Source organism: Pseudoalteromonas sp. P1-8 (assembly GCF_001399985.1).
Classification (GTDB): domain Bacteria; phylum Pseudomonadota; class Gammaproteobacteria; order Enterobacterales; family Alteromonadaceae; genus Pseudoalteromonas.
The window spans coordinates 49,611-107,281 of record NZ_LJSO01000008.1 but is presented as its reverse complement, the minus strand read 5'-3'; the positions used below and the strand labels follow the sequence as shown (position 1 = coordinate 107,281).

Sequence of the window (57,671 nt, the reverse complement as noted above, 5' to 3'; positions counted from 1 at the left end):
CCTGGGATCAGAAGTGCTCTAAAGCTTGCCTGACAACAAACCCGAGTTGAACTACCCGTAGACACTTTTTTGCCAATGTCATTGATCATTTGCACGCCATGGCTTACACCAATCGCAAACACTAAAAACGGCACTAAAATTGACATAGGGTCTAAACCAAAGCCTAAGCTTGAAAGCAAGCCTAACTGCCAAACAACAGCAATGATTGAACAGGCAATTGGTAAAATAGTCAGTTTTAAAGAATGGCAGAACAGCCAAACCATTACGAATGTGAAAGCAATGGCAATAGCAAAAAATAACAGTACCCCTTTAGCACCCTCTGCTACATCCCCTGCCATTTTCGCAAAACCGATAATATGAATACTGACCTTGTCAGTACTTAGCGGTTCACGAACTTGTGTTTCTAGCTTTTCTGCAAACGCTAAAGTATCTAGTTTTTCTTGTGTTTGTGGATCAGTTTCAAGTAGCTGGGCGGTTACCATCGCACACGAGTAGTCACTGGCAATCATACGGCCAACGACTTTTGCTTTTTCGATGTTTTCTTTTACAACCGCAAGACCACGTTTATCAGCGGTAAAGTTTGCCGGAATAATTGGACCGCCAGCAAAACCATCTTCAACCACTTCAACAAAGCGCGCACTCGGTGCGAAGATTGAATTAACTAACGGGCGATTTACACCAGGAATAAAGTAAAGCTGATCATGAACTGCTTTAAGTTGGGTGAAAAATTCCTCATTAAAAATATCACCATCTGCATCACAGACAGAAATCAAAATGCTGTTTGCTCCACCAAACTGTTTTTCATGTTTGGTGTAAACTTTCATGTAGTCATGATTAAGCGGAATATTTTTATTAAAAGAAGCGTCTAATTGTATTTGTGTTGCTTTGAATAATAAGAAACAGGTGATCAAAGCAAAGGAAATAATTGCGAATAAGCGATGACGAAACACCGCTCTTTCTAAAATATCTAAAAAACCACGCATTACGGATTCAACTCCTTCACTTTAATGCCATTTTCTGAAGCCATAACTAGTTTGTCTTGAAACACAACACCATCAAGTAACGATTTACCATCGGCCATTTGTTGTTCTGTTAATTGGCCATTCTCAATTTGGAAAATCACTCCGCTGTTGGCAAATAATAACCACTGGTTGTTGTATTTAATCGCGCTATTCACGGTTGCATAATTGTCGTGTGGTATTTGTTGCCATTGATCACTGCCGGCTTGTCGAGTGAAAATGTTGCCTCGAAGGCCTGCAACTAGATCTTCACCACCTTGATCTGCAGTTGACGCAAACGTAAAGAAAGAGCCCATATAGATCTCTTCAAGACGCTGCCAGGTTTGACCATTGTCGAAACTTTGTGCCATTAAACCCATCTCACCGGCTAGAAATAGACTCTCCTCAGTTTTAACGATGCGATTAAAATGTGGCAGTATTGAAGCTGTTTCAATTTCATAGCCTTCTGGGTCACTGTCTTTTAAATCATTGAGGTATTCACGGTCTTCTTCAAATAACAGGCTATCTAAAAAACGCTTCTGCCAAGTTTGGCCACCATCGTTAGTTTCAAAAAACATTCCATATGCACCGACTGCATAGCCATGTTGTTCAGTAGTAAATAAAATATCTAAACATGGCTTATCCATGTTTGGTAAAGATTGCTGTAACTGCCAGGTTTTTCCTGCATCTACAGTATTAATGATGGTTGCATCATGACCACATGCCCAGCCTAAATCGTTATTATAAAAATCAACCGCTGTTAGCAGCACTTGAGTAGGCACACTGGCTTGTTGCCAAGTTTGAGCGTCTGTACTTGTGATAACCACACCGTGTTTACCAACTGCAATGAGATTTGGGCCAGCTAGTTCAATGTCGGTGAGAAGAGTTTTGTTTGCGTTAACAGCGCTAATCGCTTGTTGCGGCATAGGCATGTCTTGAGCAAAACATGAAGCACTATAAGCAAGACAGGCATAAAGCAAATACTTCATAAAGATAAATCGCCTTCGAAAAAATAAAAAGAGAAGTCAAAAAAGCCACTGAGAAATCTATTGCGTTACTGATGACTTACGCGAATTGCAAAAGGCACCTGGGGTCAGGTGCCTTAATTTGATTAACGACCTTCGCGGCGTAATGCGCTTGAAGTAAACTCGTTATCGTTGAATGATTGTGAGAAATCATACATTTTTTCTTGGTTGTCTAAACCAATTGCTAAATAACGACGAGAGTTAAGGTCATGGTAAACTTCTAACGTACTCCAATGAGTTGGTACTTCATAGTAGTTAAGACCATGCGCCATCGCTACACGATACATTTGATCACGGTTATCATAGATATCCGTTACATGAACTTGCCAGCTATCTTCATCAATATAGAAAACACGTTTTTTATAGATATGACGCGTGCCCTCTTTCAGGTTCGCTTCAACAACCCAAACACGGTGTTTTTCATAACGAACATGTTCAGGATTGATATGACCTGCTTGCAGAATATCATCGTAGCTTAGTTTGTCACTGTGAAGCTTATAGCTGTTATAAGGAATATAAAGCTCTTGCTTACCTTTTAATGTCCAGTTGTAACGATTTGGAGAACCGTTGAACATATCAAAGTCATCAGTTGTACGTAAGCTATCTGCAGCTGTACCCGGTGCATCATAGGCAACATTAGGTGCACGACGAACACGACGCTGACCTGAGTTGTATGTCCATGCTTGGCGTGGCGTTAAGATTTGGTCCATTGTTTCATGAACTAGTAACGCAGTACCAGCAAGACGCGCTGGCTCAGTTACTTTTTGCTTAAACTTAAACAAGATATTAGATTCTTGTAGCTTTTCAGGCGTTGCTTCAGGTGATGAATACTCAACTAACAGTTGCTCATCAAAACCTACATAGTTATATGAACCAGATGCTGTCGGTGCAGCTTGACCACCAGAACGCTCAATTGATAAACCACGGAAACGTAATAAGTGGTTCCAAATCGCTTCTAAGCCATCTTTAGGGATTGGGAACGGAACACCCACAGCGGTATTTTTAATACCGTTACCGCCCTCTACTAACTCAGCTGTCGTTGCATATTTTTTAGTTGCATCATATACAAACTGAGGATACGACGCGCTACGACGCGTTGGATAGATGTTCATTTTGAACGTATCAGGATAGGTATTGAATAATTCAATTTGACCTGGGCTCAAGTAATCTTTGTACTCAGCTACATTCGATTTATCAATCGTGAATAAGATTTTATCATCAGCAAACGGATCAGGATGATGCATTCCCGGTTTATAACCAGCAGGTGGTGTTGTGATACCACCATCCCAAGCTGGAATTGAACCATCTTTATTCGCAGCTTTTTCTGCGCCAATAGGAGTTAAATCTTTACCTAAACGTGCCGCTTCATCAGCGGTAATTTTTGCAAGTACACTTGAGCTTGCGAAAACGCCACAAAATGCTGCAGCAATGAGGGTAGGTTTTCTAATAATCATAATTTACCCTTAGATTGAATATTTAATATTGAAAGATACATAATCGCGGTCAGAGAAAGTATTCGTTGCACCACCACCCCAGAATGAGTTGTAGCTAAAGTCGAACGACCACGCATTTTGATAGTTGAAGTTCATAGTAACACCGAGCGATTTACGGTCTTCAACAAATAAGAACATTGGATCAGGTGTAATACCATTCACATCGTGCGAGAACACAAAACGTGGTGAGAAGTTAACACCACTGAAAAAGTTATAATAATCACCTTTCGCAATTAAACGATAACCCCATGCAGAAGCCGTTGGGAACGGGTTCGTTTCAGGACCATTAGAAAGACCTAAGTGCAGTGTTGAATAATCATCACTTAATGGGCCTTGCATAATACCGCTTCGACCAGTACCAGCAACATTTAAACGAAGCTCATCGTAATCTGGCATATCGTTAATGCGTACACCACCAATTTCACCAACTACCGCCCAGCTATCAGCTCCAAGTGAAGGACCAAATAGGTGTGTTGCTGTAAATTGTAATTGTGCAGTGTTACGTAGGATAAATCCTTGTGCTACTTCACCAGGGCCTACAACGCTTGTAGCATCGCCTGGGCTCATTTGTGAAATACCAGCAAAGTCAGGACGAATACCTGCAACTGCTAATTGCTCTGGCATACCCGCATATAACAGCTCTACGTCATCAATTTGCAGAGGCTCATCTTGGCGGAATGCAAATTCACCAGCAAGTGCCGTTTCGCCCACAGATGTGTTGAAGCTAAGACCGTACAGTTTAATATCTTCAGGATATTCTAACTGACCTTTAGTGAATGCTTGAAGGCTAGTTACATTATCTTCTGTGATATCTGTAGTTAATAACATACCGATATCAGCAGCGATTGCCGCATCAGTGAAGTTTGATACCTGACCAGAAATTACCGGACGACGGCTATGATAGTTAATGTGGTATAACGCCACTTCAGTGTCGTTTAATTCAGGTAAGTACATACCTAAACGTAAACCATACTGGCCACCATCGTCTGGCTCGTTTTTACCTGCACCACCTTTGCCTTTTAACGCCACTTTGGTTGGGTAAGCTAGGTACATTTGCGCCATCATTGCTTGGCCTTGTGCAGATGTAGGATCAACACCTTGCGAGCGAACAATGTCATCTAAATTATTTAAGCTTTCAGTTAAGAATGCTAAATCAATATCCGGGTTAGACGTGAAGCCCAATTGGATATTTTGCTGATAACCATTTTCTGACGCAAAATCGTTCGTCGAGAAGTATGTACCAGCCGCTGGAAGACGTGTTTCATGCCATTCATATTGGTAGAAACCTTCTAGCGTTAAGTTATCTGTGATGCCTAGTGATGCCCAAAGCATACCAACAGGTATGAAAGCTTCTTTTAACTCTGCACCTGGCGCTTTTAAACGATCGATATCAACAGGGTTAACGTTAATACCATGAGAAATCAAGGTACTCTCACCCCAGTTCACAACTTGTTGGCCTAAACGAATAGACAGCGGGTTACGGCCTTCATTTAAATCAAAGTTTGCCCATACATAAGCGTCTAGTAAACGTAAATCAGCACACACTTGTTCTTTTGTGTCGTCATCGTCACATGGGTCTACTTTGTTACCTGATGTTGGGTTGCTATAAGCGTAATCACCATCCATCAAGGCAAAGTCGTAAAAGTACATAAAGCGAGTGAAGAAACCAAAATTATCTTTGCTGATTGATAACTCATGGTTACCTTTTAATAATTTTGAGAATGAATCACCACTATCAAAATTGAGGTTACCTGCATCACCATTATTTGAGTATGCACCTGGTTGGTTCCATACATCAGCAGAAGAATAAATTGGATTTAAAGCAGAATGATAACCCGTCCAGTCAAATGAAGGATTATTACTCTTACCTATATGTTGAAAATCTCGGTCTTCAACACGAATGCTTTGGCCATAAGAGAAGTTAGAGTCAAAACGTATATCGAAGTCACCTAACTCAAAGTTTGCCGCATGCAAAGATGTGCTTGAGAGTCCGAGTGTAGCCGCCGCGAGTCCCAAAGCTATTTTGTTTTTAACAAAAAGCGATCGTTTTATCATTGTGTTCATCCCCCTGTAACGGGTTGTTTTGTGATCAAATTGTTGTTTTTAGTATCTTTCTAACGATAGAAGCGAAACAGTAAAATTACAATATAGAACGCGTTCAATCGGTTAATATTTATTTAAAAATGTGACGTTTACGTATTGGTAAGACGTCATACCAGATATTTTATACACGTAAATTAACAATAGAACAAATCGAATTAACAAAAATATAATAAATTTAGCGAATTGGGGACAGTGAAATTTAGCATTTTGGGCGACAAATATTACAAAAAAAGCAGCTAATGCTGCTTTTTTAACTAATTTTCTCGAGTTTTAAAAACTGATTATCAGCCGTTAATGTCAACCTAAAGCGCCCTCTTATTCCTAGTGAAGAAATAAAAGGACGCAAATGGTGAGCGTCAAAGCGAACTGTCTTGCCACCATCCTCTGTAACTTGCACAGATTTATATTTACCATGATAGTAATCAAGACACTCTGAGTAACTCAGATACAAGGCAAAATAGTACTCTGTCATTAACTTTCGAGTGCTTTCTCTACTTTTTCAAACAGATCATCACTGAGGCCGTCTAAATCAGCTAAACGTTGAAGTTGTGCTTTCATTGCCGCAGAACGATTTTCATCATAGCGTTTCCATGACATAAATGGCGTTAGCATGCGTGATGCATTTTGCGGATTAATATCGTTAAGCTTCACTAATAAGTCACCTAATAGCTGATACCCTTCACCATCGGCTCGATGGAATTGAGTGATATTAAAGTGGCTAAAGCTACCAACCAAAGCACGAACACGGTTAGGATTACCGAAGTCAAAACTTGGGTGATCATAGAGCGCTTTAATATCGCTGATACTCGTTGCTGAATCTTTCATCGCTTGCAGTGCAAACCATTTATCCATAACGAGCACATCATGACGCCATTTAGCATCAAACTCTGTTAAAAGCGTATCACATAGTGAGTGATTTGCTTTTACAACAGCACTTAATGCAGCAAGTGCATTGGTCATATTATTACTGTGGGCAGACTCTTCGATAAGGCCATTAACGTCGCTGTGATTTGTTTTCGCTAAATAGTGTAAACAAAGTTGCTTAAGAGCACGCACTGCAACGGCTGTAGCAGATGTTGAACCATCATCTTCAAGCGCGTTATAACAATTAACCAATGATTCTGTTAGGAAGTTGGCAATTTGAGATTCAAATGCATTTTGAACAGCAATAATGTCATCAACAGGGATGACAGCATATTCAGCTGCAAGAGTATCGTAGCTAGGCAGTTTTAACAGCTCCGCAATCAGCGCAAGGTCACCTTCACGATTATCAACTAGTAGCTTTAATGCCGACAAGATATCATCCGATAAGCAAGCTTCACCACTGGCAATCGCCGCTTTCATTTCATTAGTAAATAAGCGCTGCTGAGCATCCCAACGTGAAAAGTCACTGCGAGCAAAACGCATAATATGTAACAGATCCGCTGCAGATGTATTTTGATTAACGATGCATGGCGCAGAGAAATCTTCTAGTAGCACTGCGACTGGGCGCTGTTTAATGCCCTCAAAAACAAACTGCTGTGTTTTTTCTGTGACATTCAATACCGAATCTTGTGGCTGATTATCAATCACAAGTGGTAGAGACTGCCCTTCACTATCTAAAAGTTCAATAGCAAAAGGAATATGCAGTAAGGCATTGTTAGGCTGATTATCAGGTGCAAACTGTTCAATGCTTAATGTGAAAGTTTGGTTTTGTTCATCATACGCTTGCTCTACATTGAGCTTAGGTGTACCCGCTTGACTATACCAGCGCTTAAATTGCGTTAAATCAATGCCAGACGCATCACTCATGGCAGCGACAAAATCATCACAAGTAACTGCTTGTCCGTCATGGCGCTCGAAATACAATGCCATACCTTGTTGGAACTTTTCTTCTCCAAGTAAGGTGTGCATCATGCGAATAACTTCAGCCCCTTTGTCATACACAGTCACTGTATAAAAATTATTCATTTCAATGACTTTTTCAGGGCGAATTGGGTGAGCCATAGGGCCTGCATCTTCACTAAACTGGTGAGTACGCATTACTTTAACCGCATCAATACGATTAAGCGCACGTGAGCCTAAGTCGCTACTAAACTCTTGGTCACGGAAAACCGTTAAGCCTTCTTTTAAAGACAACTGGAACCAGTCACGGCAAGTCACACGGTTGCCGGTCCAGTTATGGAAGTACTCGTGACCTACAATTGATTCAATCGTATGGTAATCTTTGTCTGTAGCTGTTTCTTGATTAGCAAGAACACATTTAGAGTTAAAGATATTCAGGCCTTTATTTTCCATTGCGCCCATGTTGAAGAAATCAACGGCAACAATCATGTAAATATCTAAATCGTATTCAAGGTTAAAGCGCTCTTCATCCCATTGCATTGATTTCTTTAAAGAAGTCATGGCATGAGGCGTTTTTGATAAATTACCTTTATCAACAAACAAGGCTAATTCAACTTTTCGTCCAGACTGCGTCGTGTAATGGTCACGTAATACGTCAAAATCACCGGCGACTAATGCAAATAAGTAGCTAGGCTTTTTAAATGGGTCTTGCCATTTTACAAAATGACGACCGTCATCTAAGTTACCTGATTCAATTTGGTTACCATTAGACAGCAAGTGAGTGTACTTTTTGTCGGCAATAATGGTTACATCAAAGCTAGCAAGCACGTCTGGGCGGTCAAGGTAATAAGTAATCTTTCTAAAACCTTCTGCCTCACATTGCGTACAGTAAGCACCACCCGACAAGTACAAACCTTCTAACGAGGTATTCGTTTGCGGGTCAATATGGTTTTCAATTTTCAGAATAAAGCTTTCAGGTAAGTTATGAATGATCAGCTTTTCATCTTCAAGCGTGTAATCATCATACGCTTTGTCATCAACCATCAATGAAATTAGCGTTAAATCAACACCATCTAGCGCAAGATCTGCATTGCTTTCATCGGTACGATTGATTGTCATTGTTGACTGCACTGATGTTTTCAAAGGGGCTAATTCGAAGCGTAAATCGATGTGTTGGATTGAGAATTGTGGGGCTTGGTAATCTTTTAAATATTGAGCTTGAGGTTTACTCGTAGCAGACATTACTGACTCCAAATGGCCCTGCTTAGCAGGGCCTAAATAGTTTATTCGGCGTTAGCTTCTTGTTTAAGATGTTTTGGGGTAATACGTAAAATTTTAATACCAAAATAGGCATAAACAACCGCTAAGAATGGATTAATTAAATTAAAGAACGCGTACATTGCATAGTCAAATGGATTGATTAGTAAAACACTTTGCATATAGGCACCACAGGTATTCCAAGGAATAAGTGGGCTAGTAATTGTGCCGCCATCTTCTAACGTGCGAGATAAGTTAACAGGCTTTAAACCGCGTTTTTCATATTCATCTTTAAACATACGACCAGGAACAACAATCGCGATATATTGGTCTGCTGCAACCGCATTGGTACCAATACACGTTGCAATCGTTGCAGTGATAAGAGAACCGGTGCTTTTAGCAATTTTTAAGATGCTCTTAACGAACATATCAAGTAAGCCGGTTTTTTCCATGATAGCGCCAAACATCAAGGCCGTCATAATCAGCCAAGTGGTTGTTAGCATGCCAGCCATACCACCACCGCTTAATAGTGAATCCATTTTTTCATCGCCAGTGTCAATGCTGAAACCATCAAAGAACGTTGTCCAAACTAATTTGAAGTAACCAATTGCTTGTCCTTGTGATGCATCAATTTGGCTATTAATTAAATCTGATTGAAACAACATAGCCCAAATAGCACCAAGCACGGCACCAATCGAAATAGCTGGGAAAGCTGGCATCTTACGAATTGCTAAAAACAGCAACACCACCAGTGGTACTAGCATTTCAAAACCAATATTAAAGTTTTGTTCTAGCAAATTAACGATTTCATCAATACGTCCAGCTTCAGCTGAACCACCGGCATTAAAGCCCATAAAAATAAAAATGATTAACGCAATAATGAAGCTTGGCACTGTAGTCCAAAGCATGTGATGGATATGCTCAAATAAATCTGCCCCTGCCACTGCTGGTGCTAAGTTTGTTGTTTCAGAAAGCGGGCTTAATTTATCACCAAAGTAGGCACCAGAAATCACCGCACCTGCTGTGACAACTTGTTCTAAACCAAGACCGGTTGCAACACCTAATAGCGCCACACCAATAGTCGCTGCTGTGGTCCAAGAGCTACCAATACTCATAGCGACAATGCCACAAATTAAACAACTAGCGGCATAGAACCAACTTGGGTTGATAATTTGTAAGCCATAGTAAATTAGAGTGGGTACTGTGCCTGATAACAGCCAAGTACCAATTAAGGCACCCACCATTAATAATATAATGATTGCTCCAAGGGATAAGGTGATCCCCTCAATCATAGCTTGTTCTAGTTTCTTCCAGGTGTAACCATTTTTTAAGCCTATTAATGCCGCGGTAAATGTAGCGAATAATAAAGCAATTTGGTTAGGACCTGATGATGAATTATCACCGAATAAATAAACAGCAGCGCCTAATAGGCACACGAGCACAGTAATTGGGATTAAGGCATCTAAAAAACTGGCCTGTTTAATTGGCTTCTCTTCAATTGAATTCAAAAGATAGTCTCCTACACGTCTTATGTGGCGTGTTTAATTATTATTGTAAGCTTTGACGCAAAACTTCAGTGGCCTTATGCAGCCAGATTTTGTGATTATACCAATCTAACCTGTTTTAGGTAGCAAAAAAGGCGCTTAAGCGCCTTTTTATTAATCGATATTGCTAATTTATTGCTAATTATTTCTTAGCGATACGACCATATTTTATATAATCTTGGGTGATTAATGCGGCTTCTTCTAAGAAAGGGTCTAGCTCGTCAAGGCTATCAGGTAAATCGTCAAGCTTCTCTACTGGCTTTTCTCCAAGGCGAACAAGTCGTTCATTAGCACGTTCTAACGCGCGTTCTTCACCTTCGTCTTTCTCTTTTAGACGCGTCGCTTCAACCAATGAGATAGTCTTACGGTCTTTCTCTTCTTGATAGCGTTTAATATCAGCAAACACATAACCAAATTCAGGCTCATCTGCAATACGCGCATCATGAAGCTTATTAACGTAAGCAATCGCTGGTTTTAGGTTATCAACCGAGTTGTACTTAGCACGTATGATGCTATCCCAAGGTAGCGCGTTGTCTTGTTGACTCTCGCCCCACTCTGATGGCTCAATTGCCGATGGGAATGACACATCTGGAATAACGCCTTTGTGCTGTGTGCTTCCGCCATTAATTCGGTAGAATTTTGCAATGGTATACTGCACGCTACCTAATGGATGATCATATAAGTCATAAGCACGGCCAAGTGGTTTGTGCTGCTGTACAGTACCCTTACCAAAGGTTTGCTCACCAATCACAATAGCACGGCCGTAATCTTGCATCGCTGCTGCAAAAATCTCTGAGGCAGATGCGCTGTAGCGATCAACCAACACAGTAAGTGGGCCATCATAAAAAGTGACGCCGTCACGGTCTTTTTGCTCTTCAATACGATTATTTAGCGTATGAATTTGTACTACAGGACCTTGATCGATAAATAAGCCAGAAAGCTGAGTCGCTTCGTAAAGTGAACCGCCGCCGTTTTGACGTAAATCGATGATGATACCGTCTACTTTGGCTTCTTTTAATTTTGCAATTTCAACTTTAACGTCTTGTGATAGGTTGTTATAGAAACCTGGGATTTCAATCACACCAATTTTGCTGGTTAAGTCTGAATATTTTGCTTCAAATACTTCAGATTTTGCAGCGCGGTCTTCTAAGCGAATTTTATCACGCGTGATTTCAACCACTTTTGGTGTTCCGTGGGCATCCGCCCCTTTTAAATATTGCAGGCGAACTTTTGTCCCTTTAGGGCCTTTGATTAAATCAACTACGTCATCTAAACGCCAGCCAATCACATCAACAAATTCTTCACCTTCTTGAGCAACACCAATAATACGGTCATCTGCTTTAATTTGTTCAGACTTATCAGCCGGACCGCCAGGTACTAAGCTACGGATAACTGTGTAGTCTTCATCATAACTAAGTACCGCACCAATACCTTCTAATTCAAGATCCATGTCCATCTTGAATTGCTCAGCGCGACGAGGTGATAAATAAGAGGTATGCGCTTCAATGCTTCGTGCGAATGAATTCATCACGATTTGAAAAGCATCTTCACTGTTAGTTTGTACTAAACGCTTTTGCGCGTTGTGGTAGCGTTTGGTCAAGACTTCTTTAATGCCTTGCCAATCTTTACCGGTCATTTTTAATCGTAAAGCATCGTATTTAACGCGCTGACGCCAAAGTTCATCAAGCTCAGCTTGGCTTGTTGCCCAGTTTGCGTCTTCGCGGTCAAATAGATACTCATCTTCTTTATCGAACTTCATTTCGTTTTCAAGTAACGATAAAGAATAGTCATAGCGTTCAAAACGACGTTTTAAACTTAAGTTAAAAATATCAAAGGCAAATCCCAATTTACCTGTCGACAATGCATTATCAAATTGGTCTTTATATTGCTCAAACGAGGCAATGTCAGACGCTAAAAACACATTTTTATTGTAGTCGAGAGATTCAATATAACGATCAAAAACCTTCTCAGATAATTCATCGTTAAATTTAATTGGCTTGTAGTGTGCACGAGTAAATAAGTTTGTCACCCGTTTGCTTGCCGTACTATGTTGGCTTTCTTGCTTGAGTACTGGCAGGTCTTTTTCAGTCAGATTGTCTGATGATGCCAGTAATGAACCTGAAAACAGGGCAGCGACTAACGGAATGAGCGTAAACTTTTTACTCATACACAACTCCTTTATTTTTTACAGCTATTAAATGATATACAGGCTGTCTGCTTTGGTCTTAACTTGCATCCCTGTTACTAACTCAACGTGAACTTCATCTTTATTCACTTCAGTAATAACCGCGTTTACAAGTGCTTGGCCAAGTTTAACTTTAACTTTGCTATTAACCTTGACCTCTGAGGCAGGTAAAGGTTCAACTTTTCCTGAACGTTTTGCAGGAGCAGCTTTAGCAGGCTTATTATTTACTTTAGCGCCTTTTTCGCCAGATTTAGCGTGGTGACCACTATTCTTTTTGTAAGATTTTGTGTCACCGTCTTTACGTGGACGTTGTGGCTTCTTACGCTTTGCCATTTTAGCGCGGCTTTCTTCTAACGCTTTTTGTGCGTGCTCAATGTGCTCTTGTTCTACTTTTTCGTCTTGATTACCATCAAGATCGATACGGAACTCAGACTTAGTTACAGCTTCTAAATAGCGCCAGTTTGAGGTGTACTTTCTTAGTGCTTGACGAACCTGAGTTTTACTTACTTTCTCAGAACCTTCAATACGCTCAGCGATATCTTTAAAAATACCTACTTTAAGCGGCTGAATACCGTCTTTTTGTTTAAAACATTTTGGAAATTCTTGGTATAAGAAATCCAGTACTTCATTAATATCTTTTAGCTTGTTTGTGGTTTCCATGTTAGAACCTTTTATTACATCTTTTCATCAAGTGATGAATCGACATAGTGTGTTACCCAGTCGGTCAACTCTTCGAAGTCCGCTTCAATAAGCGCTAAATCACCTCGAAGGTGTTCCCAAATACCATTTATAATTTCATCAATTGATTCACAGTCAAGGTCATCTGGTAGACGCTCCCATGCCATGTGAATCAAGTCGTTGAGCCTTTCGGCAACAACTTCTTCTTCCCCTTCCCAATCACCAACATCTTGGATTGCAAAGAGGTAATCTTGCACATTTAGCAGATCTTTCATTTTAGATTTGCCTCAAAGCACTTTACCAATGCTTCTAAACCAGCTTGATCATCAGCATCGAATCGCGCAATGCTTGGGCTGTCGATATCAAGTACAGCAAATACTTTACCGTCTTTGAAAATCGGCACAACTACTTCAGAGTTAGATGCAGCATCACAGGCAATGTGACCGGCAAATGCATGCACGTCTTCAATGAGTTGTGTTTGTTGTGTTTGCGCGGCAGTTCCACATACCCCTTTACCTACTGGAATACGGATACATGCAGGATTACCTTGAAACGGCCCTAGCACTAATTCTTCAGGTGAATCCATTAAATAAAAGCCCGCCCAATTGATATCCTCTAGAGAGGTAAATAACAGCGCACTAATATTTGCCATGTTGGCAATAACATTTGATTCACCAGTGATTAGCGACTCAGTTTGTTTAACTAATGACTGGTAAAAATCTTGCTTTTGCATACCAAACTACTTCTTATTAAACATACAGTAGCTAAAGGTACTCTTTGTAGACGACAAATGAAACCTTTTAAGGGCAAAAAAAAACATTTTGCCCTCAATTTCAGTCAGCTTGATTAAATATTCTGCTATTGATGAGAAGATTGTGATGTAAGGCCCTGTCTTAAACCAAATAAAAACAGTCCAGCTGCCAGAGCAGACATCACAGCATTGACTATAAAAGCCATACCTGTTGTAGCGCTAAGTAAGTAGCTGAAAATAGCGCCACCTAGTAAGCCAAGTGTCAGAACACCTGAATAATTAACCTTTGCATACTTATACATAAGTAAATAACCAGGTACCACAAACGCTGCCATAGTAAGACCTACAATGTGGGCATTGGCGATTGCGCTAACGAATAAGTTAAAGAAAATGTTTAAACCATTTCCTTCAAGTGTAAACGCATAATAAAGACCCAAGATACAACCGATGATCACAGGCGATAATAAAGAAAGTCCTACACTCTTTGCTAAACGATGTTTCATAAATTCCCTAATGTCACAAAGATAATACGAGAAGTGTTAAGCATGGACTAACTAGTTAAAATGCGAAATATCGACAATAGTCGTAATTTGCAGAACAAATGAAAAGCACAAGAAACAAAAAAGCCGCTGAATAAATTCAGCGGCTTCAATGATGGTGGAGAGATAGGGATTTGAACCCTAGAGGGGCTACAAACCCCTGCCGGTTTTCAACACCGGTGCATTNCCCTGCCGGTTTTCAAGACCGGTGCATTCGACCACTCTGCCATCTCTCCGACGGCGTGCATAATAGATAAAGCGGCCGTGCTTGTGAAGCTTTTTTTTCAAAAAACTGTTTAAGTGATTAAAAAACAATTAATTTGCTCAGCATTAGTACAGCAGCGTTTAGATTATGCGCAACATTGAACTTTTCAATTATTTATCTTGTCTATTGATCCACAATAGTTTGCCCAAATATATAACTCTTGATAGGCTTAGTTCAGTTTAATAATTGGAACTAACGAACGTATAAGTTCATTTAAAGGAGCTCTAACAATGGCGTTTAATCAATCGTACAATACTGCAAGACCAGTAATGTCGACTATTGAAACCAATAAAGTTTTAAAGAATACCTATTTCTTACTGGCGATGACACTGGCATTTAGCGCAGTGACAGCAGGTATATCAATGGCAATGAATCTACCTTATTTTATGGGGTTAGTATTTAGTTTGATTGCATTCGGTGTACTTTTTGTTGTTCACAAAAAAGCAGACAGTGCATCAGGTGTTGCTTGGGTATTTGTTTTCACAGGTTTAATGGGCGCAGGACTTGGTCCAATGCTTAACTACTACGCTGCAATGCCAAATGGCCCTATGCTTATTATGCAAGCGTTAGGCTCTACTGCGTTAATCTTCTTTGGTTTGTCGGCTTATGCGCTTACCACTAAAAAAGACTTCTCATTTATGGGTGGCTTTTTAACTGTGGGTTTAATCGTGGTTATTATTGCAAGCCTAGTTAACTTATTTATTGGCAGCTCAATTACCTTTATGGTTATTAATGCTGCAGTTGTGCTAATCATGTCTGGTTTAATCTTATTTGATACTAGCCGCATTATTAATGGCGGCGAGACTAATTACATTCGCGCAACAGTTGCTTTATACCTGAACGTGTATAATTTATTTACGTCTCTTCTTCACCTACTTGGTGCAAGTGATGACTAATTAAATAGTTCTGCTAAAATAGCCCCTTTCTAGGGGCTTTTTTATTGGATGCGTTTTGGCACAATTTGTACTTTCTCTTCATACCGCGCCGACCGATCACGACACAACTCAACGGCTAATTAAATTTGCACAGGCCTGTCTTGACTCTGGTCACTCAATTGCAGCTATCTTTCTTTATCAAGCTGGTGTTTACCACGCAAGTAACCATTTAGAACTTGCCAGCGACGAGCTTCCAATTAATCGTTTGTGGCAGTCGTTAAGTGAGCAAGAGATCCCTCTACTGCTATGTGTCACTGCTGCTGAAAAGCGTGGTTTAGATATCGATAACACAGGCGTGTTTACCGTCGCTGGGCTTGCAGAATTTGCGATGCTTGTCAGTGAAGCGGATAAATGGGTGCAATTTAAATGAAAAACATTTTAGTAATAAGCCAACATAGTCCATTTGATGATCAACATATTCGTGACTCACTCGACACGACACTGATTTTTGCTGCTATTGAACAGAACATTAGTTGGCTTCTAAGTGGTGAGGCTGTTTTAGCTTTGAAAAAAAATCAACAGCCAGAGCAACTTGGCATAAAAAACTATTTTAAAACCATTAAAACCCTTGAGTTATACGATGTTGAAAACATATATGTATGTGAAAAGTCGTTAATGGATTTTAACCTTTCAGAAGATAGTCTGATTATCGATGTTAAAGTAGCTAACTTTGAGCAACAGCGTGAATTAATTACAGAGCAGCATCAAGTGGTGACCTTATGAGTACCTTGCATATTTTTTCAAAACCCTTAGCTCACTATTGCAATAATATGTTGGCAAATTTGATTTCTTCGCAAGATACAGTGCTACTTGTTAGTGACGCTTGTTATAACAACATGCAGTTTAAGCAATTCTCTTCAGCAATTCATTTACTTGAAGAAGACGCTGTAGCCCGTGATATTTCATTTAATCAAGGCGATATCGCAATAAACTATGCACAATTTGTAGAAATGACTTTAAACGCAAAAAACACGATTACTTGGTAAACCATGCTTGAATTTAATAACAAACAGATAGAAACAGACAAACAAGGGTATTTACTTGATTCAAATGATTGGTGTGAAGAGCTTGCACCTATTATTGCTGAACAAGAGAACATAACCTTAAGTGAGCAGCACTGGGAAGTTGTGCATTTTGTGCGTGATTTTTACGTAGAGTACAACACTAGCCCTGCAATACGCATGCTGGTCAAAGCAATGGCCCAAAAGCTAGGTGAGGAAAAAGGTAATAGCATGTATTTGTATAAGCTATTCCCTAAAGGCCCAGCAAAGCAAGCGACTAAAATTGCAGGTTTACCTAAACCCGCTAGGTGTATTTAATGGTTAATAAAGCCAATAGCAAACCACGCCGCAGCAGCGGACGAACTTATTCAAGGCCGACTCAAAAACGCCAAGTTAAAAAAGCAATTAGGCCTGAGCAGCGCAAAGTGGTGCTATTTAACAAACCATTTGATGTGCTTTGCCAATTTACCGATGACCAAAACCGCAAAACGCTTGCCGACTTTATTACTATTAAAGACGTGTATGCAGCAGGACGCTTAGATAGAGATAGCGAAGGACTGTTGCTACTTACCAACTGCGGTAAATTACAACACACACTCACTGAACCCAATAAAAAAACAGCTAAAACTTATTGGGTGCAAGTAGAAGGTGATGTTACTGATGAGGCTATCTTTGCACTTAACAAAGGTGTAGAGCTTAAAGATGGCATGACCAAGCCTGCCAAAGTTAGACGTATTGACGAGCCGTCAATTTGGCCTCGTACTCCGCCCGTTCGCGAGCGTAAAAACATTCCAACCAGCTGGTTAGAAATCTCTATCACTGAGGGGCGTAATCGCCAAGTTCGCCGTATGACAGCGCATGTTGGCTTCCCTACTTTGCGATTAATTCGTTACAGCATTGGTAACTATACCCTTGATGGATTAGAGAATGGCCAGTTTAAAGTAGTGAACAACCCTGATGCATAAACCCAATGTCACAGTGGCCGCCATCGTCACATGCCAAGACAATTTTTTACTTGTTAAAGAGCGCGATAAACACACAGGTGATATTTGCTATAACCAGCCTGCGGGTCATTTAGAAACCAATGAAACCTTAGCAGAAGCAGCTCATCGCGAACTTATTGAAGAAACAGGCATTAGCCTTAATGCCAATCACCTTGTTGGCATTTATAATTTGCATGCCGCAAATGGCGTTCACTATATGCGTTTTAGCTTTGCTTTTAATAGCCCAGAGCTATTTGAACCATCTCCCCAAGATGATGACATTCTTAGCGCAGATTGGTTTAGCCTTGAGCAAATTAAAAACCTGCCTCTTAGAAGCCCTCTGGTTTTAAAATGCATTGAAGATCATTTAGCTGGTAAAGCCTACCCACTTAGTTTGATTTACCAATAACCACTGTGATTTTAGCTGGTTTGGGTGTCTAAAAGTTTGCTATGCCCAAACCACTATTACTTGCAATCAATACCTTGCCTAAATCGCTTTTAATTCCAACTGAAACTCGCATCTTGAGGTTATCGGCCTTTCCATAGCAGTTAAAAAATGACAGCGAATATTATGAGCGAAAATAGTCACATTAAAGTCATCGTGGGTATGTCCGGCGGTGTTGATTCTTCTGTATCAGCGTATTTATTAAAGCAACAAGGCTATCAAGTTGAAGGCCTGTTCATGAAAAACTGGGAAGAAGACGATAATGATGAATATTGCGCTGCAGCTGAAGACCTACAAGACGCACAAGCTGTGTGCGATAAGCTAGGTATTGAGCTTCACACTGTAAATTTTGCAGCCGAATACTGGGACAACGTGTTTGAATACTTTCTAGCAGAGTACAAAGCAGGTCGTACACCAAACCCAGACATCATGTGTAATAAAGAAATCAAATTCAAAGCATTTTTAGAATTTGCAGCACAAGCACTTGGTGCTGATTACATCGCTACTGGCCACTATGTTCGCCGTGAAAAGCGCGGTGATAAATTTGTAATGTGTCGTGGCCTTGATGACAACAAAGATCAAAGCTATTTCTTATACACTCTAAGCCATGAGCATATCGCGCAAACACTTTTCCCTGTTGGCGATATTGCTAAGCCTGAAGTCCGCCGCATCGCTGAAGAGCAAGACTTAATCACTCACGATAAAAAAGACAGTACCGGTATTTGTTTTATTGGTGAGCGTAAATTTAAAGACTTCTTACAGAAGTTCTTACCAGCACAGCCAGGTAAAATTGAAGATACCGATGGCAATGAAGTGGGTGATCACGAAGGTTTAATGTACCACACACTTGGTCAACGTAAAGGTCTATTAATTGGTGGCATGAAAGAAGGTTCGGGTGAACCTTGGTATGTAGTTGATAAAGACGTTGATCGTAACGTATTAGTTGTTGGTCAAGGTAAAGACCACCCTCGCCTTTACAGCAATGGTTTAAATGCAAACCAGCTTCACTGGGTTGACCGCGAAGGTCCTAAAGGGACCACACGCTGTACTGTTAAAACTCGTTATCGCCAAGAAGATATCAGCTGTACTTTACTTGTTGGTGAAGATGGTATGGCACGCGTACTATTTGATGAGCCACAAAAAGCAGTGACACCGGGCCAATCAGCCGTATTCTACGCTGACGAAGTATGTTTAGGTGGTGGTATTATTGATTCGGTGATCAAATAATGACAGAGCACCAAGTCATGGCTTTAGCTGCCATGTGTCAAGTTGCTAAACAAGTACAAAAAGTTGCGCAATATGGCCAAGGCAGTGATCACGAATTAGAAAAATTACTAAACTGTATTGTCGAAACATCACCAAATAGCCCTGAAGACGTGTATCAGGGTAAACATAATTTACGTGAAGGCTATCGCATTTTGATTGCACAGCTTTCTGCCGGCGCAGACAAAGACGTCGAAATCGTAAAATATGTGGGTGGTTTAATGCAATTAGAACGTGCATTAAGTTCAAAACAAAACAGCTTAAATGAATTAGGTCGTCGCATTGATGATGTTAAACGCCGCCTCGACCACTTTGCTATCACAGATGATACTGTAGTAGCAGCGCTTGCTGATATTTACTCATCGGTGCTAAGCCCCCTTGGGCATCGTATTCAAGTGTATGGCAAGCCAGAGTTATTAAAACAGCAGCTCACGCAAAACAAAATTCGTGCCCTATTATTGGCCGGAATTCGTAGTGCCGTGTTATGGCGACAAATGGGCGGAAAACGCCGTCACTTTTTCTTTGCAAAAAGAAAAATCCTCGCCATTGCTAAACAATCAATTTAATTATCGTTCAAACTAGACAATTTAGGAGTCATTATGGAGCTTTCAGCGTTAACCGCTATCTCTCCGGTAGATGGTCGCTATGGCAGCAAGACCACGGAACTACGCAGCATTTTCAGCGAATTTGGTTTAATCAAATACCGTGTAACTGTTGAAGTTCGTTGGTTACAAGCTTTATCTGCAGCTAGCGCAATCAAAGAAGTACCGGCATTTAGCGACGAGGCTAATGCTTTACTTAATGCCATTGTTGATAACTTTAGCGAAGCTGATGCAGCACGCGTTAAAGAGATCGAGCGCACAACTAACCATGACGTAAAAGCAGTTGAATACCTACTTAAAGAAAAAGTAGCTGATAACGCAGAGCTTAACGCAGTTAACGAATTCATTCACTTTGCCTGTACTTCAGAAGACATCAATAACCTGTCTCACGGTTTAATGCTGACAGAAGCCCGTGACAAAGTATTACTTCCATACTGTGACCAACTTCTAAATGCATTAAAAGAAAAAGCAGTTGAGTACAAGTCAGTTGCGATGATGACACGTACCCACGGTCAACCAGCTACCCCTTCTACAATGGGTAAAGAATTTGCAAACGTCTACATGCGCTTAAAGCGTCAACGTGACCAAATTGCTAACGTAGAAATGTTAGGTAAAATCAACGGTGCTGTAGGTAACTACAACGCTCACCTAAGTGCATACCCAGATTACGATTGGCACAGCCACGCTGAGCAGTTCGTAACGAGCCTAGGTTTAACATTCAACCCGTTCACAACACAAATCGAGCCACACGATTACATTGCTGAGTTATTCGATGCAGTTGCACGTTTCAACACTGTATTACTTGATTTTGACCGTGACGTTTGGGGCTACATTGCACTTAACCACTTCAAACAAAAAACAATCGCAGGTGAGATTGGTTCATCAACTATGCCTCACAAAGTAAACCCGATTGATTTTGAAAACTCTGAAGGTAACTTAGGTATTGCTAATGCTATCTTTACTCACCTTGCGCAAAAACTACCTGTTTCTCGCTGGCAACGTGACTTAACTGACTCAACAGTATTACGTAACCTAGGTGTTGGTATGGGCTACACACTTATCGCTTACCAAGCGACATTAAAAGGTGTTAGCAAGCTTGAAGTAAACGAAGAGCGTTTATTAGCAGAGCTAGACCAAAACTGGGAATTACTAGCAGAGCCAATCCAAACAGTTATGCGTAAATATGGTATCGAAAAGCCATATGAAAAACTTAAAGACCTTACTCGTGGTAAGCGCGTAAACCAAGAAATCATGGCTGATTTCATCGATGGTCTTGAGTTACCTGAAGAAGCAAAAGTAGAAATGAAAAAATTAACTCCGGCTAATTACATTGGCCGCGCTGTTGAGTTCATCGACAACTTAGCTTAAATTCAAATTAAGACTTAAAAAAGCGAAAGGCCTTCCTTTCGCTTTTTTTATATCAATTCGCTTAGGTCATGTTATGTATCAATTAACCATCAATTCATTAACCCAAGAGCAATTTTTAGCTGAGTATTGGCAGAAAAAACCATTACTTATAAAGCAAGGCTTCAAGGATTTTGCAGATCCGATTGAGCCCGAAGAATTGGCCGGTCTTGCCATGGAAGAAAGCATTGAATCACGTATTGTGACCAATCACTCAGATGATTGGCAAGCATACCATGGTCCTTTTGAAGACTTTAGCTTGCTAACTGAAAAGCACTCAACATTACTGGTGCAAGCAGTTGACCATTGGCATAGCGATGCAGCGCAACTACTGGAGCCATTTCGCTTTATTCCAAACTGGCGTATCGATGATTTAATGATCAGCTACTCTACCCCGGGTGGTGGCGTGGGTCCGCATTTAGATCAATACGACGTGTTTATTATTCAAGGTGAAGGAAAGCGCCACTGGCGAGTTGGTTTACCTGATGCGAACTTAAAGCAATTTGCACAAAATAAGAGCCTGTTACAAGTTGAACAATTTCCTGCCGTGATCGACTGTGTGTTAGAGCCGGGAGATATTCTCTATATTCCACCAGGTTGCCCACATGAAGGTTACGCAGTTGAAAATGCACTTAATTACTCTGTAGGTTTTAGAGCGCCAAATCAACGCGATTTATTATCACAATTTGCCGATCACCTCATCGATACTGAGCTTGGTAATCAACGATATGGTGATGCAGAGCTTAAGTTGCGTTCATCTAAAGGTGAACTTAACCAAACTGAAGCAGAAAAAGTGAAGCAACTTATGATTGCTGCGATTAATGATGACGCAGTATTCAAGACTTGGCTTGGTAACAGTATGAGTCAGCCAAAACATGACATGGATTTAGCGCCTTTAGAGGAGCCATATACACTAGATGACGTAAATGACTTACTTAATGATGAGGACGTTGTTTTTGAGCGTTTAGGTGGTACCCGTGCCATTTATCAAGTAATTGACGATAAAATACTTTTAAGTATTAATGGTGTTAATTATATGCATGATTTAACTGACCTTGAATTAATAACAAAGCTCACAGATCAAACCTGGCTGACCGCTGCCGATATAAATAGTTCAAAAAATAATCACATTTTCTTGAAAACCTTTACTACACTTTTAAATGAGGGTATTTGGTTTTGTTAGGAGCGTGTGTTTATGAGCTATCAAATAGATGAAGTTGAATGGAGTATCGACAAGGAACTCTTACAACAGATCAGAGAGCGAGTATTTGTATGCGAACTACATATTCCTAAAGACATTGAGTTTGATCATTTAGATAAAACAGCACATCACGTACTCGTGACCGACGAGTGTAAATGCCCAGTTGCCACTGGGCGTTTATGTAATGATGGCCTCATTGGGCGTATTGCAGTTTTACCTGAACATCGTAACCGTTCGGTTTACAAATCATTATTGAATTACTTAGTAGGCATGGCTGAAAAGCAAGGCTGTGATTGCGTCAGCATTAATTGCATATTGAACGAAGTAGATAGATTTAAACGAAATGGTTTTTCGGCTGATGGCTTAGTATTTATGGAGGCTGGTATTCCAAGGCAGCGAATGCTCTGCCCTATTAAGCAATTTGATACGCGGCCATTCACTTTGGTGCATTAAGGTATATGTTAAATAAAAAAGCTGAATAACATTATTCAGCTTTCTTATTAGAAGTTATGCAGGCTCGTTTTGCCACATTTCTTCTTTTTCAAATAGCTCATATAAACCATGAGCACGGTTGATTAACAGGTTAGCAAAATCAACTTTGGTTTTATCTACCGCACCTGATTGCATTAGCTGATCAGCCTTCATTTGCCACTGCATTGAGAAATAACGTAATACTTCACGTGCATTATTTGCTGCACTTGCTTCAGCGTGATCGGTAGGTAAACGACCGGTGATCACCCAATAGCTCTTACCGTTTTGTGCTTTAAATTTCCAAATCGCTACTAATGGGGCGATAAAACGGCTTTCTTTTTCTACAACAGTTTGCGGAATAACGCCTTTTTCAGCTAAATGCTTTTGTGCATTTTGGAAACATTCTCTTTGCCAAATAACACTTTGTTTTTGCGCTTCGGCTTGTTCTTCTGGTGTTAATGGTCTTGCTTGTTTTTGTTCCATGGTAGTTACTCTTTTACAACATTTCTGACACTTTAAGGTTTAAAATGGCGCTGTGCAAGTGTTTACGGGCAATCAAAGAGCATTTAAATTTACTTGCGTACTATTCAATCAACTCAGAAAGAAGAGTTAGGCTCTGTTAAAAATTGCAGCTCTTCAGCTGTTGATTCACGACCTAAAATTTTATTGCGATGTGGGTAGCGACCAAACCTATCAATAATCACTTTGTGCTTTAGTTCAAATTCATAATTACTCATGCCTTTGAACAATTGCTCAGCTTGCTGATGAATGACTTTCGATTCACTGTGCATATACGGCATATAAATAAACGCAGTTTGAGAGCTAGGTAACTTTTTATCAAAACCTAATTCAATGGCTCTTTGCGCTAGACTTAATGCTTGTGGGTCTTGGCTGAACGCCTTTGCTGTATTACGGTAAATATTGCGTGAAAACTGATCTAACACGATAATTTCAGCTAAAGAGCCTTGAGCATCAACTCGCCAATCTGCATGTTCGCCAGCGATAACCTGCAAAAGGCATTCTGAAAACTCACGTGTAATTAAGGCATCAACTTCGTCTGATTGCTGATACCAAACTTCTGGTCCTAATTCATTAAACCAAAAATCGATAATGCGTTGCTTATCCATAAACACTCCTTAATTACCAAGAACTTTTGCAGGGTCAACTCGGGTTGCTTGCCACGCAGGATATAAGGTAGCCAAAATAGCGAGAACAAAAGTAACAATTACCGTGATAACAATATCTTGCCAAACTAGTTTACTGGGTAAAAACTCAATAAAATAAACCCCTTGTAATGGGTTATCGCCAAATAAGTTACTTGCCCAAGTGAACAGTTCACTGATGTTTAACGCAAGCATTACACCGATAACTGTGCCTAAGATCACACCAATTAAAGCTTGTGTAAAACCTTGCATTACGAAGGTTGCTAAAATGGTGCTATCTTGTGCGCCCATGGTTTTTAAAATTGCGATATTTGCCTGTTTTTCACGTACTTCCATCACTAAAGACGAAACAATATTAAAACTCGCTACCGCAATTATTAAAAACACCACGATATACACAATCGTGCGAACCATTTGAATATCTTGATATAAGCTACCCTGGGTTCTAAACCAACTTGAGACATAGACATAATCAGGAATAACTTGCCCCACACGCATCGCCGTTTGATGGGCCGCGAACACATCAGCTACTTGTAATCGTAAACCGGTTACTTGGTTTTGCTCAAAACTCAACACACTTTGCGCTTTATCAAGGCGAATAAAAGCCGCTGTTTCATCAATTGGGCCGCCCATTTTTATAATACCCGCAAGATTCAAGCTAACACGCTTTGGCGCCAATAAAGTGTTACTTTGCTGGTTTATCTGTGGGATTAATAAGGTAACTGGGTCGCCAATTTTAAGGCCCAATCGGTTAACGATTTGTTGGCCTAAAAGCACATCTTCTTGTTGTAGCTGGCTAACTAAGCGCCCTTCTGTAAATTGATTTAACGCCGACACTTGGTTTTCAAATTCAGGGCTTACACCACGCACTTCAACTGCTTTTAACTCACTTTTATATTGCGCCATGCCGTTGACACTAATAAACGGCGCAGCACCTGTTACACCGGCTTGAGAGCGCAGTAGTGCAACTTTTGACTGCCAATTATTGATTGGTTTGTTAGGCGCAACATATTCAACCTGAGGTACGACCGATAAAAGCCGATGTACTAGCTGCTGCTCAAAACCATTAATAACTGATAAAGCAACAATTAGCACAGCGACACCTAAAAGAATGCCGATTGTCGATGCTTTAGCGATAAAACTAACAAAACCGTTTTGTCCGTCTTTTTGGCCACTATGGGCACGAAAGCGTTTTGAAATAAAGGCACTAAGCAACATGCTGAGACTCTTTAATTGCGAGCTTACCATCATCTAAATAGGCAATTTTGCCTAGTTTATCTGCAAGTTCTAAATCATGGGTTACCACAACAAAACTGGTTTTTAAGCTAGTATTTAATTCTTTAATTAAATCGTAAATCTTAATTGCGTTTTGTTTATCTAGGTTACCGGTTGGTTCATCGGCAAGCACCAAAGCAGGCTCGGTTACTAATGCACGTGCTATTGCAACCCGCTGCCTCTCACCACCTGATAACGCCGAAGGTTTATGTTCGCTACGATGAGATAACCCTACTTTATCTAGCATGTTACGGGCTTTTTCGGTTGCCGCTTTTGCGCTTAAGCCTTTAATTAATAATGGCATTGCAACATTTTCGATGGCAGTAAATTCCATTAATAGATGATGGAATTGATAAATAAAGCCCAAATTTTCATTTCGGAAACTGGCTTGTTGTTTACGGTTTAATTTAGAAACCTGCTGACCTTTAATTTCAACCTTGCCTGAGCTTTCGTTATCTAAGGTACCTAATATATGCAATAAGGTACTTTTTCCTGAGCCAGAGCTCCCTACAACAGCTAACATTTCGCCTTGATTAAGTGCTAAATCAACCCCTTTTAATACCGCAACCTCGTTATCGCCATCTTGATAGACTTTATTTAACTGCTGACAATTGATAACTAAATCACTCATAACGTAATACCTCTGCTGGATTCACTTTTGCAGCTTTTCTGGCAGGATACAAGGTAGCTAAAAAGCTCATCGCAATACTCCCTGCGGCAATAAAACTCAAACTTATAACATCAAATTTAACGGGTAAACTCACGCCCGCTAGTAAATTGATGCCTAACATATTCAACAATTCATTAATGTTGCTACTTAATAGCACACCAAGTAACGCACCAATACTGGTACCGATAAGGCCGTTATATAAGCCTTGGATCATAAACACGTGCTGCACTTGTAACGGAGTTAAACCCAGTGTTTGTAAAATAGCGACTTCACTTTGCTTCTCACTGACCATCATGGTTAATGCTGAAATGATATTAAACACTGCAACGAGCACGATTAAGCCAAGTAACATCGACATAATGCGCTTTTCCATTGCCACAGCGGCAAATAGTGTGCCTTGGCTAGCTCGCCAGTCAGTCACTGTGTAATCGTTTAAAATAGCTAACTGCGATTGCAATACTTGCTCAACAGCAAATGGTTCATACAGCGATACACTCAAATTAGGGGCTGCTGATTTTGCTAGTTTTAAAACTCTGCCTAACGAATAGCCACTGGTAAATGCTAATGACATATCAATTTCTGACTGTGTTTCATAAAGTGCAGCAACGGTAAACAAGCGCTGACTCGGTACTCGACCAAGGGGGGTATACGAACTGGCATTAGGCATGATAACCCGTACTTTATCCCCAAGAGAAATACCCAATTTTCGACTCAAGTAGCGGCTAATCGCAATATGGTAGTTGCTGTCCATTACTTGTGACCAATTGCCGGCAACAATTTTATCTTTTACGTTATAGATGGAGCTTCCTTCATCATAAAGGCCTTGTAACAATACGCCATGCAAATCTTGGTTAGTTTGTAAAATGGCTTCGCCATGGCGGTATAGGTTAACTTGTTTAACATCTTGAGAATTTGCTAGTTGCTGCTTTAACTGCAGCATGGTTTCTTTCGAGTTATCTTCGGCTGATACTTCAATATGAGGAATTAAACCAAGCATGTTGGTTTTAAGGTTATTCTCAAAACCATTCATTACTGAACTGACTGTAAACAAGGCCATTAAACCAATAGCAATGCCCGCGATAGAGAAAAATGAAATAAATGAGATAAAGGCATTGCCCTTTGAGGAGCGACTATATCTCAGCCCTATAAAAAGGCTAACAGGTTGAAACATAATAAATTATGGGTATTCCAAGGGCTAAATATGCGCTCATATTAGCATAGATTTAGCTAGCATGGGATGCGCGAAATTGTAAAAAATAATTATAAATCTGATACTTGAACAGTAGCAACCAGATGGTCAAGTAATGCTTTTACATTGGTTGCGATAAACTGCCTTGGTGGATACACCCCCCATACACCTTCAGGTGCCGGTGCAACATTCGAAAGTACAGCACTCAACCTGCCATTGGCTAGGTGGTCATTGACATAGTAATCTGGTAGTTGCACGATGCCTAACCCTTTTATTGCAGCGTCAACCAATGCCCAACCACTGTTACAGGCCAAACGCCCTGCCACTTTGATGTGCTTATCTTGACCCTGCTCTTTTACCCGCCAGTAACTGTTATTACCAATCAGGCAATTGTGCTGATGTAATTCACTCACACTGTGTGGTTGGCCGAATTTATTGATATATTCAGAGCTACAACAAATAACAAGCCTGCGCTGACTAATGCGCCGTGCTTTTAAAGATGAATCTTTTAAATGACCAAGGCGAATAGCGAGATCATACCCATCTTCTAGTAGATTGACTTGCTCATTGCTTAAATGGCTGATCACTTCAATATCTGGGTGCTTTTGCATAAACGAATGTACCGCAGGCATGATGAAACTTTCACCATACATCACAGGAGCTGTTAGTTTTATACTACCTTTTGGTGTCAGTTGCTGCTCTGCAAGCAGTGCCGTGGCATCATCCATGGCATGCTGTAATTGTTTAGTTTGATGCGCAAACACCTGCCCTTCTTGCGTTAGCACCACTTTACGGGTTGTTCGGGTTAACAATTGTGTGTTTAATCGCTCTTCTAATTGACTCACATACCGGCTTACATGGGCCACTGACATACCCAGTAGTTTACTTGCTTTTGTAAAACTGCCTGTTTCTGCTACCGCTAAAAACTCATCAATTCCGTGCCAACGATTCATTATTACCATACTGTAAAAGTGTTTTAATAAAACGAAGATTATCATTCATTGAGAAACAAATAAAATAGACTAAGTTTAATACTTACTTCCAACAACTATAAGGGAACGTTATGACTGATTTTATCAAATCAAAAGCGGCTATCGCTTGGGGTCCAAATCAACCACTATCAATTGAAGAAGTGGATGTAATGATGCCTAAAAAAGGCGAAGTGCTTGTAAAGATTGTTGCTACAGGTGTTTGTCATACCGATGCATTTACTTTATCTGGTGAAGACCCTGAAGGTATTTTCCCAGCAATCCTTGGCCATGAAGGTGGCGGTATTGTTGAAGCCGTAGGTGAAGGTGTAACACATGTTGAAGTAGGCGATCATGTTATTCCTCTTTACACTGCTGAATGTGGCGAGTGTAAAATGTGTAAATCGGGCAAAACAAATTTATGCTCTGCGGTACGTGAAACGCAAGGTAAAGGTTTAATGCCTGATGGCACAACGCGTTTCTATAAAGATGGTCAACCAATTTATCACTACATGGGTTGCTCTACCTTCTCTGAGTACACTGTATTACCAGAGATTTCACTTGCTAAAGTAAGCAAAGAAGCGCCTCTTGAAGAAATTTGTTTACTTGGTTGTGGTGTAACAACCGGCATGGGTGCTGTTACTAAAACAGCAAAAGTTCAAAAAGGCGATACAGTGGCTATTTTTGGCTTAGGTGGTATCGGTTTATCGGCGATTATCGGTGCGAAAATGGCGGGCGCTGGCCGTATTATTGGTGTTGATATCAACACCAGTAAGTTTGATCTTGCTACTAAACTAGGTGCAACTGATTTAATCAATCCAAATGACTTCGACAAACCAATCCAAGAAGTTATCGTTGAAATGACTGACGGTGGTGTTGATTTCTCATTTGAATGTATCGGTAACGTTAATGTAATGCGTTCTGCTCTTGAGTGTTGTCACAAAGGTTGGGGTGAATCAGTAATCATTGGTGTTGCAGGTGCAGGCCAAGAGATCTCTACTCGTCCTTTCCAACTAGTAACAGGTCGTGTATGGCGCGGTAGTGCATTTGGTGGCGTTAAAGGTCGCTCTGAATTACCAGAGATTGTTGAGCGATATATGAATGGTGAGTTTGCGTTAAACGATTTCATCACACACACCATGAAACTTGAAGATATCAATGAAGCTTTCGACTTAATGCACGAAGGTAAGAGCATCCGTTCAGTTATTCATTATTAATCTTTTAATTTGGCGCTAGGTTGACTCCTAGCGCCTTTGTTTCAAGGATTTGGTTATGCTAGAAAACATAAGCTCAACAAAAGTCAGCGGTGGCTGGCATAAACAATATACCCACCAAGCTAGCAGCACACATTGTGCTATGCGCTTTGCGATTTTTTTACCGCCAGGTGCCAGCGAAACGAATAAAGTGCCAGTGATGTATTGGTTGTCAGGTTTAACCTGTACAGATGAAAACTTTATGCAAAAAGCCGGAGCATTTAAAAAAGCGGCTGAACTAGGTATTGCGATTGTCGCTCCAGATACTAGCCCGCGCGGTGAAAATGTGCCTGACGATGAAAATTACGATTTTGGTCAAGGTGCTGGTTTTTATGTCAATGCGACTCAAGCGCCTTACAATGTGCACTACAACATGTACGACTATGTGGTTTCTGAGTTACCTGCACTTATCGAAGCACACTTCCCTGTGACGACTAAAAAAGCCATTGCTGGTCATTCTATGGGTGGTCACGGCGCATTGATGATTGCGCTTAAAAACCCTAAACAATACGTCAGCGCCAGTGCTTTTAGCCCGATTGTGAACCCGATTAATTGCCCTTGGGGTGAAAAAGCGTTTAGTAATTACCTAGGTAGTGATAAAGCAAGTTGGCTTGAATACGACAGCTGTGAATTGATGAAAAAAGCTACCGCTGATGATTATTTACCGATGCGTATTGATCAAGGTGAGGCCGATAACTTCTTAACTGAGCAACTCAAAACTGAGAACTTATTTGCTGTCGTAAACGAAAAAGATTACCCAGCTGAGATCAACATGCACGCGGGTTATGATCATAGTTACTTCTTTATCAGCAGCTTTATTGACGAACACTTGATGTTTCATCAAAAGTATCTGTGATTAATACTTAATTTTTAGTGTGAGGGCTTAACTTCCTCACACTCTTTAATACTGCGTGTAATTTGCCTGCAAACTAATTGCGGTTGTTGTTCTTTTGGTTTGAGTAAACCAATAACAGCGCTATCAATTTCAAAGCCTAACTTTGCGAATGAAAAGCCCTCAGCATCGGTTACAGTACTGTTAGTTTGATTTGCATTTGTAGTTGCAAGATTTGTTGGTTGTGAGTTTTTTGCATAGCCATCAACTATTGACCCCGCCACTGTACACCCCACTAATTGGTAGCTTACTAAGCAAATAACAAGTTTTGAAAAGCTAATCTTCATTATTAAAACTATCCATTAATGTAGGTCTTTTTTTTGGCTCAGCTTTAACCTCAACACATTCTTTTACTGCGCGACTAATTTGACGACATTTAAGCTCAACGTCTTTGTCTTTACTACCGCTCTCTAGGCCTTCAATAATCGCTTTGTCGATTTCATAACCTAGCATCGTCATGGTCATGCCATAGTTAACTCGGTCATTATCTTTTTTATCTGCATAAGCGCTTGCCGGCTGTGCCTGACTCGTGCGTCCGCCAATTCCATCTGCAACTAAGCCAACTGCAGTACAGCCACTGAGTAAACTTACTGATAGTATTACGTACAAAGATTTAAGCATCGGTCCTCCAATACACTTAAGCTTATTTTCTAAGCATAATAACAAACAGGTAATTTAACTGTAAAAAACTGTAGATTAATCACAAATATCACGAATAAACTCTTTTAAAAACCCAACTAACTGTAATAGGAATATTAACAAGAAAGGTAAAGCGCCTAAAATTGCAACGCTACGATTTAATGGCTCATCTTGTAGCAGTAACAATGCAAAGCTACATATGAATAATGCTAAACACCATGCGTAGAGTGTCACACGGTTATTTTGCTCAGAGCCAACCAGCTCTCTTATGACTAATATTGCAGAGTCTGCGGATGTAGCAACAAATATCAACAGTAGTAATAAGCTTAACCAAATAAACACGGTTCCTTGCCAGTCTAGTTGATTAAAAAATACAAATAAGCCTTGGCTGTAATCTTGTTTTATAGCAACTAAAATGCCCGCTTGGTTAAGTCTATCCCATTCAATTGCTGCCCCCGAAAAGGTCGCAAACCAAATAATAGTCACTAAAGTTGGAATACACACAACCGCCAAAATAAATTGCCAAACTTTACGCCCCTGGCTAATTTTGGCTAGGAACACACCAACAAATGGCCCCCACGCTAACCACCAAAAGTAATAATTATATGTCCAATGAGTGGCCCAATCCGGCGCTTTTAATTGGCTATCGAATTGCCAAGTGCCAGTTGCAAGCAACTGTAAATAGTAGCCTGTTCCATCTAAAGCAATCTTTATAATAGGCTCAATTGGCACCACTAGTAGCAACCAAAAAAGCAGACTAAATGCTAGAAATACGTTAAATATACTTAGTGACTGTACCCCGCGTCGTAATCCAAATTTAACCGACAGCGAATAAATAACTGCTAACAAACAAACGATTAATGAACCCACTAATAAAGTTGAAGTAACCCCCAACTCTATTTCAACGCCTTTACTGATCAGTAAAGTGGAATTAGCTATGGTGCCGACGACACCAAAAAAAATAGCGATTACCGCAATTAACCTTACAATAAACGACACAGTAAATTTTGCAGACTTATCTATGCGATTACCAAGCGCCGTTAAAACAGGGGCACAAATATCTCCTGACCTCCCACTGTATTGCGTTAATCCGCCAAGCACTAGCGCAAATACAGCATAAAGTGCCCAAGCATGAGCGCCCCAATTCACTAGGGTTAAAGCGAGGCTACTGGCTAGTCTATCTGGATATAAGCTTTGTTTAAGTGGTGGGTCGAGTGAATGTAACGCAGGCTCTGCTACGCCCCAAAAAACCAAGCCAGAGCCCATTCCTGCTGCAAACAACATGGCAAACCAGCCAAAGTTTGAATACTCAACAACAGCCTGCTCACCACCTAGTTTACGGCTACCGAGTGGGCTAATTGCTAAAATAATGATGGCAAACAATAAAAAATTCACCAATAAGAAAAAGCTACTACCACTCCATTTTAACAGCATTTGTACAAACGGCTGAACTTGCTCAGTGATAACATCAGGCAAAATCACAGCAATCAGTGCACCAAACATACACAGTGCAAGCGCGGTTTTTTCTAGGGAGGAGGTGGAATGTTTCAATGTGAAGCCTATTTAGTCAGCGTGTTTAGCATACTGTTAGCATGGCTAAAATTCAAACAGCCAAAAGGCTGAAAAAATGACATAGCAGTGCGTAAAAATCGCAAATTATAGCAAGGCATGCTTTTAAAAACCCGGCTACATGTCCCTAGTTTCCTCATTTTATTTAATTTGTTGATCGGGTATTGAAATTGCAAAGCTATCATAATCTTTATAGCAAGGAGCAAAGCATGGACTTTAATATTGATTGGTATGAAATTCTCGATAATTTAATTCATCTAGGTATTGCCTATTTACTTGCCCTTCCAATGGCTTTTGATCGAGAAAAAACCAGTAATGGTGCAGGTCTACGAACATTTCCATTAGTCGCTGTTGCATCATGTGGTTATGCATTAGTGGGCATGTCTGTTTTAACAAGTTCAGAGGCAGAATCAAAAGTACTCGAAGGGATTATCACGGGTATTGGCTTTATTGGCGGTGGTGCCATTTTGAAGAACAAAAACTCTACCTATGGAACAGCCACAGCAGCCAGTATTTGGAACATGGGACTTATTGGCATTGCTGTGGCATTTAGTCGTTACGAAATCGCCTTTTTAATGGCGTTGATTAATTTCGTAACGCTAAGATATGTTAAGCGCTTAAAGTAAACAATTAGCTCGCGTCATATTTTGAGTTAACTATGGCATAGCCAGTTTGTTTAACTTTAATCTCAGCAGGGCTTGCAGATTTAACTAATAAACCGCAGCGTCTGCTTTGCTCATCAATGACATAATTAACCGATTCACTTGCTTCAAGGTCAATGACTTGATCTGCACAGCGGATCTGTAATTTAGAAACATCACTCGCGCCTTCAATTTTGATTGAACCGCGAGATAAAGATAAATATGAAAGCTTATCTTTTGAAACATTGATTTGTGAATTAATCTGCGGTGTTCGCGCCAATAGGTCATCAATTTGCTTGATAGTGGCAAGTTTGTTTTCTTCTGAAAACTGTTTACCCTCGATATTATCTAACGCATAAATAGCATTGTATGCAAGATTAAAATCGCCCTTGAAGCTGTACCATTGTAGAGCACTTTTAGCGACTAAATATTGTATATCTGTTGGTAACTTAGCTCGCAGTAAATAGGCTACAGACAACTGCTCATCAAAGCCAAACCATTGTTGTTGATGATAATAAAATTGGCTTTTCAACCATGCAAATAATGCCTGTTCAGAGGTGTTTTTAGTATGGTCTTTATATAACTCAGCCAATGCTTGCTCAGCTTTTTTAAACTCTTTAGCTTGCAGCATTTTATTGATTTCATCGTATTCATTAATAAAACCACGGCTCGCTTTATCATTTGAGTAACCATTAAAATACTTACCTACTTCAAATGAAAACAGGTAACCCCCTTCTACGGTTTTGCCTTCTTTTGTGGCAGGTGCAAACTCTAAGTTGGTTAAGTATTTCTCTGCATTTTCTTCACTACCCCGAGTATCAGATGCCATGATCACTTCAATGTCTTTTGCCTTACCTTGTGTATCAACCACATAAGACATTAATGCCCAGCCTTCTAGACGAGAGCCGTTATAACTACCTGGGTAACGTTTGTTTGAATTTTTAACAATATAAGCAGAGGTAGCAGCTTGAACATCAACACCTAAGTCATTGACGTCTCGTGCTAAAGCCTGTGTAGGTAATGCGATAAGTGAACAAAGTGCTGCGAGTTTTGTGAATTTAATCATGATAATGGCTCCAATTCCCTTTTATAGGAACACTTATAGCACTAAAAAAGGCGCTTTAAAAGCGCCTTGCTGTCAAGAATGTGCTTAAACATGCCTTGATCTTAAAACATATCCTGGTAAGGGTTTGGTTTTGATAATAAAACTTTTTTATCAAAACCTGGGATTGTCATTGAATCTTCACTAATTTCAATGCCATTTTCATCAATTAAGCCATCACCAAAACGATAAATTAGCTCATAATGACCTAAATCAGCGTGTTGTTGATAGTCAGCTTGCGCTTTGGCTACCTGAGTATGACGGTCTTGATATTGCGCCATAACCTCATCACCATGACGCTTTGCTAGCATCTTTAATGTAATTGCCGGTGATAACACAGTCGCCGTTGCGTTATTACCACCAAAGCCTTTTGAGTTAATGAAGGCAATATCCATTGCATCACACTGATAGTGTTCAGTACGAATGTCTAAATGTTCGCTATACACATCATCTGCCACTTTATCGATTGTCGTAATACCCGGCATAATGTTGTGACTAAACACACCTAATGCCATAGCTAATTGATCACCACTGGCTGGAGCAATGGTATGGCCAACATATGCTTTAGGCGCAGCAACCTTCCAATTATCAATTGCAAATGTTTCTGCCACTTTATGATAGATCAGTGATTCTGTTACGCGGTTTTGTGGTGTACTTGAGCCATGTGCCAAAATAAAGCTACGCTTTTGTACCGCTTCTTGGCCAACAATACTGTTTGCTAGTGCAACAGATTTTGCCATCGTGATGTAGTTACCTGGGCCCGGGGCTGTAATTGATTTTTTAATACCATCGGCATTGACGAACACATCTGCAACGCTGCCTAACACATCAGCGCCTAACTCTAATGCCAATGCATCATCCATTAATATAGCAACTTGTGCGCCTTCACCAATCGTAAAACCACAGTTTTCACCAAATGGACGACTTGTACGGCGATGATCAACCACATCTGTATTATCAAGGCGCTTTAGACCTTCTTCATTTGCAAGTGCGCTCATATTGCCAAAACCTTCAACAATTTCAGGTGTAATAGCACACTCAACAGACGCCACAATAGCGACACGCGTACGACCCGCTTGAATATCGTTTACTGCAGCACGTAAGTTATATAAAAACGTTGCACATGCACCTGATGTAGTAAAGGTTGTACCCACATTGCCTGTTACATAAGCATTGATAAAGTCAGTAGACATAGTGTTTAAGCCAAGTGCAAGCTGTTTTGTACTCACACGATCGCCCTGCTGACGCGCACGTATTAATCCACCAAATCCTTCATCATCAACTTGACCCGCCACAGAAGCTGAGTAAGTGCCAATTTGATCAGGCTCAACACTATTCATCACCTGCTGCCACGCCAGACCTGTCGAACGAATCGCATCGGTTGCGGCAAAGATAGTCGCTTGCAAGCCTCTTGGTTGATAACGGCTGTTATACATAGCTGAAGGTTCAAAACCTGTTGGTAATTGACCGGCCGCTTTAATTGGATTATCGCGCGTACTGTCATGTTTAATTGCAAGATCAGCGCTAATTGTGACTTTCACTTTTTTATCAGTTAATTCTTCAACCTGCCAAGCACTTGGTACTGGAGTTGGTAAATCACGGCGGCGCGTTTCAAAAACAATCTGCTGTTCATCTGACGCTGTTAACGTCATTTTTTGCTGCCATGGAGTCGCATCCACATCGAAGTGGTTTTTTTCAATTTTACGAATAAGTGTGCCAGCTAAAATTTGTTCACCGAACTTAGCTTCGATGTCTGATTCGGCAATGGTATTGCCTTGGGCATCTTTAAGTACACCTTCAGTAAGAGTGACTAAGTTCATTAATGTCGCTAAGCCTAAAAATGTCTCCTGACGGGCTTTAGCGTCCAAGCTGTCTAACACGATACGACGATAACCTTGATGAAAAGAAGTGCGGCCAGCGGCATTAATACCACCCATACCAACAATAACGGGTAATGCTGTCATAAAAAACCTTGAGAAAACGTGTTATGAGAATTAAGCCAAGTTTAAATGGATTAATTAACACGCTTTATGCTTAAATAGCCAAATAACATGCACAATAGGCCAAAAGCAACTGGTCGGAGCAATTTGAGTGACGAAACTTCAACAAGTAAAAGCCATTGAAATTAGTATTTTGGTTTATCCTCATTTATTAATAACCAGTTTAACCCTGCCTATTGAAATGCTCAGAGCTGGTGAGGCCTTTGCAAAAAGCCATCGTCAGCAGAACGAATTTAAACCTCTAAACATCAATTTAGTGGCAAGTAGTCTAAAAGCGATCCCTAATCGTACTGGGCTTTCAATTATGCCCGATTGCGAAACCGTCACCGCGCCTGCTAGTGACTTGATTATTGTGCCTGGGATTTGGCGAAACCCGCGTCCTGTGGTGAGCAATCAGCAAAGTTTGGTGAACTGGCTTGGTAATTCTTGGCAACAAGGCAGTCATATCATTGGTGTAGGCACAGGTAATTGTTTAGTTGCAGAAGCAGGCTTATTGGATGGCCACCCGGCTACCACCCACTGGCATTACGCAGAACAATTTAAACGTGACTACCCTAAAGTGCAGCTTAAGCCTGATTTTTTCATCACACAGTCTGAGCGCATGTATACAGTTGCGAGTTTAAATGCCCTTGCCGATGTTATTGTGCATATTATTAGTCAATATTACGGACGAGAAGCAGCGCAGCATGTTGAGCGTAATTTCTCCCATGAAATTCGTAAGCCCTATGAAGATCAGCGCTACCTTGAGGGTGCCGTTGATAAACACCCAGACGAACTCATTGCACAAATTCAATTTTGGTTAAAAAACAATTTAACATCTGAACTGACTCTGCAAGAAATTGCAGCACAATTTAGTTTAAGCTACCGCACCTTTACACGCCGTTTTCGCCAAGCCACCAGCCAAACTCCTGTGGAGTATTGGCAACAGTTGCGGGTACAAACTGCAAAAGAGTTATTAGCGTCTTCAAATTTGTCTATTCAAGAAGTTGCACTGGAAGTTGGTTATAACGACCAAGGTCACTTAACACGGGTATTCAAGAAAGTGCTTTCACAAACACCTAGTGAATATCGCACAGTCGTTAGACGAAAACTATTTGGATAAAGCTAAAATGCCGGAATTGTTCTAAGCAAAGGTCAGATTAATCATATTTAAGTTGCTGAATTAAAAATTATTACTAAGCTTTTAGTTAGTTGTATAGGTATTTGTTTGAGTCTAAAAATGTATCAGCTTGATTATGATGAATTAGTGCAAAGTTGGAATAAAACCCTCGAAGTTTTAGCCCTTTTTGCTGATGTACCCGTCGCCTTAGTAATGAAAGTAGAAAACAATATTATTAGTGTGTTTTCAAAAAACAATAACCAAGCAAATCCTTATGAAATTGGTGACAGTGAAGAGTTAGAAGATTCAGGCCTTTATTGTGAGCATGTCGTAAAAACGCAGAACTTACTGAACATACCAAACGCACTTGTTGATGAGAACTGGAAAGAAAACCCTGATATCAAGCTTAATATGATTTCTTATTTAGGTTTACCTATATGTGCAGGAGACACCACCCCATTTGGCACAATTTGTATCTTAGATAGCAAACCCCATGAATATAACGAGCCTGTGATAAAGCTACTCGAAACCATTAAGCAAAGCTTCGAAACACAACTGAAATTATTGTATCAGCAAAAACAAGCGTTTGAGCAGCAACAGTTTGCTGAACTAGCCACTTTAATTAGAGGAATAGCCCACGAGCTCAACACACCACTCGGTAACTGCATTACCGCAGTAGATGTTACTCAACTTACTGTCAAAGAAACACAAACCAGACTTTTAAAAAAACGACTTAGCCAACAAGCACTGCAAAATACTTTAGAGACATTGATAAATACCAATGAACTACTAAACAGAAACTTAACATCATCTGCTTATAAAATACGTATTTTACAAGATTTGTTGTATACCAAATCACAATCAAGTAAAACAATCATGACGTTAGCTCAGCTTTCGGAGTCACTTTATAAACACTTAGAAGAGCAAATAAAACATCGCAGTATCAAATTAGACATTAATTATCAAAACCCGCATAGCCAATTAGAAGTTGAAATAGACTTGCTAAAACAAGTGCTGTTTATTTTATTGCAAAACTCAATTGAGCATGCATTCAACAATATTACAGACCCTTTAATAGAAATTGATATTTTTGATTTTGATGAGGTGTTAAAAATTCACTACACCGATAACGGCACCGGTATCAGCAGTACTGAACTAAGCTCAATTTTCACCCCATTTTATAAAGGTAAAAACAACCAATCAGGTATAGGGCTTGGCCTCAGCATAGCGAAGAAAATAGTTAGCCAACAACTGCAAGGCGATATTTGCGTACAAGAAAGTGATGTAGGCGCCCACTTTTTAATTAGTTTGCCAAAGTAAGCTAAAAAGTTTAAATGTCTTTCGTGAATAAAATCTTACTAGTTTGTGTGCTGCCTCTGTCTTCATAGCCTGTTATGGCATAACCATTTTTGATAAGCATACTTAGCATTGCAGGAAAACGGTTCATCGACTTAACCTTTATGGTTAGGTAATTGTTGGCTTTAACCCATGCTTCTTGCGCGTTTAATAAAGCCTTTGCAATGCCCTGCCCTCTACATTTTGGTGCAACCGCCCCAAGCCAGCTATAGAAAGTGTTTGAATCTAACGCATAACCCAGTTTATATGCCACAGGCTCATTATCGATATAAGCCACTAAAGCTAGGTGGTCAACATCTGCACACTGTGCTTGTAATTTACTAAGGGTATTTCGGCCATCAAACTCAGGAATTTGACTATCAACAAGTAACAGCTCTTCTAAACTAGCTGCTTTTATCGTGTAACAAGGCTCCATTAACCACTCTAATCTTTAATCTAACTTCACTTTTCTTTTCGATAATACAACTTTGAATAGCGTTTTACACGGGCATGTACACCGCGCCCTAAGCTCTTAAATTTAGCTTCAAGTACATCTACGCCATATAAAATACCTACTACCAGCACAGATAGTTTTATCGCAGCGAGTAAGTTATCAGTAGCAATAACAACACCAATTGATGCTAATACCCAAATTGTCGCAGCAGATGTTACACCAACTACCGCGCCATCTTTTGCAAGCATCACCCCTGCACCTAAAAAGCCGATACCAGTAATGATCTGGCCAACTACACGTGAATGATCAATATCTTCCCCATGCAACATAAACGCTGTTGATAGAAACAAATAAGTACCTAACACAATAAGCGCTGACGTACGAATACCCACAGGTTTGCCGCGTAATTGACGCTCCATACCAATAATTGCGCCGCAAAAAGCGGCGCTACCAATTGCTGACCAAGAATAAGGGGCAATATCAAATATACTACTCAGTGTCACTGCACTTCCAAATCAAACTAACAATCAAAATTATAAATAAAAGGCCATCGCTGTACTGAGACGCGATGAACCAAAACTGGCCATTTTGCTAAAATCGGCTTTGGCTATAGGCACATGCTGACAATCAATCGCCAATTGTTTTTCGTTTTCACAAAATGGGTCATGCACATACAAGCAATGATCATCAATATGCGTTACACACACCCAGTGCGGTGATTTTTTACCATCAAACCGATAAGTGCTGATCAATAACACCACTGCTTTACCCTCAGCAAGCCAATCTTCAATGGTAGCCAAGGTTAACTCTTGATACCTCACAGGCAGTTTTGCAGCTATTGATTCAGCCACAAACTGATTATGTACGGTATGCAAAATGGCTTTTTTCTTTTCACTTCTTACACCATCAATAAACAAAGTATCACGGGTATTTAAAACAACATCGGCTTTAAAACCACGTTTCATTGCTGCAAGTGCTAACCCTAGAGGGTGACAACCGCCATGCCCTGAAGTCATGAAGATAGTCGTGGCTTCACGCCAGATATCCAGCTCTTTGAGTTGGCTCATTGCGGTATCATTCAATGATGACATTGCCATTAATAACGCCGCTGGGCCACAAGTAAATTCGGTAGTTTGCTGGTACCAAGGTGTGTGTTTATCGGCATTAAATTCGATATTACGACGAATGTTTTTTTGCATTCGATGAGCATCACTATGGTCATCATAATAATCACTGTAATGACCAAACACCTGATAACCCAGTTTTTCATATAAGCGAATTGCTGATTGGTTGTTTACCGCAACTTCTAAACGCATGTATAAACGGCCCCGTTTAGCCGTTTCATTTTCAAGCGCAAGAAGTAACTGTGAAGCAATCCCTTTGCCTTGCTGCGATTGCAAAACCGCCAGTGAATATAACCGGGCAAGCCGCGTCCCTTTGTGGCACCACACTAAACCATAACCAACCAGTTGATTATCTACCTCAGCCACCATCAATAAGCCGTGAGTTGCGCTGATCCAGCGTTTTAAACTACGGCTACTTAATCTATCTTGGCTAAAGCTTTGCTCTTCAATGACGACAAGAGCCGTCAAATCCGTGGCCTGTGCAAAGCGGATTTGACAAACAGATGCGTTCATTAACCGCGGCCTCGTGCTTCTAGGCGTTGTTTAAACTCATCCATAATGATCATATAAAGCTCATCACCTAAATAGGCATCTTCGACTTTATGGTCGATACTTGGGTTGTCATTCACTTCTAACACGTATGCTTTACCTTGATGCTCTTTAACATCAACACCATACAAACCTTTCCCCACTGTTTTACAGGCTTTTAATGCCGCATCAAGCACCACTTTAGGTAACTCAAAGGTTGGCAAGGTCTCAAAACCACCTGAGAAGAAGCGTTTTGCATCATGGTTATAAATTTGCCAGTGATTACGGGCCATTAAATAACGACACGCATAAATTGCACGGCCATTTAACACCCCGACACGCCAATCATATTCGGTGTACATGTACTCTTGTGCTAGCACAAGTGCGCTGAACTCAAACAGTTCTGTTAACTTAGCAACTAACTCATCACGATTAGCGACTTTAAATACGCCTTTTGAGAAAGAGCCTTCTGGCATTTTTAATACCAGTGGGTAGCTGAAGTTTGCTTCTAAACTTTCAATTGTCTCTTCACTTGTATCAGCTACAACGTGAGTTTTTAAACTTGGCACTTTTTGATAATTAAAGGCATCGTGCAAATACACTTTATTACAACAGCGCAGTATTGACTCTGCATCATCAATGACCACTAACCCTAAGCTTTGTGCTTTACTCGCTAAACGATAGGTTGGATGGTCGATGGCTGTGGTTTGGCGAATAAATAACGCATCAAATTGTGCAATATTGGTAATTTCATCAAATGTCAGTGCTTGGGCATAAATACCATGTTTAGCGGCTGCTTTAATAAATTTAGCAATGGCATCTTTATCACTTGGCGGCACCTTTTCTTGGTGATCAACCAATATAGCCATATCCCAACGGTAACGACGTTTTTTATCGTGAATGCGCCATACAGACATCGTAAAGCTACTGAGTTGTTTTACAAACTCTGTAAAGCCAGTTTCATCTAATGATGCAATTGTGCCTTGCTTTACAACACCTTGCTCATCACACACCAAAATAGGCGCTGGATATTGCGAGAATAATGCTTTGGTTGCCTTACTTTGCTGCTCTTTATCTGTGTGACCAAAAAAGACAGTGCCACCAGCAAGCGCTTTATGACGCGTGCTGTGCTCATCGCTACGTAGCGCATTAATTGTTTTTACACTCGGTAATACCTGGTGCTTTCTTGCTTCAGCAAGCAAAGAACAATAATAACCTTTACTTAAATACTGCCCTGTATCACACAAGTTTAAAATGCGTGTTTTTGGCTCATTATGTTTTGGGTAATCACGTAAGTAGGTGTCAAAGGTAATGACATTTTCGAAATTTTGAGCAATACGTTGCTCATTGTTATCAACCACAATCAAGGTTTTAAACACGACTTTTCCTAAATTAAGTCTTATGAAAAAATGAAAACACCCAGCCAATTAAGTGAACGCATGAGGCTAAACTTCACTTAACTAGATGGGTGCTTATAAGCATTAAGCTTGATGTGATTTATAGAGGTTTTTTTGCTTTGTGACCAACGAGATATTTTTTACTTGAAGATGAAATTTACTGATTAAAAATACCAATAATTAAATTAACTGTTCTATGGCGTACAACTGTTTATTGCCAGCAATAGAGAGTTCAACTTCATCATCAAGGCTCTTTCCAATCAATTGCTTACCTAACGGCGCTTCTCGTGTCACAACATAAATAGGCTGTTCTTTTACGGTGACTATTAAGCCACCTGCACTTGGGCCCATAAAAAACCACTTTGCGTAATCTTGTTCATCGACAAGACACACTAATGCACCTTCACGAACCTTATTAAATTCGCTTTCTTTAAACACCGTATTGAATGCCTGAATATCACGGTAGCACTCATTAACTCGTTCAGCTTGCCCTTGCGCTAGATAAGCAGCCTCTAAACCCAAGGTATCGTATTGGGTTTCAGCAACACTTTCTTCGTGGGTTGCAGCGTCATGAGCCGCTTTTGCCGCTGCTTTGGCGTTTTGCAGTTGTGCCTCTAGCGCAAAGCGTAAATGTTCAATTACGTGTGTTTTATTCATATCAAAGCAGTTAAAACAGAAAAGCCGCTATTCTATGGAAAAATAGCGGCTGATGAAAGTAAGTTATAAAACTGACTTACGGCATATCCATATAGGCTTTGGTTTTATCATCCAGTGTTTGGGTGTAATTTTCTGAACTTAACCCCAATAACTGCGGCAAGGTAGCGGCGATACAAATCGATGAGAAGGTTCCCACCACAATGCCTGCAAATAACGCAATGGCAAAGCCCGTTAATGCAGCACCAGCAAGCAACCAAATACAGGCAATGGTCGCAAGTGTTGTGCCTGAGGTGATCAATGTACGCGTTAACGTAGAGCCAATTGCATCATTAATCACAACATGGGTGTTAATGCGTTGATTGTCTGGCTGAATACGTAAAAGCTCTCTAACTCTGTCACCAACAATAATTGAGTCATTTAATGAATAACCAATAATAGCCAGTAAACTCGCCAGCACGGTTAAATTAAACTCAAGCCCAAGTAAGGAAAACAAGCCCAGCACTAAAGTTAAATCATGTAACAGTGCAACCACTGAACCTACCGCGAGTCGCCATTCAAAGCGCACTGCTAAATAAACCATAATTGCAATCAGCGCCGCAAATAAAGCTAAACAACCTTGTTCAAAAAGCTCATCACCCACTTGTGAGCCTAAAAATGAGCTAGATAATACGCTATACTCTACACCTTGGTCATTCAGCTCTGCTTGCCAAGTACTGGCTTTGCTAGCCTCTGGTGCTTCTCTTAAAACAAAGTGATATTCACCTGCTTTAGTGATGGTTAATTTGCTCGCAACCTCGGGGCTTAACTTTGCCTTTAAATCAGCAATTGTCGTGACTGACGTTGTGTTAATTTCACTGATGTAGCCACCTGTAAAATCAAGGCCAAAATTTAGTCCTTTTACAGATAAAACACCTAGGCTTGCGATGACTAAAACACAGCTTAGCAATAACCCTAAAACGCGTGCTTTACTCGCTGCAGTTAATGTTGACCAACTCATGCTTTAGCCCCCGTCAAATTGGTTAGTTTAATGTAGAGTGTTTGGCTAAGCGCTTTTGAAATATAAACGCCAGTAAAGACACTGGTTAATAGCCCAAGCGCTAATGTGATTGCAAAGCCTTTCACCGGTCCATATCCAATGGCGTATAGGATAATTGCTGTGATCATGGTTGTTACATTGGCATCAAAAATGGTCGTAAATGCTTGGTTATAGCCTTGTTCAATCGCTTGATAAGTGGGTCGACCTTTACGTTTCTCTTCTTTTATTCGCTCAAAGATAATCACATTTGTATCAACTGCCATACCTATCGTTAGTACAAGCCCTGCAATACCTGGCAGTGTCAACACAACACCCGGCAATAACGACATTAAACCAACTAAAGCCGTTAAATTAAGGAGTAAAGCAATATTGGCAATCAATCCTAAGCGACGATACCAAAGCGCCATAAATGCAAGGGTAATACCGATGCCCAGCATTAACGCAGCTAAGCCGTGTTCAATGTTTTCACTGCCTAAGCTTGGGCCTATGGTTTGTTCTTGTACAATGGTCACTGGCGCTGTGAGTGAACCTGCGCGGAGTAAAAGCGCTAAATCGTAGGCTGCTTGCGGGCTTTTCATATTAGTAATACTAAAACGAGAACTTAAATGCTGGGCAATGTTTGCCACATTGATCACTTCGCTTTTTTTAACAACGTCGCCATTTGCATCCCGTGAGTATTCCGAATACACCGTGGCCATAGGCTTACCTATATTGTGCTTAGAAAATGCAGACATCGCATCGCCACCTTGCGAATCTAAACTAAGCTGAACTAAAGGCTTGCCCCATTCATCTTTGCCAACACTGGCATTATTAATGTGATCACCTGAAAAAATCGCAACAGGGTTTAAATTAACAACGCCACCGCCTTGCACATTAAACGCTTTACCTCCTACTTCGACGACCTGATAAAAATCGAGGGTCGCAGTTGCACCAATAATACGCTTAGCTTCAGATGGGTCTTGCACACCGGGTAACTCAATGCGAATACGCTGCTTACCTTGTCTTTGCGTTACCGCTTCAGTGATACCAAGCTCTTCAATGCGACCACGCAGGGTTGTTAAGCTTTGCGCCATAACTTGTTTATTAAATTCGCTTTGGCTTTGCTCGTTAAAATGTAGTAATACCGTAGTTAGGTTATTCGTTGTTGATTTAGTTTGCATCAGGCCTTTGAATTGACCTTGCAACGTTGAAACAAGCCCTGCAAGTTGCTCCTCGGAGCTTGGTAAAATTTGTAGCTCAACCCCTTCTTTGACTTCACTTGCCCGGATCCCACGGATTTTGTCTTTACGAAGCGTCAATTTAGTTTGTTGATACACACTATTTAAGTGCTCTTGCATTGCTTTATCAAGGTCAACATCAAGCACAAATAACACCCCACCATTTAAATCGAGTCCCAATTTAATCGGTGATAGACCCAGCTGCTGGAGCCATTGCGGGCTTGTCGCATGCTCAACAATTTTAGCCTCTAGTTGTGGGTATTGTGTTTTGATAAAACTCAGCGCATTGGCACTTTGAGTAGGCTCAGCTAATAAAATAGCCAGCAGTGCTTGGCTATCATTGGCTTCAGTCACTTCAAAACCATGTTGATTTAGTGATGTTGTCACACTTTGCAGCGTCACAGTTTGATCTGGCAAGCTAATGTGCAACCAAGATTTGTTAGGGTAAAGGTTAGGTAGTGCACTAACCGCTAATAAAAAACACGCCGCTATCATAGCGACATAACTCATTTTTAGACGACGCCATAGCGCCGGCTTTGATTTATGTGACATACATGACTTCCTTCCGGCATTGTCAGCCGGTAAATATTTAATTAAAAAAAATAAAAAGTAACGAAGGAAGTCGTTTAGCTATGGAAGGTGGTATTGGCTTTGTACAAGAGGTTGGCGTCTTTCCAGCCACTAATGCGGGATTTTCGTTGAGTTGCTAATGCAAACCATGGGAGTACACGCACTACACCTGGCGGCGCTAAAAAGTGCTCTTTTCTCCAGTCTTCAGCAAAGAATTCAATTAATAACTCGTAATCAGGGTCAACCTGACTGTGATAAAGAAATAATGATGAATTACTGGCAGTTAAACGCGGCACTAGGGTATCAAACCCGGATGGTTCTACCGGTTTAGGATGTTCAACTGCATGAGTTTGGGAAATAACTGGGGTTTTAGTCAGCTCGACTTGGAACAATTTAGTCGCAGCAAAGTGTGAGTGCGTGTCAGGCATAGCCATGCTCTGTGAGCTAAAGAACACAGTAAATAGCAAGATAATGACTGAGAAAAACCGTAACAAGAACTGACCAATAAATTAAGTGGATAACAGGGATATAATGAGGGCAAAAAAATAAAACACAAGTTATTACTTAAACAAACAGTAACAAAATAAAAGTGACTACAATAAAAGCGGGCCTAATTAAGCCCGCTTAGTAATTTAACTTTGTTAAACTTCTAATGATGACATATCGATAACAAAGCGTGAGGCCATATCACCTTGCTTTAACTTATCGAATGCGTCATTTATTTGGTCCATTTTAATCATTTCAACTTCTGGCAGAATATTATGCAGTGCACAGAAATCGAGGATTTCTTGAGTTTGCGCTATACCACCAATCAATGAGCCAGCAACACGGCGACGTCCCATTAATAATGGCACTGAGTTAGTTTCTTCAAGTTCACCCACTTGACCAACCAATACTTGCGTTCCATCAATATCTAAAAGCGGAATATACGGCGTAAAGTCGTGTTTTACCGGAATGGTATTAATGATCACATCAAATTGATTTGCATGCGCTTGCATGGCAGCTTCATCGCTCGATACCAATAAATCTTTTGCGCCATAAGATAAAACCTGCTGTTTTTTCTTATCACTACGGCTAATTGCCGTAACATGTGCGCCCATTGCAGCTGCGATTTTTATTGCCATATGACCTAAACCACCTAGCCCGATCACACCAACACGGCTACCTGGGCCGACATTCCACGTGCGTAGTGGCGAATAGGTTGTGAGACCGGCACATAAAATTGGTGCACATTTAGCAAGGTCTAAGCCTTCAGGCACGCTCAATACAAACTCTTCACGCACCACAATGTGTTTTGAATAACCACCTTGAGTGAGCTCACCACTAATGCGGTCTTGTCCTGAATAGGTCCCTACCATACCTTCGCGACAAAACTGCTCTTCACCGTTATGACACTGGTCACAGCTTAAACAGCTATCAACCATACAACCCACAGCAACATTATCGCCCACTTTATATTTAGTAACGCCGCTGCCTACTTCAAGGACGCGACCAACGATTTCATGGCCTGGTACCACTGGGTATTGAGTCCAGCCCCAGTCGTTTTCTGCGGTGTGTAAGTCAGAATGGCACACGCCACAATAAAGAATTTCAATTGATACATCTTCATCACGAAGTGCACGGCGTTCAAAGTGATACGGCTCTAATGGTTTTTCAGAATCATGTGCTGCATAACCGACGGTTTTCATGCTTACTCCTTAATTTTCTTCGTGTTTTACTCATGCATTTAACTAATTTGCTAATGCGCTGGTGTATAATGCATTCAGTATAGAGGTAAATTAACAAATTACACTTGCCTAAAACACGAAAGCTTTTGCCTATTTTTATCAAATTGATTTTAAGAGACCCCCATGCGTGGAATGAGCCGCAAAGAACAGGTGACGAGATCGCCTGATGCAATGAACTTATCACAAAGCATAAAAACACTCTGGCCCTATTTAATGACCTTTAAAGGCCGGGTTATTTTAGCCATCTTAGCGCTTATTGCTGCAAAAGGCGCCACATTGCTGATGCCTTGGGCACTAAAAAAAATAATTGACGCGGTTGATGCGAGTATCAACCCGCTATTAAGCGTTCCTATTGCCTTGCTGATCGCCTATGGTTTACTGCGCTTTGCCAGTGTATTTTTTGGTGAAGTACGCGATGCGTTATTTGGCCGTGTTACAGAGCACGCTATGCGCCATATTGGCTTAAAAGTATTTAAACACTTGCATAGTTTAGAACTTGCCTTTCATCTTGACAGGCAAACAGGCGGTATCAGTCGCGATATAGAGCGTGGCACAAGTGGCCTCAGCTTTTTAATGCGCTTTTTGATGTTTAACATCGTGCCAACGCTATTTGAAATAATCACAGTAGCCATTATTTTTGCAACCTTGTTTTCACCTTGGTTTGCACTGGTCACATTAATTGCGGTTGCTAGTTACATTGCTTTTACTGTGATTGTAACTCAGTGGCGTAACCGATTTATTCGTGAAGCAAATACTGCCGATAACAACTCAAACACCCGTGCAATCGACAGCTTACTAAATTACGAAACCGTTAAGTACTTCAACAATGAACACTATGAAGCGAGCACCTACGACGGCTTTTTAGCTAAGTGGGAACAAGCGAGGCTAAAAAATCGTTTATCGTTACTTGCGCTTAATTCAGGGCAAGCACTTATTATAGCCACGGCTATTACAGCACTAATGTGGCTAGGTGCCAGCTCAGTGGTCAACAAAGAGCTAACAATAGGTGAGCTTGTGATGATCAATGCTTATATGATCCAGTTATTTTTACCACTTAACTTTTTAGGTTTTGTTTATCGTGAGATACGCCGTGCGCTGACTGACCTTGAAAATATGCTGGGGCTGTTAAATCGAAAAGCCGCCATTAGCGATGACAAAGATGCAAAACCATTAAAAGCAACCAAAGCAGCTATTCGATTTGAAAATGTGTCGTTTAGTTACGACAAACAAAGGCCAATTTTAAATAACTTAAGCTTTGAGGTTACTTCTGGCAGCAAAGTGGCGATTGTGGGTGCCAGTGGCGCAGGTAAAAGCACTCTAAGCCGCCTGCTCTACCGTTTTTATGATGTTGATGCAGGTAAAATTTATATCGATGAGCAAGCAATCAACACAGTGACACTTGAAAGTTTGCGCCAAGCAATTGCCATCGTACCGCAAGATACCGTGCTGTTTAACACCAGCATTCGCGAAAACATCGCCTACGGAAATCCAACGGCAAGCGAAGATGAAATTGATAAAGCCATAAACCTTGCCCATTTAGATGGATTTATTGCCAGCCTAGATAAAGGCGATAAAACCCTTGTTGGTGAACGCGGTTTAAAAGTATCAGGCGGTGAAAAACAACGCATTGCAATTGCCAGAGCCATTTTAAAAGGTTCACCGATTTTATTATTTGATGAGGCAACATCGGCGCTAGATTCGCATTCAGAGCAAGCTATTTTAAGTGCGATGCGTGAAGTCGCACAAAGACATACCAGCTTAGTCATTGCGCATCGTTTATCAACAATTACTGACGCTGACAAAATTATTGTTATGAAACAAGGACAGGTTGTTGAGCAAGGTCAGCACCATCAACTGCTTGCAGCAAATGGTGAATACGCACGAATGTGGCAGTTACAGCAAAGCGATGAATAAACACTGTTAACTAGTAGGTTAAATGATTAGAATAACCGCTTTATTTTTATCTATAACAAAAAGGCAACACGCAGATGGGCAGAGCTTATCAAAACAAAAAAGACTCAATGGCAAAAACTGCGGGTGCAAAAACCAAAGTTTATTCAAAGTACGGAAAAGAAATTTATATCTGCGCTAAGAATGGTGGTGTTGATCCCGATGGCAACTTAGCGCTTCGTCGCTTAATTGAGCGTGCTAAGAAAGACCAAGTACCTACGCATGTAATCGAGCGTGCAATCGATAAAGCCAAAGGCGGTGGCGGCGAAGATTATGTAGCAACTCGCTACGAAGGTTACGGCCCGGGCAACTGTATGATCATTGTTGACTGTTTAACCGACAACAACAAACGTACCTTTGCTGACGTACGTGTTTGTTTTACAAAAGCGAATGCAAAAATTGGTGCGCAAAACTCAGTATCACACTTATTTGATCACCTCGCTATTTTTGTATTTGATGGTGATGATGACGAGGCTGTTTTAGAAGCACTAATGATGGCAGATGTAGATGTAACAGATGTAGAAGTTGAAGACGGTAAAGTGACTGTATTCGCTCCACACACTGAGTACAACAATACCCGTACAGCACTTGAAGAAATGGGGATTACTGATTTCCACGAAGATCTAATTGCTTTTGTGCCGCAAGTAGAAGCACCCATTGAAGGTGAAGACGTTGAAGTCATGGAACGCTTTTTAGCCATGCTAGAAGACTGTGACGACGTACAAAACGTTTACCACAACGCACAGTTTTAATTAAAAAGGCCAACCAAGTTGGCCTTTTACCTTTTAGCCCAAAGGAATCAACATTGAATACCCTCGAAGAGTTAAAAGCCGGTTCTCTACAAGGTTGTACACGGCTTCAGCTTGTTGCAGAACTAACCGAATTGCCAAAAGAAATTTATACCCTAGCCGATACGTTAGAAATCCTCGATTTATCTAATAATCAGCTAAGTGATTTACCTGACGATTTTTACAAATTAAAAAATCTCAAACGGCTGTTTTTATCATTTAATCAGTTTAAACATATTCCAGACGTGCTAAGACAATGCCCAAACTTAATCATGGTGGCATTTAAAGGTAATCAAATTACTGAATTTAAAGCGCACTGTTTACCAACGAAGATTGAATGGCTGATCTTAACTGATAATCAAATTCCTGCTTTACCTGATACATTTGGTGAGTACAGCAAGCTTAAAAAGCTCTCACTGGCAGGTAATCAGTTAACTGATTTGCCAGCTTCGATGGCTAATTGTAAAGAGCTTGAGCTAATCCGTTTAAGTGCCAATAAGCTTACAAAAGTTGAAGATTGGCTTTTAGCTTTACCGAAACTTGCTTGGCTTGCCTTCTCTGGTAACGATTTAAATCGCTCAACTAGCTTACACTGTGAGCAGTTTAGCAAAATTGCACTGGATGAATTCGAAGTTAAAAAGCAGATTGGCCAAGGTGCGTCTGGGGTCATTCATTTGGCCAATTGGCATCAACGTCCTGTTGCCCTTAAGTTATTTAAAGGCGAGATCACCAGTGATGGCTATCCACTTGATGAGCTAAATTGTTGTTTAAAAGCAAGTGAGCATCCAAATCTCATTAAAGCATTGGGCTATGTCGATGAAGAGTCACAACTTGGTTTAGTGATGGAGCTTATCAGTAGAGAGTTTAGTAATCTTGGTTTGCCCCCCTCCCTTGCAACTTGTACCCGTGACACATTCGAAGACAACTGCCAGTACGCGCCAGAAATGGTGCTAAAAATCGTCAAGCAAATGGCAAGTACCCTCGCCCATTTGCATCAAAAACAAGTAAGCCATGGTGACATTTATGCCCATAACAGCATGATCAATTCACAGGGCGAGTTATTATTTGGTGACTTTGGTGCTGCAACTGACTTATCAATGCTGACACCTAATCAACAGCAGCTATTAGAAGGCATTGAAGTACGCGCCCTTGGTTATTTTATCGATGATTTACTGACTGTAGTCACTGAACAGAACGACATTACCAACATGCTTGATGACATAGCTCAAGAGTGCTTAGGACTCAACTCAGACAAACGCCCTCGCTTTTCTGAGCTAGTTTCGCGATTATGAGTGTAGTTAATTATAAATAAAGCCTCAGTGAGGCTTTATTTTTGCTTTTTAAACGGGAACACCTGCTGCTTTAACATCCCTTCGGGCATGTAATCGCCAACCACACCATATTTATCGGGCCACTCTGCTTGACCTTTGACAGCAGTGCCAAATAGATAATCTAAAAAAGAAAAATGCGCAGCATAGTTACGGTCAATGGCCGCTTTATCAGATGAATGATGCCAATGATGAAACTGAGGCGTAACCAGCAAATACTTTAGCCAACCAAACTTCACCCGAACATTAGCGTGGTTAAACACAGCCTGAAAGCCAACAATAATGACATATAGGCTAATAACATCCGATGGAAAGCCGAGCACAAAAATAGGTGTGAGCACTAAGCTACGCGTCACGAGTATTTCTAAAATATGCTGACGTGAGCCTGCAAGCCAATCCATTTCTTTTGCACTGTGATGTACGGCATGAAAACGCCAAAGCAGGGGTACTTCGTGATAAGCTCTATGCACAAAGTACTGCATTAAATCAGCCACTAAAATGATTAAAAATAGCTGCAGTACAAATGGCAGTTGAATAATAAAGCCTTGTACTGTATCAGAAACAGCCCAGCCAAATGCGTGATGCACAAACTGATTGGTTGCAAGAAGCACAAAACCAATAATTAAGTGATTAACAAAGAAATGATTTAAATCACCCTGCCACTCAGAGCGGAGGATTTTTTGCTCTTTACGGTGCGGCAGTAGCTTCTCAATTAGAATAAAAATCAGTGTGGATCCAAGTAAATCAAGAATGAACCAATCAAGCCCCAAGTACGGCGTATTATCTCTAAAATCACCCACTTCAACATTCGGCCCACCAAATGCAATAGCAAGTAAGATCAACACCCAAGCCGTTGCACCGAGCCGCTTATTAGTATTACGAACAAAGTTCAACAACCCTAAACTGCCTGAAATAATCAATGCCACAAACATCAGCTGGCGTAAAAACTCGACACTGTAATTTTGCCTGAGCTCAGGGGTCGTTAAGTACTCTGGAAAATGAAATGCTAATACCCCTAAACAGGATAAAATCGCTAAGAAGCAAGCGATATAGCCACTGATATTGCCTTCACCCACTTGAAACTGCTCAGCCCTAAATAGCCGATGATAAAGACGTGCCATAATATAAAAATCCATTTATCAATTTTTTGCAGCTTAACACAGAAGAATTTAGGAACAAATATCCGCTAGACCATTACTATTATGTGTACATAACCAGTTATTAGCGAATAACTGTCTAAGATTATTGAATATCCATATCCCTATGAAACAATTTAGGCTTATAAAATAATAAGCCTTTAAACTATTATTGAAATGCTTTATCAAACTTATCTTGATCTAGGTATTTATCGAATGCACCTAGAGCATTACCCACACTTGGCTCAGCCATTAACTCTTGCATTGCAACTTCACCGACAATACCGAATGCGTTTTCCATTGCCCCCTGACCGCCGACTTCAATCGCAGCCTTTGCTTGCTTTGGGCAGTCTTCGGTTAATAAACGCGTAACTAATGCACCAACATAGCGATTAGTTTCATCTATATCTTGCTCTGTCACGTTCGAGAAAGGTTTAATAATACTATGCGTCGACATCCCCAGATAAATCCACTTAGCGAGATTTTTCCGCTCTTTGCCATTTAGTGAATCAGTTAAACACACTGCAAGTTGCTGAGCTTCTTCTGATGCTGAAGCATAACTAGGCAGTAACGACATTACAAAGAGTGAAGTAGTTAATAAGATTTTTTTCATTATTTTCCTCATAAAATGGGATTAACCATAGAATTCTACTTCAGTTTTTACACCAAATGGTAAAATGAATTCTCTAAATTCAGGGTCCCCTTGCTGAGCTTTTGGATATTTAAGGTTATACATATTCTTTTTAAACATATTTAAGAATTGCTTATTTTGCAGCTTATTATCTAATACACTGACTTTCACAACATCACCCGCTTGATTAACCATCATCATAAATAAAATTTTATCATCAGATCGTCTGAAGTCGTCTTTTGCTTTTGATATCACATCTTTGGGAATATTAAAATCGGGTAGGTTTTTATCTTGTGTTGATGAGCAAGACACTAACAAGAGGCATAAAGGTATTAAAAATTTATTCATCATCTGTCCCTAAAAATGTTTAAAGACAAGATACTGTGAATAAATGCTTTTATCCAGCAAAAACCAAAAAAGCCACGATAAACGTGGCTTTGTTGGATAAAGCTTAAACTTTTACTGTTCTATTATAAGAACTGACCTAGCGCTTTAACTTGGTCTAACATGCGGTTTGAGAAACCCCACTCGTTGTCGTACCAAGCCATCACTTTAACAAGCTTACCATCTACTTTAGTTTGGGTAGAATCGAAGATTGAAGACGCAGGGTTGTGGTTAAAGTCGATAGAAACAAGCGGTAATTCGTTGTATTCAAGAATACCTTGCATTGCACCTTCTGATGCTGCTTTAACTACTTCGTTGATTTCTGCTGCAGTTGTTTCACGCTTAGCAACAAACGTTAAGTCTACTAAAGAAACGTTGATTGTTGGTACACGTACTGCCATACCGTCAAGTTTACCCGCAAGTTCAGGAAGCACTAGGCCAACTGCTTTAGCTGCACCTGTTTTCGTTGGGATCATTGACTGAGTTGCACTACGTGCACGGTATAAGTCTGGGTGATAAACGTCAGATAAGTTTTGATCGTTTGTGTAAGCATGAATTGTCGTCATGCTACCTTGCTCAATACCTACTGTATCGTTAATTGCTTTTGCAATTGGCGCTAGACAGTTTGTTGTACACGATGCATTTGAAATGATGTTACTGTCAGCGTTTAATACTTCGCTGTTAACACCATGAACAACTGTTGCATCCATGTCCGTGCCAGGTGCAGAAACGATTACTTTTTTAGCACCCGCTTCAATGTGTTTAGCCGCTGCGTCACGTGAAGTGAATAAACCAGTACATTCTAAAACGATATCTACGTTTAGAGCTTTCCAAGGAAGGTTTGCTGGATCACGCTCTTGTGTAAGGGTAATTTCATCATTACCAATTAGCATGGTGTTTTCAGCAAGTGTTACTTTTTGAGAAAATTGACCGTGTACTGAGTCAAATTGAGTTAAATGCGCGTTAACATTTGCTGGTGCTAAATCGTTGATTGCAACGATTTTGATTTCGTTGTTTTGAGCTGACTCATAAAGGGCACGTAATACGTTACGACCAATACGTCCATAGCCATTAATTGCAACATTAATCATTCTAATATCTCCCGTTAATTATTTTACTTCACTTGCTTGGCGAGCAAGCGCTTCAATGGCTTGCCAGTCTTTGTTTTCAATAAGTTGTTTATCTAGCATCCAAGTACCACCTACACAAATTACGTTTTTAAGTGCCAGGTAGTTAGGTGCTGTTTCAAGGCTAATGCCGCCTGTAGGGCAAAAAGTTACTTGTGGTAAAGGGCCACCAATTGATTTCAGCATTGCAGTGCCACCTGCTGCTTCTGCAGGAAAGAACTTTAAGAACTTAAAGCCATGGCTTGCTAATTTCATTACTTCACTTGGTGTTGCTGCACCTGGTAAAAATGGAATATCAGTGTCTTTAGCCAGTGCTAATAATTCGTCGTTTACACCTGGGCTAACCATGAAGTCAGCACCGGCTTCAACAGATGCATTAAATGTCGCTTTATCAACCACAGTACCTGTGCCAACGTATGCTTCTGGTACGGCTTCTTTCATTAGCTTTACAGCTTCTGCCGCAATAGGCGTACGTAAAGTAATTTCTAGTGCTTTTAAGCCACCGTTATAAAGCGCACGTGCAAGGGGTGCTGCATCTTCAAGTTTTTCGATAACAACAACCGGTACCACAGGTGCCGATGATAAAATTTTCTCAATGCTCATTGTTTGTTCCTCATAGCCCAGTAACGGCGTATTATTATTCTAAACCAAAGGCACTTGCGCCTAGGTCTGCACTACTTACTATATTTCTGAAACCTGCGAATAACTCTCGGCCTGTACCATATGTTTGGCTTGGTTGGCTAAGTTGTAGTTCACGTTTTGCTAATTCTTCATCGCTTACGTGTACTTTCAATACACCCGCTGGTGCATCAAGCGTCACTAAATCACCTTCGTGAATTTTTGCGATTACACCACCTTCAACCGCTTCTGGTGCTAAGTGGATTGCAGCAGGAACTTTGCCTGATGCACCCGACATACGGCCGTCAGTCACAATCGCCACTTTGTAGCCTTGGTCTTGTAGTGTTGCCATTACTGGCGTTAATTTGTGAAGCTCAGGCATGCCTTTCGCTTTTGGACCTTGCTCTTTAATTACAGCAATAAAGTCTGTGTTTAATTCACCACGGCTATACGCTTCTTGTAACTCTCCTTGAGAGCTAAATACTTTAGCTGGCGCAGAAACAACTTGATGTGACTCAGCCACTGCCGATACTTTGATAACAGCTTTACCAAGGTTACCTGTAAGAAGCTGTAAACCACCCTGCTTGCTAAACGGGTTATCAATCGGACGTAACACTTCTTCATCGTGTGATTTTTCTGGACACGCTACCCATTTAACTTTGCTTGGGCCAGTGCTGTTAGTCATGATCACTGATGAATCTTTATCTAGCATTGGCTCTGTGGTGTATGCTTCTAAGCCATCACCCACAATCGTTTTCACGTCGTTATGTAAGTAACCTTTGCTTAGTAGTTGCTTCATTAAAAAGCCCATACCGCCGGCAGCTTGGAAGTGGTTCACATCGGCTGAACCGTTCGGGTAAATACGTGTAAGAAGTGGCACAACTTCTGATAAGTCAGCCATGTCTTTCCAAGTAAGGATTACACCCGCTGCTTTTGCAATTGCTACTAGGTGGATTGCGTGGTTTGTTGAGCCGCCTGTTGATAACAAGCCAACTAAACCATTAATAATTGTTTTTTCACTTACTACGTCTGCAAGGCAGTTAGCATCTTTTGTTTCGATTAGCTGCTTTAACATGGTTTCTACAGCATGACCTGTTAAACCATCACGTAGTTCTGTGTAAGGGTTAATGAAAGAGCTACCTGGTAAATGTAGACCCATGATTTCCATTAACATTTGATTAGAGTTTGCCGTACCGTAGAAAGTACAAGTACCTGCACTGTGATACGATGCGCTTTCTGCTTCTAAAAGCTCTTCGCGACTTACTAAGCCTTGTGCAAATTTTTGACGAACACGGGCTTTTTCTTTATTCGGGATACCCGACTGCATTGGACCTGCTGGTAAGAAATACGTTGGTAAATGACCAAATGATAAGGCACCAATTAAAAGTCCAGGGACAATCTTGTCACATACACCTAAACAGAAAACACCGTCGAACACGTCATGCGATAAAGAAACCGCAGTAGACATTGCAATCACGTCACGCGAGAACAATGAAAGCTCCATGCCATCACGGCCTTGTGTAACACCATCACACATAGCAGGTACACCACCAGCAACCTGTGCTGTAGCATCAAACTTAGTGGCAAGGCTTTTGATAATTTCTGGATAGTCTTTGTAAGGAACATGCGCAGAAAGCATGTCGTTATAAGCGTTGATGATAGCTAGATTTGGTTGCTCGTCTGCTTTTAAACGAGCTTTGTCATCGCTGCTACAAGCAGCCATAACGTGTGCAATATTACCACAGCCTAAACCAGCACGAACTCTTGTTTGTTTTTTTGCGTGCGCGATTCGCTCTAAATAGGCTTGGCGGGTCTCTTTACTGCGTTCGATAACGCGTTCGGTGACTTCTTGGATACGAGGATGCAACATATAAATTCGACTCATCTCTATAGTTAGAGGATAAAGGCTCAGTAACAATTACAGACTCCACGAAAATAATTGTACTGAGCAACTTTGATTTACCCGTTCAAAGGTACGCTGACAGGCTGTCTCTCACAACCAACCTGACACCGGTGTCACTGTATTAACTCATGACTGTGACACCGGTGTCAACCTTATCTGTTAAATTTAGTTTAATTTTTTAAAATGACCAAATAATGAACAATTTTATTTTAGTAGAATATGAGTAGAATTCATGTGAAGTGCCACTATTAAAGGCCTATAGGCAAGACAAGCTTTGGGGTTTGTTTTAATTAATACCAACCCGCAATAATACTTAATCATTTTGAGGGATTAA

58 protein-coding genes and 1 tRNA gene (1 of these 59 only partly in view) are annotated in these 57,671 nt (G+C 40.6%); 20 read left to right on the top strand and 39 right to left on the bottom strand.

Translation table 11 applies throughout. The features are described from left to right. The 13 genes from AN213_RS12725 to AN213_RS20180 all read right to left on the bottom strand — a co-directional run. On the bottom strand, window positions 1-983 hold the 5' end (the start) of the coding sequence (locus AN213_RS12725) for an RND family transporter (protein WP_054551390.1). The gene continues 1,342 nt to the left of window position 1, outside the view; only the first 983 of its 2,325 coding nucleotides appear in the window; it begins with the start codon at window positions 981-983; its stop codon lies off the left edge, out of view. Further along, window positions 983-1,987 (bottom strand): YCF48-related protein, encoded by a 1,005-nt coding sequence (locus AN213_RS12720; RefSeq protein ID WP_055198767.1) that lies wholly within the window; start codon window positions 1,985-1,987, stop codon window positions 983-985. Before AN213_RS12720 ends, AN213_RS12725 begins: the two co-directional genes overlap by 1 nt. A 122-nt stretch (window positions 1,988-2,109) precedes the next feature. Next, complete coding sequence (locus AN213_RS12715) at window positions 2,110-3,474, bottom strand: DUF1329 domain-containing protein (protein WP_054562000.1); 1,365 nt, start codon at window positions 3,472-3,474, stop codon at window positions 2,110-2,112. Between the two features lie 12 nt (window positions 3,475-3,486). After that, window positions 3,487-5,571 carry a DUF1302 domain-containing protein gene (locus AN213_RS12710; protein ID WP_054561588.1) on the bottom strand — a complete coding sequence of 695 codons (2,085 nt, stop codon included), beginning with the start codon at window positions 5,569-5,571 and terminating at the stop codon, window positions 3,487-3,489. Window positions 5,572-5,869: 298 nt separating this feature from the next. After that, entirely contained in the window at window positions 5,870-6,091 is a 222-nt protein-coding gene (locus AN213_RS20075; protein WP_082423021.1) for a DUF2835 domain-containing protein, read from the bottom strand. After that, window positions 6,091-8,685, bottom strand: coding sequence for an aminopeptidase N (gene pepN / locus AN213_RS12705; protein WP_055198766.1), 2,595 nt, complete (start codon window positions 8,683-8,685; stop codon window positions 6,091-6,093). The genes AN213_RS20075 and pepN overlap by 1 nt, the downstream gene beginning before the upstream one ends. Before the next feature lie 41 nt (window positions 8,686-8,726). Beyond that, complete coding sequence (gene nhaC / locus AN213_RS12700) at window positions 8,727-10,208, bottom strand: Na+/H+ antiporter NhaC (protein WP_054561590.1); 1,482 nt, start codon at window positions 10,206-10,208, stop codon at window positions 8,727-8,729. A 178-nt stretch (window positions 10,209-10,386) separates the two neighbouring features. After that, entirely contained in the window at window positions 10,387-12,411 is a 2,025-nt protein-coding gene (gene prc / locus AN213_RS12695) for a carboxy terminal-processing peptidase (protein ID WP_054561591.1), read from the bottom strand. A 27-nt stretch (window positions 12,412-12,438) separates the two neighbouring features. Further along, window positions 12,439-13,089 carry an RNA chaperone ProQ gene (gene proQ, locus AN213_RS12690; RefSeq protein ID WP_055022158.1) on the bottom strand — a complete coding sequence of 217 codons (651 nt, stop codon included), beginning with the start codon at window positions 13,087-13,089 and terminating at the stop codon, window positions 12,439-12,441. A 14-nt stretch (window positions 13,090-13,103) separates the two neighbouring features. Continuing rightward, window positions 13,104-13,382, bottom strand: a complete 279-nt coding sequence (locus tag AN213_RS12685; RefSeq protein ID WP_054561593.1) for a hypothetical protein — start codon at window positions 13,380-13,382, stop codon at window positions 13,104-13,106. Next, complete coding sequence (locus tag AN213_RS12680) at window positions 13,379-13,840, bottom strand: GAF domain-containing protein (RefSeq protein ID WP_054561594.1); 462 nt, start codon at window positions 13,838-13,840, stop codon at window positions 13,379-13,381. The genes AN213_RS12685 and AN213_RS12680 overlap by 4 nt, the downstream gene beginning before the upstream one ends. Before the next feature lie 125 nt (window positions 13,841-13,965). Next, window positions 13,966-14,361 (bottom strand): hypothetical protein, encoded by a 396-nt coding sequence (locus AN213_RS12675; RefSeq protein ID WP_055198765.1) that lies wholly within the window; start codon window positions 14,359-14,361, stop codon window positions 13,966-13,968. 152 nt (window positions 14,362-14,513) lie between these two features. Beyond that, window positions 14,514-14,633, bottom strand: a tRNA-OTHER gene (locus AN213_RS20180). A 259-nt stretch (window positions 14,634-14,892) separates the two neighbouring features. On the opposite strand from AN213_RS20180, the gene AN213_RS12670 reads away from it, so the two are divergent. From AN213_RS12670 to AN213_RS12615, 12 genes are all read left to right on the top strand, one after another. Then, the gene (locus AN213_RS12670; protein ID WP_054561596.1) at window positions 14,893-15,558 is read left to right on the top strand and encodes a Bax inhibitor-1/YccA family protein; all 666 of its coding nucleotides are present in this window, start codon (window positions 14,893-14,895) and stop codon (window positions 15,556-15,558) included. A gap of 55 nt (window positions 15,559-15,613) precedes the next feature. Continuing rightward, window positions 15,614-15,967: a sulfurtransferase complex subunit TusD gene (gene tusD, locus AN213_RS12665; RefSeq protein ID WP_054551401.1), complete on the top strand. Its 354-nt coding sequence runs from the start codon at window positions 15,614-15,616 to the stop codon at window positions 15,965-15,967. Then, window positions 15,964-16,320 (top strand): sulfurtransferase complex subunit TusC, encoded by a 357-nt coding sequence (gene tusC / locus AN213_RS12660; protein WP_054561597.1) that lies wholly within the window; start codon window positions 15,964-15,966, stop codon window positions 16,318-16,320. The genes tusD and tusC overlap by 4 nt, the downstream gene beginning before the upstream one ends. A 47-nt stretch (window positions 16,321-16,367) precedes the next feature. Next, the gene (locus AN213_RS12655; RefSeq protein ID WP_236702925.1) at window positions 16,368-16,583 is read left to right on the top strand and encodes a DsrH/TusB family sulfur relay protein; all 216 of its coding nucleotides are present in this window, start codon (window positions 16,368-16,370) and stop codon (window positions 16,581-16,583) included. A 3-nt stretch (window positions 16,584-16,586) separates the two neighbouring features. Then, window positions 16,587-16,916 (top strand): TusE/DsrC/DsvC family sulfur relay protein, encoded by a 330-nt coding sequence (locus AN213_RS12650; RefSeq protein ID WP_054561599.1) that lies wholly within the window; start codon window positions 16,587-16,589, stop codon window positions 16,914-16,916. Then, on the top strand, window positions 16,916-17,563 hold the full coding sequence (locus AN213_RS12645) for an rRNA large subunit pseudouridine synthase E (protein WP_055198764.1): 648 nt from the start codon (window positions 16,916-16,918) through the stop codon (window positions 17,561-17,563). Before AN213_RS12650 ends, AN213_RS12645 begins: the two co-directional genes overlap by 1 nt. Beyond that, complete coding sequence (locus tag AN213_RS12640) at window positions 17,556-17,990, top strand: NUDIX hydrolase (RefSeq protein WP_055198763.1); 435 nt, start codon at window positions 17,556-17,558, stop codon at window positions 17,988-17,990. Before AN213_RS12645 ends, AN213_RS12640 begins: the two co-directional genes overlap by 8 nt. Window positions 17,991-18,152: 162 nt before the next feature. After that, on the top strand, window positions 18,153-19,253 hold the full coding sequence (gene mnmA / locus AN213_RS12635) for a tRNA 2-thiouridine(34) synthase MnmA (protein ID WP_055198834.1): 1,101 nt from the start codon (window positions 18,153-18,155) through the stop codon (window positions 19,251-19,253). Beyond that, on the top strand, window positions 19,253-19,855 hold the full coding sequence (hflD, locus tag AN213_RS12630; RefSeq protein WP_054561602.1) for a high frequency lysogenization protein HflD: 603 nt from the start codon (window positions 19,253-19,255) through the stop codon (window positions 19,853-19,855). Before mnmA ends, hflD begins: the two co-directional genes overlap by 1 nt. 33 nt (window positions 19,856-19,888) lie before the next feature. After that, on the top strand, window positions 19,889-21,259 hold the full coding sequence (gene purB, locus AN213_RS12625; RefSeq protein WP_054561603.1) for an adenylosuccinate lyase: 1,371 nt from the start codon (window positions 19,889-19,891) through the stop codon (window positions 21,257-21,259). 73 nt (window positions 21,260-21,332) lie between these two features. Then, window positions 21,333-22,478, top strand: a complete 1,146-nt coding sequence (locus AN213_RS12620; RefSeq protein WP_055198762.1) for a cupin domain-containing protein — start codon at window positions 21,333-21,335, stop codon at window positions 22,476-22,478. A 12-nt stretch (window positions 22,479-22,490) separates the two neighbouring features. Beyond that, on the top strand, window positions 22,491-22,949 hold the full coding sequence (locus tag AN213_RS12615) for a GNAT family N-acetyltransferase (RefSeq protein WP_054561605.1): 459 nt from the start codon (window positions 22,491-22,493) through the stop codon (window positions 22,947-22,949). Window positions 22,950-23,003: 54 nt separating this feature from the next. Here AN213_RS12615 and AN213_RS12610 read toward each other — a convergent pair whose 3' ends face one another. The 6 genes from AN213_RS12610 to AN213_RS12585 all read right to left on the bottom strand — a co-directional run bounded on the left by AN213_RS12610 (window position 23,004) and on the right by AN213_RS12585 (window position 28,217). Then, complete coding sequence (locus AN213_RS12610) at window positions 23,004-23,450, bottom strand: DUF4826 family protein (RefSeq protein WP_054561606.1); 447 nt, start codon at window positions 23,448-23,450, stop codon at window positions 23,004-23,006. Window positions 23,451-23,563: 113 nt separating this feature from the next. Further along, window positions 23,564-24,094 carry a DUF924 family protein gene (locus AN213_RS12605; protein WP_054561607.1) on the bottom strand — a complete coding sequence of 177 codons (531 nt, stop codon included), beginning with the start codon at window positions 24,092-24,094 and terminating at the stop codon, window positions 23,564-23,566. Window positions 24,095-24,103: 9 nt separating this feature from the next. Further along, complete coding sequence (locus tag AN213_RS12600) at window positions 24,104-25,348, bottom strand: lipoprotein-releasing ABC transporter permease subunit (RefSeq protein ID WP_054561608.1); 1,245 nt, start codon at window positions 25,346-25,348, stop codon at window positions 24,104-24,106. Beyond that, complete coding sequence (gene lolD / locus AN213_RS12595; protein ID WP_054561609.1) at window positions 25,338-26,036, bottom strand: lipoprotein-releasing ABC transporter ATP-binding protein LolD; 699 nt, start codon at window positions 26,034-26,036, stop codon at window positions 25,338-25,340. The genes AN213_RS12600 and lolD overlap by 11 nt, the downstream gene beginning before the upstream one ends. Next, the gene (locus AN213_RS12590) at window positions 26,029-27,246 is read right to left on the bottom strand and encodes a lipoprotein-releasing ABC transporter permease subunit (protein WP_054561610.1); all 1,218 of its coding nucleotides are present in this window, start codon (window positions 27,244-27,246) and stop codon (window positions 26,029-26,031) included. Before AN213_RS12590 ends, lolD begins: the two co-directional genes overlap by 8 nt. A gap of 89 nt (window positions 27,247-27,335) precedes the next feature. Beyond that, the gene (locus tag AN213_RS12585; RefSeq protein ID WP_082401569.1) at window positions 27,336-28,217 is read right to left on the bottom strand and encodes a LysR family transcriptional regulator; all 882 of its coding nucleotides are present in this window, start codon (window positions 28,215-28,217) and stop codon (window positions 27,336-27,338) included. A 110-nt stretch (window positions 28,218-28,327) separates the two neighbouring features. Between AN213_RS12585 and AN213_RS12580 the strand changes: the two genes are divergently transcribed. Together AN213_RS12580 and fghA are read left to right on the top strand one after the other, a co-directional pair. Beyond that, window positions 28,328-29,449: an S-(hydroxymethyl)glutathione dehydrogenase/class III alcohol dehydrogenase gene (locus AN213_RS12580; RefSeq protein ID WP_054561612.1), complete on the top strand. Its 1,122-nt coding sequence runs from the start codon at window positions 28,328-28,330 to the stop codon at window positions 29,447-29,449. A gap of 55 nt (window positions 29,450-29,504) precedes the next feature. Then, window positions 29,505-30,341: an S-formylglutathione hydrolase gene (gene fghA, locus AN213_RS12575; RefSeq protein WP_054561613.1), complete on the top strand. Its 837-nt coding sequence runs from the start codon at window positions 29,505-29,507 to the stop codon at window positions 30,339-30,341. Window positions 30,342-30,355: 14 nt separating this feature from the next. Here fghA and AN213_RS12570 read toward each other — a convergent pair whose 3' ends face one another. The 3 genes from AN213_RS12570 to AN213_RS12560 form a co-directional block, all read right to left on the bottom strand. Next, window positions 30,356-30,664, bottom strand: coding sequence for a hypothetical protein (locus AN213_RS12570; RefSeq protein WP_055020863.1), 309 nt, complete (start codon window positions 30,662-30,664; stop codon window positions 30,356-30,358). Next, entirely contained in the window at window positions 30,654-30,998 is a 345-nt protein-coding gene (locus AN213_RS12565; protein ID WP_054561615.1) for a hypothetical protein, read from the bottom strand. The genes AN213_RS12570 and AN213_RS12565 overlap by 11 nt, the downstream gene beginning before the upstream one ends. A gap of 75 nt (window positions 30,999-31,073) precedes the next feature. After that, complete coding sequence (locus tag AN213_RS12560; protein WP_235576237.1) at window positions 31,074-32,567, bottom strand: BCCT family transporter; 1,494 nt, start codon at window positions 32,565-32,567, stop codon at window positions 31,074-31,076. Window positions 32,568-32,794: 227 nt separating this feature from the next. Here AN213_RS12560 and AN213_RS12555 point away from each other — a divergent pair, with 227 nt between their 5' ends. Beyond that, window positions 32,795-33,211, top strand: a complete 417-nt coding sequence (locus AN213_RS12555; protein ID WP_054561617.1) for an MgtC/SapB family protein — start codon at window positions 32,795-32,797, stop codon at window positions 33,209-33,211. Between the two features lie 4 nt (window positions 33,212-33,215). Here the strand turns inward: AN213_RS12555 and AN213_RS12550 are convergent, their stop codons facing one another. Both AN213_RS12550 and AN213_RS12545 read right to left on the bottom strand, forming a co-directional pair. Continuing rightward, the gene (locus tag AN213_RS12550) at window positions 33,216-34,292 is read right to left on the bottom strand and encodes an energy transducer TonB (RefSeq protein ID WP_054561618.1); all 1,077 of its coding nucleotides are present in this window, start codon (window positions 34,290-34,292) and stop codon (window positions 33,216-33,218) included. Between the two features lie 101 nt (window positions 34,293-34,393). After that, window positions 34,394-36,292: a beta-ketoacyl synthase gene (locus AN213_RS12545; RefSeq protein ID WP_054561619.1), complete on the bottom strand. Its 1,899-nt coding sequence runs from the start codon at window positions 36,290-36,292 to the stop codon at window positions 34,394-34,396. Window positions 36,293-36,419: 127 nt separating this feature from the next. On the opposite strand from AN213_RS12545, the gene AN213_RS12540 reads away from it, so the two are divergent. Both AN213_RS12540 and AN213_RS12535 read left to right on the top strand, forming a co-directional pair. Then, entirely contained in the window at window positions 36,420-37,430 is a 1,011-nt protein-coding gene (locus tag AN213_RS12540) for a GlxA family transcriptional regulator (protein WP_055020860.1), read from the top strand. A gap of 105 nt (window positions 37,431-37,535) precedes the next feature. After that, window positions 37,536-38,747, top strand: coding sequence for an ATP-binding protein (locus tag AN213_RS12535; RefSeq protein ID WP_150114717.1), 1,212 nt, complete (start codon window positions 37,536-37,538; stop codon window positions 38,745-38,747). Window positions 38,748-38,757: 10 nt separating this feature from the next. On the opposite strand, the gene AN213_RS12530 is transcribed toward AN213_RS12535, so the two are convergent. From AN213_RS12530 to AN213_RS12490, 9 genes are all read right to left on the bottom strand, one after another. Then, window positions 38,758-39,198: a GNAT family N-acetyltransferase gene (locus AN213_RS12530; RefSeq protein WP_054561622.1), complete on the bottom strand. Its 441-nt coding sequence runs from the start codon at window positions 39,196-39,198 to the stop codon at window positions 38,758-38,760. Between the two features lie 26 nt (window positions 39,199-39,224). Further along, the gene (locus AN213_RS12525; protein ID WP_054561623.1) at window positions 39,225-39,719 is read right to left on the bottom strand and encodes an MgtC/SapB family protein; all 495 of its coding nucleotides are present in this window, start codon (window positions 39,717-39,719) and stop codon (window positions 39,225-39,227) included. A 30-nt stretch (window positions 39,720-39,749) separates the two neighbouring features. Next, complete coding sequence (locus tag AN213_RS12520) at window positions 39,750-40,853, bottom strand: GNAT family N-acetyltransferase/peptidase C39 family protein (RefSeq protein ID WP_054561624.1); 1,104 nt, start codon at window positions 40,851-40,853, stop codon at window positions 39,750-39,752. Beyond that, window positions 40,853-42,247 carry a RimK family protein gene (locus AN213_RS12515; RefSeq protein ID WP_054561625.1) on the bottom strand — a complete coding sequence of 465 codons (1,395 nt, stop codon included), beginning with the start codon at window positions 42,245-42,247 and terminating at the stop codon, window positions 40,853-40,855. Before AN213_RS12515 ends, AN213_RS12520 begins: the two co-directional genes overlap by 1 nt. Before the next feature lie 198 nt (window positions 42,248-42,445). After that, window positions 42,446-42,922, bottom strand: coding sequence for a transcription elongation factor GreAB (locus tag AN213_RS12510; RefSeq protein ID WP_054561626.1), 477 nt, complete (start codon window positions 42,920-42,922; stop codon window positions 42,446-42,448). 76 nt (window positions 42,923-42,998) lie between these two features. Further along, on the bottom strand, window positions 42,999-43,919 hold the full coding sequence (gene secF / locus AN213_RS12505) for a protein translocase subunit SecF (RefSeq protein WP_054561627.1): 921 nt from the start codon (window positions 43,917-43,919) through the stop codon (window positions 42,999-43,001). After that, complete coding sequence (secD, locus tag AN213_RS12500) at window positions 43,916-45,727, bottom strand: protein translocase subunit SecD (RefSeq protein WP_055198761.1); 1,812 nt, start codon at window positions 45,725-45,727, stop codon at window positions 43,916-43,918. The genes secF and secD overlap by 4 nt, the downstream gene beginning before the upstream one ends. 74 nt (window positions 45,728-45,801) lie before the next feature. Continuing rightward, window positions 45,802-46,173, bottom strand: a complete 372-nt coding sequence (locus AN213_RS12495) for a hypothetical protein (protein ID WP_150114716.1) — start codon at window positions 46,171-46,173, stop codon at window positions 45,802-45,804. 213 nt (window positions 46,174-46,386) lie between these two features. Then, window positions 46,387-47,433: an NAD(P)-dependent alcohol dehydrogenase gene (locus AN213_RS12490; protein ID WP_055198759.1), complete on the bottom strand. Its 1,047-nt coding sequence runs from the start codon at window positions 47,431-47,433 to the stop codon at window positions 46,387-46,389. A 210-nt stretch (window positions 47,434-47,643) separates the two neighbouring features. Between AN213_RS12490 and AN213_RS12485 the strand changes: the two genes are divergently transcribed. From AN213_RS12485 to AN213_RS12475, 3 genes are all read left to right on the top strand, one after another. Then, on the top strand, window positions 47,644-49,386 hold the full coding sequence (locus AN213_RS12485; RefSeq protein WP_055198833.1) for an ABC transporter ATP-binding protein/permease: 1,743 nt from the start codon (window positions 47,644-47,646) through the stop codon (window positions 49,384-49,386). Between the two features lie 74 nt (window positions 49,387-49,460). Next, window positions 49,461-50,174 (top strand): YebC/PmpR family DNA-binding transcriptional regulator, encoded by a 714-nt coding sequence (locus AN213_RS12480; protein ID WP_054561631.1) that lies wholly within the window; start codon window positions 49,461-49,463, stop codon window positions 50,172-50,174. A 53-nt stretch (window positions 50,175-50,227) separates the two neighbouring features. Next, window positions 50,228-51,502 (top strand): protein kinase, encoded by a 1,275-nt coding sequence (locus AN213_RS12475; RefSeq protein ID WP_055198758.1) that lies wholly within the window; start codon window positions 50,228-50,230, stop codon window positions 51,500-51,502. 35 nt (window positions 51,503-51,537) lie between these two features. Here AN213_RS12475 and AN213_RS12470 read toward each other — a convergent pair whose 3' ends face one another. The 6 genes from AN213_RS12470 to edd form a co-directional block, all read right to left on the bottom strand. Continuing rightward, entirely contained in the window at window positions 51,538-52,659 is a 1,122-nt protein-coding gene (locus AN213_RS12470) for a sterol desaturase family protein (RefSeq protein WP_054562003.1), read from the bottom strand. A 184-nt stretch (window positions 52,660-52,843) separates the two neighbouring features. Next, window positions 52,844-53,287 carry a hypothetical protein gene (locus AN213_RS12465; protein WP_082422943.1) on the bottom strand — a complete coding sequence of 148 codons (444 nt, stop codon included), beginning with the start codon at window positions 53,285-53,287 and terminating at the stop codon, window positions 52,844-52,846. 21 nt (window positions 53,288-53,308) lie between these two features. Continuing rightward, a complete protein-coding gene (locus AN213_RS12460) occupies window positions 53,309-53,653 on the bottom strand; it encodes a hypothetical protein (RefSeq protein ID WP_054561634.1) in 345 nt (114 codons plus the stop codon). A gap of 122 nt (window positions 53,654-53,775) precedes the next feature. Next, a complete protein-coding gene (gap, locus tag AN213_RS12455; RefSeq protein ID WP_054551438.1) occupies window positions 53,776-54,780 on the bottom strand; it encodes a type I glyceraldehyde-3-phosphate dehydrogenase in 1,005 nt (334 codons plus the stop codon). Between the two features lie 18 nt (window positions 54,781-54,798). Next, window positions 54,799-55,419, bottom strand: a complete 621-nt coding sequence (locus tag AN213_RS12450; protein WP_054551439.1) for a bifunctional 4-hydroxy-2-oxoglutarate aldolase/2-dehydro-3-deoxy-phosphogluconate aldolase — start codon at window positions 55,417-55,419, stop codon at window positions 54,799-54,801. Between the two features lie 34 nt (window positions 55,420-55,453). Beyond that, window positions 55,454-57,304 carry a phosphogluconate dehydratase gene (gene edd, locus AN213_RS12445; protein ID WP_054561636.1) on the bottom strand — a complete coding sequence of 617 codons (1,851 nt, stop codon included), beginning with the start codon at window positions 57,302-57,304 and terminating at the stop codon, window positions 55,454-55,456. Window positions 57,305-57,671 lie beyond the last annotated feature (367 nt).

Coding starts and splice junctions, on each gene's coding strand:
- AN213_RS12720 (WP_055198767.1), bottom strand. CDS start 1,987: ATGAAGTATTTGCTTTATGCCTGTCTTGCTTATAGTGCTTCATGTTTT.
- AN213_RS12710 (WP_054561588.1), bottom strand. CDS start 5,571: ATGATAAAACGATCGCTTTTTGTTAAAAACAAAATAGCTTTGGGACTC.
- AN213_RS20075 (WP_082423021.1), bottom strand. CDS start 6,091: ATGACAGAGTACTATTTTGCCTTGTATCTGAGTTACTCAGAGTGTCTT.
- pepN (WP_055198766.1), bottom strand. CDS start 8,685: ATGTCTGCTACGAGTAAACCTCAAGCTCAATATTTAAAAGATTACCAA.
- prc (WP_054561591.1), bottom strand. CDS start 12,411: ATGAGTAAAAAGTTTACGCTCATTCCGTTAGTCGCTGCCCTGTTTTCA.
- proQ (WP_055022158.1), bottom strand. CDS start 13,089: ATGGAAACCACAAACAAGCTAAAAGATATTAATGAAGTACTGGATTTC.
- AN213_RS12685 (WP_054561593.1), bottom strand. CDS start 13,382: ATGAAAGATCTGCTAAATGTGCAAGATTACCTCTTTGCAATCCAAGAT.
- AN213_RS12680 (WP_054561594.1), bottom strand. CDS start 13,840: ATGCAAAAGCAAGATTTTTACCAGTCATTAGTTAAACAAACTGAGTCG.
- AN213_RS12675 (WP_055198765.1), bottom strand. CDS start 14,361: ATGAAACATCGTTTAGCAAAGAGTGTAGGACTTTCTTTATTATCGCCT.
- AN213_RS12670 (WP_054561596.1), top strand. CDS start 14,893: ATGGCGTTTAATCAATCGTACAATACTGCAAGACCAGTAATGTCGACT.
- tusC (WP_054561597.1), top strand. CDS start 15,964: ATGAAAAACATTTTAGTAATAAGCCAACATAGTCCATTTGATGATCAA.
- AN213_RS12655 (WP_236702925.1), top strand. CDS start 16,368: ATGTTGGCAAATTTGATTTCTTCGCAAGATACAGTGCTACTTGTTAGT.
- AN213_RS12650 (WP_054561599.1), top strand. CDS start 16,587: ATGCTTGAATTTAATAACAAACAGATAGAAACAGACAAACAAGGGTAT.
- AN213_RS12645 (WP_055198764.1), top strand. CDS start 16,916: ATGGTTAATAAAGCCAATAGCAAACCACGCCGCAGCAGCGGACGAACT.
- AN213_RS12640 (WP_055198763.1), top strand. CDS start 17,556: ATGCATAAACCCAATGTCACAGTGGCCGCCATCGTCACATGCCAAGAC.
- mnmA (WP_055198834.1), top strand. CDS start 18,153: ATGAGCGAAAATAGTCACATTAAAGTCATCGTGGGTATGTCCGGCGGT.
- hflD (WP_054561602.1), top strand. CDS start 19,253: ATGACAGAGCACCAAGTCATGGCTTTAGCTGCCATGTGTCAAGTTGCT.
- purB (WP_054561603.1), top strand. CDS start 19,889: ATGGAGCTTTCAGCGTTAACCGCTATCTCTCCGGTAGATGGTCGCTAT.
- AN213_RS12620 (WP_055198762.1), top strand. CDS start 21,333: ATGTATCAATTAACCATCAATTCATTAACCCAAGAGCAATTTTTAGCT.
- AN213_RS12615 (WP_054561605.1), top strand. CDS start 22,491: ATGAGCTATCAAATAGATGAAGTTGAATGGAGTATCGACAAGGAACTC.
- AN213_RS12610 (WP_054561606.1), bottom strand. CDS start 23,450: ATGGAACAAAAACAAGCAAGACCATTAACACCAGAAGAACAAGCCGAA.
- AN213_RS12605 (WP_054561607.1), bottom strand. CDS start 24,094: ATGGATAAGCAACGCATTATCGATTTTTGGTTTAATGAATTAGGACCA.
- AN213_RS12600 (WP_054561608.1), bottom strand. CDS start 25,348: ATGTTGCTTAGTGCCTTTATTTCAAAACGCTTTCGTGCCCATAGTGGC.
- lolD (WP_054561609.1), bottom strand. CDS start 26,036: ATGAGTGATTTAGTTATCAATTGTCAGCAGTTAAATAAAGTCTATCAA.
- AN213_RS12590 (WP_054561610.1), bottom strand. CDS start 27,246: ATGTTTCAACCTGTTAGCCTTTTTATAGGGCTGAGATATAGTCGCTCC.
- AN213_RS12585 (WP_082401569.1), bottom strand. CDS start 28,217: ATGAATCGTTGGCACGGAATTGATGAGTTTTTAGCGGTAGCAGAAACA.
- AN213_RS12580 (WP_054561612.1), top strand. CDS start 28,328: ATGACTGATTTTATCAAATCAAAAGCGGCTATCGCTTGGGGTCCAAAT.
- fghA (WP_054561613.1), top strand. CDS start 29,505: ATGCTAGAAAACATAAGCTCAACAAAAGTCAGCGGTGGCTGGCATAAA.
- AN213_RS12570 (WP_055020863.1), bottom strand. CDS start 30,664: ATGAAGATTAGCTTTTCAAAACTTGTTATTTGCTTAGTAAGCTACCAA.
- AN213_RS12565 (WP_054561615.1), bottom strand. CDS start 30,998: ATGCTTAAATCTTTGTACGTAATACTATCAGTAAGTTTACTCAGTGGC.
- AN213_RS12555 (WP_054561617.1), top strand. CDS start 32,795: ATGGACTTTAATATTGATTGGTATGAAATTCTCGATAATTTAATTCAT.
- AN213_RS12550 (WP_054561618.1), bottom strand. CDS start 34,292: ATGATTAAATTCACAAAACTCGCAGCACTTTGTTCACTTATCGCATTA.
- AN213_RS12545 (WP_054561619.1), bottom strand. CDS start 36,292: ATGACAGCATTACCCGTTATTGTTGGTATGGGTGGTATTAATGCCGCT.
- AN213_RS12530 (WP_054561622.1), bottom strand. CDS start 39,198: ATGGAGCCTTGTTACACGATAAAAGCAGCTAGTTTAGAAGAGCTGTTA.
- AN213_RS12520 (WP_054561624.1), bottom strand. CDS start 40,853: ATGAACGCATCTGTTTGTCAAATCCGCTTTGCACAGGCCACGGATTTG.
- AN213_RS12510 (WP_054561626.1), bottom strand. CDS start 42,922: ATGAATAAAACACACGTAATTGAACATTTACGCTTTGCGCTAGAGGCA.
- secF (WP_054561627.1), bottom strand. CDS start 43,919: ATGAGTTGGTCAACATTAACTGCAGCGAGTAAAGCACGCGTTTTAGGG.
- secD (WP_055198761.1), bottom strand. CDS start 45,727: ATGTCACATAAATCAAAGCCGGCGCTATGGCGTCGTCTAAAAATGAGT.
- AN213_RS12495 (WP_150114716.1), bottom strand. CDS start 46,173: ATGCCTGACACGCACTCACACTTTGCTGCGACTAAATTGTTCCAAGTC.
- AN213_RS12490 (WP_055198759.1), bottom strand. CDS start 47,433: ATGAAAACCGTCGGTTATGCAGCACATGATTCTGAAAAACCATTAGAG.
- AN213_RS12485 (WP_055198833.1), top strand. CDS start 47,644: ATGAACTTATCACAAAGCATAAAAACACTCTGGCCCTATTTAATGACC.
- AN213_RS12480 (WP_054561631.1), top strand. CDS start 49,461: ATGGGCAGAGCTTATCAAAACAAAAAAGACTCAATGGCAAAAACTGCG.
- AN213_RS12470 (WP_054562003.1), bottom strand. CDS start 52,659: ATGGCACGTCTTTATCATCGGCTATTTAGGGCTGAGCAGTTTCAAGTG.
- AN213_RS12465 (WP_082422943.1), bottom strand. CDS start 53,287: ATGAAAAAAATCTTATTAACTACTTCACTCTTTGTAATGTCGTTACTG.
- AN213_RS12460 (WP_054561634.1), bottom strand. CDS start 53,653: ATGAATAAATTTTTAATACCTTTATGCCTCTTGTTAGTGTCTTGCTCA.
- gap (WP_054551438.1), bottom strand. CDS start 54,780: ATGATTAATGTTGCAATTAATGGCTATGGACGTATTGGTCGTAACGTA.
- AN213_RS12450 (WP_054551439.1), bottom strand. CDS start 55,419: ATGAGCATTGAGAAAATTTTATCATCGGCACCTGTGGTACCGGTTGTT.
- edd (WP_054561636.1), bottom strand. CDS start 57,304: ATGTTGCATCCTCGTATCCAAGAAGTCACCGAACGCGTTATCGAACGC.